This is a genomic window from Kitasatospora sp. NPDC003701 (genome assembly GCF_053587085.1).
The window spans coordinates 55,923-112,085 of record NZ_JBSFNM010000022.1; the positions used below are offsets into that span (position 1 = coordinate 55,923).

General features: G+C 74.2%; 49 protein-coding genes and 1 pseudogene (2 of these 50 running past the window's edge). 32 read left to right on the forward strand and 18 right to left on the reverse strand.

Annotated elements, in window-relative coordinates; genetic code table 11:
• A protein-coding gene (locus ACWDRR_RS21705; protein ID WP_449773814.1) for an NAD-dependent epimerase/dehydratase family protein crosses the window boundary here: on the reverse strand, window positions 1-553 show its 5' portion. The gene continues 398 nt to the left of window position 1, outside the view; the window shows 553 of its 951 coding nt (coding positions 1-553); it begins with the start codon at window positions 551-553; the stop codon falls past the left edge of the window.
• A gap of 88 nt (window positions 554-641) precedes the next feature.
• On the opposite strand from ACWDRR_RS21705, the gene ACWDRR_RS21710 reads away from it, so the two are divergent.
• Both ACWDRR_RS21710 and ACWDRR_RS21715 read left to right on the forward strand, forming a co-directional pair.
• Complete coding sequence (locus ACWDRR_RS21710; RefSeq protein WP_449773890.1) at window positions 642-1,553, forward strand: LysR family transcriptional regulator; 912 nt, start codon at window positions 642-644, stop codon at window positions 1,551-1,553.
• 121 nt (window positions 1,554-1,674) lie between these two features.
• The gene (locus ACWDRR_RS21715; RefSeq protein WP_449773815.1) at window positions 1,675-2,067 is read left to right on the forward strand and encodes a ribonuclease; all 393 of its coding nucleotides are present in this window, start codon (window positions 1,675-1,677) and stop codon (window positions 2,065-2,067) included.
• A gap of 454 nt (window positions 2,068-2,521) precedes the next feature.
• On the opposite strand, the gene ACWDRR_RS21720 is transcribed toward ACWDRR_RS21715, so the two are convergent.
• Window positions 2,522-3,139 carry an ATP-binding protein gene (locus tag ACWDRR_RS21720; RefSeq protein ID WP_449773816.1) on the reverse strand — a complete coding sequence of 206 codons (618 nt, stop codon included), beginning with the start codon at window positions 3,137-3,139 and terminating at the stop codon, window positions 2,522-2,524.
• Window positions 3,140-3,384: 245 nt separating this feature from the next.
• On the opposite strand from ACWDRR_RS21720, the gene ACWDRR_RS21725 reads away from it, so the two are divergent.
• Complete coding sequence (locus ACWDRR_RS21725; protein WP_449773817.1) at window positions 3,385-4,728, forward strand: helix-turn-helix domain-containing protein; 1,344 nt, start codon at window positions 3,385-3,387, stop codon at window positions 4,726-4,728.
• Here ACWDRR_RS21725 and ACWDRR_RS21730 read toward each other — a convergent pair.
• From ACWDRR_RS21730 to ACWDRR_RS21745, 4 genes are all read right to left on the reverse strand, one after another.
• Complete coding sequence (locus ACWDRR_RS21730; protein ID WP_449773818.1) at window positions 4,706-6,496, reverse strand: prolyl oligopeptidase family serine peptidase; 1,791 nt, start codon at window positions 6,494-6,496, stop codon at window positions 4,706-4,708. The two genes, ACWDRR_RS21725 and ACWDRR_RS21730, sit on opposite strands and share 23 nt — an antisense overlap.
• 275 nt (window positions 6,497-6,771) lie before the next feature.
• Window positions 6,772-8,841, reverse strand: coding sequence for a prolyl oligopeptidase family serine peptidase (locus ACWDRR_RS21735; protein ID WP_449773819.1), 2,070 nt, complete (start codon window positions 8,839-8,841; stop codon window positions 6,772-6,774).
• Window positions 8,834-10,174: an MFS transporter gene (locus tag ACWDRR_RS21740; RefSeq protein ID WP_449773820.1), complete on the reverse strand. Its 1,341-nt coding sequence runs from the start codon at window positions 10,172-10,174 to the stop codon at window positions 8,834-8,836. Before ACWDRR_RS21740 ends, ACWDRR_RS21735 begins: the two co-directional genes overlap by 8 nt.
• Window positions 10,175-10,191: 17 nt before the next feature.
• Window positions 10,192-11,376, reverse strand: a complete 1,185-nt coding sequence (locus ACWDRR_RS21745; protein ID WP_449773821.1) for a radical SAM protein — start codon at window positions 11,374-11,376, stop codon at window positions 10,192-10,194.
• A gap of 239 nt (window positions 11,377-11,615) precedes the next feature.
• On the opposite strand from ACWDRR_RS21745, the gene ACWDRR_RS21750 reads away from it, so the two are divergent.
• The 4 genes from ACWDRR_RS21750 to ACWDRR_RS21765 are packed head-to-tail and all read left to right on the forward strand — an operon-like array spanning window position 11,616 to window position 16,489.
• Entirely contained in the window at window positions 11,616-11,792 is a 177-nt protein-coding gene (locus ACWDRR_RS21750) for a hypothetical protein (RefSeq protein WP_449773822.1), read from the forward strand.
• Between the two features lie 16 nt (window positions 11,793-11,808).
• Window positions 11,809-14,928, forward strand: a complete 3,120-nt coding sequence (locus ACWDRR_RS21755) for an adenylate/guanylate cyclase domain-containing protein (protein ID WP_449773823.1) — start codon at window positions 11,809-11,811, stop codon at window positions 14,926-14,928.
• The gene (locus ACWDRR_RS21760; RefSeq protein ID WP_449773824.1) at window positions 14,925-15,821 is read left to right on the forward strand and encodes a S8 family peptidase; all 897 of its coding nucleotides are present in this window, start codon (window positions 14,925-14,927) and stop codon (window positions 15,819-15,821) included. Before ACWDRR_RS21755 ends, ACWDRR_RS21760 begins: the two co-directional genes overlap by 4 nt.
• A gap of 5 nt (window positions 15,822-15,826) precedes the next feature.
• The gene (locus ACWDRR_RS21765) at window positions 15,827-16,489 is read left to right on the forward strand and encodes a GAF domain-containing protein (protein WP_449773825.1); all 663 of its coding nucleotides are present in this window, start codon (window positions 15,827-15,829) and stop codon (window positions 16,487-16,489) included.
• A gap of 59 nt (window positions 16,490-16,548) precedes the next feature.
• Here the strand turns inward: ACWDRR_RS21765 and ACWDRR_RS21770 are convergent, their stop codons facing one another.
• The gene (locus tag ACWDRR_RS21770) at window positions 16,549-18,360 is read right to left on the reverse strand and encodes a BTAD domain-containing putative transcriptional regulator (RefSeq protein ID WP_449773826.1); all 1,812 of its coding nucleotides are present in this window, start codon (window positions 18,358-18,360) and stop codon (window positions 16,549-16,551) included.
• 276 nt (window positions 18,361-18,636) lie between these two features.
• Between ACWDRR_RS21770 and ACWDRR_RS21775 the strand changes: the two genes are divergently transcribed.
• A complete protein-coding gene (locus ACWDRR_RS21775; RefSeq protein WP_360641609.1) occupies window positions 18,637-18,828 on the forward strand; it encodes a hypothetical protein in 192 nt (63 codons plus the stop codon).
• Window positions 18,829-18,968: 140 nt separating this feature from the next.
• The gene (locus tag ACWDRR_RS21780) at window positions 18,969-19,919 is read left to right on the forward strand and encodes a JmjC domain-containing protein (RefSeq protein WP_449773827.1); all 951 of its coding nucleotides are present in this window, start codon (window positions 18,969-18,971) and stop codon (window positions 19,917-19,919) included.
• 85 nt (window positions 19,920-20,004) lie between these two features.
• On the opposite strand, the gene ACWDRR_RS21785 is transcribed toward ACWDRR_RS21780, so the two are convergent.
• Window positions 20,005-20,559: a TetR/AcrR family transcriptional regulator gene (locus ACWDRR_RS21785; protein WP_449773828.1), complete on the reverse strand. Its 555-nt coding sequence runs from the start codon at window positions 20,557-20,559 to the stop codon at window positions 20,005-20,007.
• Window positions 20,556-20,918: a DUF1304 domain-containing protein gene (locus ACWDRR_RS21790; RefSeq protein ID WP_449773829.1), complete on the reverse strand. Its 363-nt coding sequence runs from the start codon at window positions 20,916-20,918 to the stop codon at window positions 20,556-20,558. Before ACWDRR_RS21790 ends, ACWDRR_RS21785 begins: the two co-directional genes overlap by 4 nt.
• Before the next feature lie 337 nt (window positions 20,919-21,255).
• On the opposite strand from ACWDRR_RS21790, the gene ACWDRR_RS21795 reads away from it, so the two are divergent.
• The 8 genes from ACWDRR_RS21795 (at window position 21,256) to ACWDRR_RS21830 (ending at window position 31,616) form a co-directional block, all read left to right on the forward strand.
• Window positions 21,256-22,716, forward strand: a complete 1,461-nt coding sequence (locus tag ACWDRR_RS21795; protein ID WP_449773830.1) for a glycoside hydrolase family 64 protein — start codon at window positions 21,256-21,258, stop codon at window positions 22,714-22,716.
• A 103-nt stretch (window positions 22,717-22,819) separates the two neighbouring features.
• The gene (locus ACWDRR_RS21800; RefSeq protein WP_449773831.1) at window positions 22,820-24,292 is read left to right on the forward strand and encodes a glycoside hydrolase family 16 protein; all 1,473 of its coding nucleotides are present in this window, start codon (window positions 22,820-22,822) and stop codon (window positions 24,290-24,292) included.
• Between the two features lie 206 nt (window positions 24,293-24,498).
• Window positions 24,499-25,569 (forward strand): LacI family DNA-binding transcriptional regulator, encoded by a 1,071-nt coding sequence (locus ACWDRR_RS21805; protein ID WP_449773832.1) that lies wholly within the window; start codon window positions 24,499-24,501, stop codon window positions 25,567-25,569.
• A gap of 383 nt (window positions 25,570-25,952) precedes the next feature.
• A complete protein-coding gene (locus ACWDRR_RS21810) occupies window positions 25,953-27,239 on the forward strand; it encodes an ABC transporter substrate-binding protein (protein WP_449773833.1) in 1,287 nt (428 codons plus the stop codon).
• A 23-nt stretch (window positions 27,240-27,262) separates the two neighbouring features.
• Entirely contained in the window at window positions 27,263-28,204 is a 942-nt protein-coding gene (locus ACWDRR_RS21815; protein WP_449773834.1) for a carbohydrate ABC transporter permease, read from the forward strand.
• A gap of 4 nt (window positions 28,205-28,208) precedes the next feature.
• The gene (locus ACWDRR_RS21820) at window positions 28,209-29,045 is read left to right on the forward strand and encodes a carbohydrate ABC transporter permease (RefSeq protein WP_449773835.1); all 837 of its coding nucleotides are present in this window, start codon (window positions 28,209-28,211) and stop codon (window positions 29,043-29,045) included.
• A 28-nt stretch (window positions 29,046-29,073) separates the two neighbouring features.
• On the forward strand, window positions 29,074-30,501 hold the full coding sequence (locus ACWDRR_RS21825; protein ID WP_449773836.1) for a GH1 family beta-glucosidase: 1,428 nt from the start codon (window positions 29,074-29,076) through the stop codon (window positions 30,499-30,501).
• A gap of 107 nt (window positions 30,502-30,608) precedes the next feature.
• Complete coding sequence (locus tag ACWDRR_RS21830; RefSeq protein WP_449773837.1) at window positions 30,609-31,616, forward strand: MsnO8 family LLM class oxidoreductase; 1,008 nt, start codon at window positions 30,609-30,611, stop codon at window positions 31,614-31,616.
• Between the two features lie 108 nt (window positions 31,617-31,724).
• Here ACWDRR_RS21830 and ACWDRR_RS21835 read toward each other — a convergent pair whose 3' ends face one another.
• On the reverse strand, window positions 31,725-32,561 hold the full coding sequence (locus ACWDRR_RS21835; RefSeq protein ID WP_449773838.1) for a DUF1963 domain-containing protein: 837 nt from the start codon (window positions 32,559-32,561) through the stop codon (window positions 31,725-31,727).
• Between the two features lie 122 nt (window positions 32,562-32,683).
• Here ACWDRR_RS21835 and ACWDRR_RS21840 point away from each other — a divergent pair, with 122 nt between their 5' ends.
• Entirely contained in the window at window positions 32,684-33,145 is a 462-nt protein-coding gene (locus ACWDRR_RS21840) for a hypothetical protein (protein WP_449773839.1), read from the forward strand.
• A pseudogene (locus ACWDRR_RS21845) lies at window positions 33,070-33,675 on the forward strand (NAD(P)-dependent oxidoreductase); the annotation flags it as partial. The gene ACWDRR_RS21840 and the pseudogene ACWDRR_RS21845, both read left to right, overlap by 76 nt.
• 109 nt (window positions 33,676-33,784) lie before the next feature.
• On the opposite strand, the gene ACWDRR_RS21850 reads toward ACWDRR_RS21845, so the two are convergent.
• Window positions 33,785-34,693, reverse strand: a complete 909-nt coding sequence (locus ACWDRR_RS21850; RefSeq protein WP_449773891.1) for a GlxA family transcriptional regulator — start codon at window positions 34,691-34,693, stop codon at window positions 33,785-33,787.
• 145 nt (window positions 34,694-34,838) lie between these two features.
• Between ACWDRR_RS21850 and ACWDRR_RS21855 the strand changes: the two genes are divergently transcribed.
• The 3 genes from ACWDRR_RS21855 to ACWDRR_RS21865 all read left to right on the forward strand — a co-directional run bounded on the left by ACWDRR_RS21855 (window position 34,839) and on the right by ACWDRR_RS21865 (window position 38,060).
• A complete protein-coding gene (locus tag ACWDRR_RS21855; protein WP_449773840.1) occupies window positions 34,839-35,435 on the forward strand; it encodes an MBL fold metallo-hydrolase in 597 nt (198 codons plus the stop codon).
• Between the two features lie 102 nt (window positions 35,436-35,537).
• A complete protein-coding gene (locus ACWDRR_RS21860; protein WP_449773841.1) occupies window positions 35,538-36,458 on the forward strand; it encodes a glutaminase in 921 nt (306 codons plus the stop codon).
• A gap of 186 nt (window positions 36,459-36,644) precedes the next feature.
• Window positions 36,645-38,060 carry a M20/M25/M40 family metallo-hydrolase gene (locus ACWDRR_RS21865; RefSeq protein WP_449773842.1) on the forward strand — a complete coding sequence of 472 codons (1,416 nt, stop codon included), beginning with the start codon at window positions 36,645-36,647 and terminating at the stop codon, window positions 38,058-38,060.
• A gap of 97 nt (window positions 38,061-38,157) precedes the next feature.
• Here ACWDRR_RS21865 and ACWDRR_RS21870 read toward each other — a convergent pair whose 3' ends face one another.
• The 3 genes from ACWDRR_RS21870 to ACWDRR_RS21880 all read right to left on the reverse strand — a co-directional run bounded on the left by ACWDRR_RS21870 (window position 38,158) and on the right by ACWDRR_RS21880 (window position 41,065).
• Entirely contained in the window at window positions 38,158-39,045 is an 888-nt protein-coding gene (locus tag ACWDRR_RS21870; RefSeq protein ID WP_449773843.1) for an NAD-dependent protein deacetylase, read from the reverse strand.
• 161 nt (window positions 39,046-39,206) lie between these two features.
• Window positions 39,207-40,364 carry a peptidoglycan recognition protein family protein gene (locus ACWDRR_RS21875; RefSeq protein ID WP_449773844.1) on the reverse strand — a complete coding sequence of 386 codons (1,158 nt, stop codon included), beginning with the start codon at window positions 40,362-40,364 and terminating at the stop codon, window positions 39,207-39,209.
• A gap of 254 nt (window positions 40,365-40,618) precedes the next feature.
• Window positions 40,619-41,065 carry an SRPBCC family protein gene (locus ACWDRR_RS21880; RefSeq protein ID WP_449773845.1) on the reverse strand — a complete coding sequence of 149 codons (447 nt, stop codon included), beginning with the start codon at window positions 41,063-41,065 and terminating at the stop codon, window positions 40,619-40,621.
• Between the two features lie 130 nt (window positions 41,066-41,195).
• Here ACWDRR_RS21880 and ACWDRR_RS21885 point away from each other — a divergent pair, with 130 nt between their 5' ends.
• The 5 genes from ACWDRR_RS21885 (at window position 41,196) to ACWDRR_RS21905 (ending at window position 45,161) form a co-directional block, all read left to right on the forward strand.
• On the forward strand, window positions 41,196-42,824 hold the full coding sequence (locus tag ACWDRR_RS21885) for an AMP-binding protein (protein WP_449773846.1): 1,629 nt from the start codon (window positions 41,196-41,198) through the stop codon (window positions 42,822-42,824).
• A gap of 154 nt (window positions 42,825-42,978) precedes the next feature.
• Entirely contained in the window at window positions 42,979-43,341 is a 363-nt protein-coding gene (locus ACWDRR_RS21890) for a PRC-barrel domain containing protein (RefSeq protein ID WP_449773847.1), read from the forward strand.
• A gap of 76 nt (window positions 43,342-43,417) precedes the next feature.
• The gene (locus tag ACWDRR_RS21895; RefSeq protein ID WP_449773848.1) at window positions 43,418-43,708 is read left to right on the forward strand and encodes a WhiB family transcriptional regulator; all 291 of its coding nucleotides are present in this window, start codon (window positions 43,418-43,420) and stop codon (window positions 43,706-43,708) included.
• 225 nt (window positions 43,709-43,933) lie between these two features.
• The gene (locus ACWDRR_RS21900) at window positions 43,934-44,098 is read left to right on the forward strand and encodes a hypothetical protein (RefSeq protein ID WP_449773849.1); all 165 of its coding nucleotides are present in this window, start codon (window positions 43,934-43,936) and stop codon (window positions 44,096-44,098) included.
• Window positions 44,099-44,177: 79 nt separating this feature from the next.
• Entirely contained in the window at window positions 44,178-45,161 is a 984-nt protein-coding gene (locus tag ACWDRR_RS21905) for an aldo/keto reductase (protein WP_449773850.1), read from the forward strand.
• Between the two features lie 66 nt (window positions 45,162-45,227).
• Here ACWDRR_RS21905 and ACWDRR_RS21910 read toward each other — a convergent pair whose 3' ends face one another.
• The 3 genes from ACWDRR_RS21910 to ACWDRR_RS21920 form a co-directional block, all read right to left on the reverse strand.
• Window positions 45,228-47,588, reverse strand: a complete 2,361-nt coding sequence (locus tag ACWDRR_RS21910) for a HelD family protein (protein WP_449773851.1) — start codon at window positions 47,586-47,588, stop codon at window positions 45,228-45,230.
• 472 nt (window positions 47,589-48,060) lie between these two features.
• A complete protein-coding gene (locus ACWDRR_RS21915) occupies window positions 48,061-49,350 on the reverse strand; it encodes a sensor histidine kinase (protein ID WP_449773852.1) in 1,290 nt (429 codons plus the stop codon).
• A gap of 36 nt (window positions 49,351-49,386) precedes the next feature.
• Entirely contained in the window at window positions 49,387-49,953 is a 567-nt protein-coding gene (locus ACWDRR_RS21920) for a hypothetical protein (RefSeq protein ID WP_449773853.1), read from the reverse strand.
• A 346-nt stretch (window positions 49,954-50,299) separates the two neighbouring features.
• Here ACWDRR_RS21920 and ACWDRR_RS21925 point away from each other — a divergent pair, with 346 nt between their 5' ends.
• Window positions 50,300-50,779, forward strand: coding sequence for a hypothetical protein (locus ACWDRR_RS21925; RefSeq protein WP_449773854.1), 480 nt, complete (start codon window positions 50,300-50,302; stop codon window positions 50,777-50,779).
• A 54-nt stretch (window positions 50,780-50,833) separates the two neighbouring features.
• On the opposite strand, the gene ACWDRR_RS21930 is transcribed toward ACWDRR_RS21925, so the two are convergent.
• Window positions 50,834-52,075 carry an alpha/beta hydrolase gene (locus ACWDRR_RS21930; RefSeq protein ID WP_449773855.1) on the reverse strand — a complete coding sequence of 414 codons (1,242 nt, stop codon included), beginning with the start codon at window positions 52,073-52,075 and terminating at the stop codon, window positions 50,834-50,836.
• Between the two features lie 102 nt (window positions 52,076-52,177).
• Here ACWDRR_RS21930 and ACWDRR_RS21935 point away from each other — a divergent pair, with 102 nt between their 5' ends.
• From ACWDRR_RS21935 to ACWDRR_RS21950, 4 genes are all read left to right on the forward strand, one after another.
• Entirely contained in the window at window positions 52,178-52,720 is a 543-nt protein-coding gene (locus tag ACWDRR_RS21935) for a MarR family winged helix-turn-helix transcriptional regulator (protein ID WP_449773856.1), read from the forward strand.
• 221 nt (window positions 52,721-52,941) lie between these two features.
• Window positions 52,942-54,306 (forward strand): FAD-dependent oxidoreductase, encoded by a 1,365-nt coding sequence (locus tag ACWDRR_RS21940; protein ID WP_449773857.1) that lies wholly within the window; start codon window positions 52,942-52,944, stop codon window positions 54,304-54,306.
• Between the two features lie 218 nt (window positions 54,307-54,524).
• Entirely contained in the window at window positions 54,525-55,856 is a 1,332-nt protein-coding gene (locus tag ACWDRR_RS21945) for a TerD family protein (RefSeq protein WP_449773858.1), read from the forward strand.
• 33 nt (window positions 55,857-55,889) lie between these two features.
• A protein-coding gene (locus tag ACWDRR_RS21950; protein ID WP_449773859.1) for an AIM24 family protein crosses the window boundary here: on the forward strand, window positions 55,890-56,163 show its 5' end (the start). It continues 419 nt past the right edge of the window; the window shows 274 of its 693 coding nt (coding positions 1-274); the start codon lies at window positions 55,890-55,892; its stop codon lies beyond the right edge, outside the window.

Below are 56,163 nucleotides of genomic sequence, written 5' to 3' on the forward strand. Positions count from 1 at the left end.
CCCGTGCCCCGCCGCCCAGGACGTGCCCGCTGCGCACGCTCGCCCAGGAGAACGGCGGGTCCTCGGCGAGCACCGCCTCGGCCTGCCGCTTGCCCTCGGCATAGCGGGTCGCCTCGTCGGCGTGCCGGGTGAGCGCCGCCGGATCGTGCCACGGCAGCTCCGGCCGGACCGCCCGCGCGGTCGGGTCGACGGCTTCCTCGGGCACCGGGACACCGGGCGTGGTGCGCACCAGGGGCGAGGTGGCCGGGTCGTACACCTCCATCGTCGAGGTCATCACGTACCGGTCGGTGCGGCCCGCGAACACCCGGCGGGCGACGGCCGCCTGGAGCGGGGTGTAGAGCACCTGGTCGATCACCGCGTCGAAGCCCCGGCCGCCGAGTGCGGCGGCCAGCCCGGCCTCGTCGGACCGGTCGGCGCGGACGTGGTCGACACCGGGCGGCGGTGGCGCGGAGCCGCGGTTGACCAGGGTGACGCGGGCACCGGAGTCCCGCAGCAGGGTGACCAGGTGCTGGCCGAAGTACCGGCTTCCGCCGATGACGCAGATGTTTCGCATGCCCTCACTCTGCTGCCGTATCGTCATCAGCGGAACTGCCGACCTGCTGAACGCGTCATCAGCAGAACTGTTGACCGGGGAGAGCGCGATGATCGACGTCCGGAGGCTCGTCGTCCTGCGGGCGGTCGCCGAGCACGGGAGCTTCAACCGGGCCGCCACCGCCCTGCGGCTCACGCCGTCCGCGGTGTCCCAGCAGGTCGCCGCGCTGGAGCGGGGCCTGGGCACGGTGGTGGTGGAGCGCTCCACCCGGGGCGTGCGGCTCACCGAGGCGGGGCGACTGCTGGTGGAGGCGGCCACCGCCGTCTCCGCCGAGCTGCGCCACGCCCAGGAGCAGATCGGCCGGCTGGGCGCGGCCCGGCCCCGGCTCACCCTCGCCACCTTCACCAGCGGCGGGCGGCACCTCCTGCCGGCGGCGCTGACCCGGTTCGCCGCCGACCACCCGGAGGTCGAACTGCGCATCCTGGAACGGGAGCCCGAGGACAGCCTGCCGATGGTGCGCGAGGGGGTCGCCGACCTCGCGCTCGCCTACCACTTCGACGGACCGCTGCCGGTGCTCCCCGGCGACCGCTCGGGCCTCGACTGGACGCCGCTGATGGATGATCCGCTCTCGGTGGTGCTGCCCGACGGTCACCGGCTGGCCGGCCGCGAGGCCCTGGACCTCGCCGAACTCGCCGACGAGCGCTGGGTGCTGGGCTGCCTGAAGACCGAGACCTTCCTGCGCCGGTACGCGGCCGTGGCCGGTTTCGAGCTGCGGGTGGCGGGCTCCACGACCGACTACTTCTTCGCCCGCTCCCTGGTCGCGGCCGGGGTCGGGGTCTCGCTGGTGCCGTACGTCGCGCTCGACCCGGCCCTGCCCGGCACCCTGGCGGTGCCGGTGACGGCGCCCCGGCCCGCCCGGCACTTCGGGATCGCCGTCGCCCGGGGCCGCCGGCTGCCGCCGTACGCCGAGGCGCTGGCCCGGCTGCTCCGGGAGCAGGTGGCGGCGGGCGCCGGGGGCTGACCGACCGTTGGGGCGCCGCCCGAATACGGTTCAAGTCGCCCGTCCGTCCGGCGACTTACCCGCAGGTGAAGAGTTGGATCGGGCCTTCCGGTGCGGCTCCGGCCCTGGTCACACTGTTGTCATGACCCGCACTCTACGCGCGTGGAAGACGCGCGCTGCCGCCGTCACCGCCGTCGCCCTGCTGACCCTCGCCCCCGTCGTGACCGCCACCGGGGCCCAGGCCGCCGTGAGCGGCTCGGTGTGCCTCTCCGCGCTGCCGCCCGAGGCCGACCACACCCTCGACCTCATCGCCAGCAACGGCCCGTTCCCCTACTCCCAGGACGGCGTCGTCTTCCAGAACCGCGAGCGCGTCCTGCCGAGCCGGTCCACCGGCTACTACCACGAGTACACCGTCGTCACGCCCGGCTCTCCGACCCGCGGCGCCCGCCGGATCGTCACCGGCCAGGCGTACCGGGAGGACTACTACACCGGCGACCACTACGCGACGTTCCGCCTGATCAAGTTCACCTGCTGACCCCACCCGGCCCGGTCGCCGACCGTCCCCGACCCGTTCCCGACCACCGCGTGCCGGCCCCGACGACCCCGTCGGGGCCGGCACCGCGCCCGGGCCTCGGTTGCTCGCCGCGCTTGAGAGCCTGCCAGTCGCCGGGCCCGGTTGTTGGCGATGATCTGGTGGAACTTCATCGGCCGATCCGAACGCGGAGCGTCAGTTCGCGAAGCTTGCGGCCGGTGGTAGTGATGTTGTATCGACGCGCGTTCTTGAGAGCCGCTTTGGTCAGGGCCGTGCGCCGGTGGACGTCCCGGCCCAGCTCGTCCAGGGCTTTGGCCAGCGAGCGCGGGTCGCCAGGAGTGAAGGGAACTCCGGCGCTCCCGAGTATCTCCCTCACACCGGGAAGATCAGAGTAGGCAACCGGAAGTCCGTGGGTTTGAGCCTCCCAGTGCGCTCAGCGGGCGAGCTCCTTTCGTGGTCATGTTCTCCTCTTTGCTCCGCCCACGTTCAGGGAGGCAAGCGGGCGTCGGCGTGGTGTCAGGAAGGCACGTGGCACCGGTTCGAGCGGGGAGGCTCCCCGGCGTCCCGGGGAGGTGTTCCGGCCGTCGCCGCCGGAGGGTGTCGCCGTTCGGGAAGTGGCTCCGATCATGGGGCCGTCGAGCGCGGAGACGCTGATCTCGAACCACACGATCTTGGCGCAGGCCAGGTCCGCACCGATCGATGAGGGCTCCCAGCCGTAGGCGGTGGCCAGGGTGTTCACGAGCTGAAGACCGCGACCGTTGATGGCGTCCGCCCCAGCCTGCCTGGGCTGCGGCATGCCCCGTCCGGGGTCCGCGACCCACACGCGGATTCGGCCCGTCTCCTGACGGATCTGCACTCCGTAGGCGAGCGCTGCGCGGCCGTCCCGGACCTCGCCACCGTGGCCGTGTGTGATGGCGTTGGTCAGGAGCTCGGACAGGCAGGTCTGAAGCTTGAACTTCTCGTCGTCGACGAGGTCGACACCGAGTTCGTCGGCCACGACCTTGGCGATCTGTCGACGAGCTGGTCCCACCGCGCGGAACCTCGCGGTGGTCACAAGATTGATGCTTGTGGGCATGACAAAATCCTTGGGGATTGCGCCTGTGGGGAGCTGGTTCTTTGGCGTGTGCGACTGGTGCCTGATGGCGGGGCAGACGGCAGCGCGCGGTCTTCGGGATCGTCGACGTTCGCCGTTGGTTCCACAGAAGCACCACGAAGTCGCGAAGAACAGAGCAAACTTGGCGGATGTATGGGGCGCTGATGTGGCAGAGGCTGTCCTGAGCTGCATCGACGTCGGAATCACGAGGTCCGGGAAGTCAGCCGATGGTTGTCAGAAAGCGATCAGCGCTGGCGGTCCAGCGTGATGCGGCGGGCCACACGCAGGAGAGCCTCGCCGAGGCACTGGGCCTTGATCGGTCTACGGTTGGGCGCTGGGAACGTGGAAAGGGGGAGCCGCGTCCATGGCAGCGTCCCAGGCTCGCCGAGGAACTCGGAGTCGGCCTCGGCGAGTTGAAGGATCTGATCCAGAGCGCCAGCGCTGCCACCGCCTCGGAGCAGGACATGTTGTCGGGGGATCCGACCGGCAAGTCACCTGCACGGCTCGCTGTCCCTCGCTCCACAGCGCACGTCGCAGGTGCTCAACTGGGCGACAGCAACACGCACATCATTGACTGGGCCGCTGCCGGACCAGCAGGGGAATCCAGGATGGCCGGCGGCCGTCTCTGGGCCACGGCTGATGAGATCGATGTTGCTGAAGGAACGCTGGGCATGTTCCGGCAGTTGGACCACACTTACGGGGCGCGCCGGTATGCGCCCCGGGTGGCGGCCTACATCAGCGGTGAGCTGGCTGATCTCCTCGCCCGTCCGACGGCTACCGAGGAGGTGGTCAGGTGCCGGGCTCGCGTTGCCACGGGATTCCTCGAACTCGCGGGCTACCAGGCGGTGGACAACGGGGATCACGAGCAGGCACAGTCCTTCTACCGACGTGCACTTACGTTGACCGCTGCCGCGAACGATCGGCCCTACGGTGCCTACCTTGTGGCGGTCAACCTCGGGCACCTGGCCCTGCACTGCGGCCGGCCCAGGATTGCGCTGACATGGGCATCGTCCGCACACACCGCAGTCGGCACCTTGGCCAGCCCCGCCACCCGGGCTGCCATCACCGCCGTACTCGCCCGCGCCCATGCCCGGCTGGGGGAGGAACCCGAGGCCAGCCGACTGCTCGTCCAGGCGGAGTCGCTGCTCGACGGCGCGGACCCAGAGGACGAGCCGGGCTGGATCGGCTACTTCACCCCGGCCTACCTGGCGGACGAGGCGGCTCACTGCCTGCACGATCTCGGGCACGCCCCGGCCGCTCGCCACCAACTGGCCGACGCCCTCGACGGTGTCGGCCGCGACAAGGTTCGACGCCTTGCGATCGACGCAACCCTGCTGGCCTCGACATGGCTTCGTACGGGCGACCTCGACCAGGCCTGCACGGTCGGCACCGAGGCTGTGGGGTACGCAGCCCGTACGGACTCCGGCCGTTGCGTGCAGCGCGTCGCCGGCCTCCTCGTCGAGCTGGAGCTTCACGCGAGCCACTCAGCGGTCGCCGAACTTCGCGAGTTCGCACGGGAGGTGCTGCCCGACGCGGATCAGCTCGCGCTCAGCATGCGGCGGATCGGATGAGGCGCTCGTAGAAGGCGAGTTCGACCCGCAGTGCCTGCTCCAGGTGGTCCGGCGCCGAGAGGTAGTGATCGCCGCCGTCCAGGAGCAGTGTCTCGTGGTCGTGGTTCAGCGCCGCGAGATCGTCGGCCAACCGCATGGCGTCGCCGGCAGAGGAGATCTCATCGGCTGTTCCATGGATCAGGAGGAGCGATGCTTCGATGGCTCCCGCCTGTACCGCGCCCGCCGGTCCGGCGAGGACGGCGGCATGCTGCCGCTGGAACGCGGGCACGGACTCCTGCCACCGCGCGGGGTCGATGATGGCCGATGTCGCCGTCGCTCCGGTGAAGGGACCCGGTCGGCAGGCAGCCTGCAGGGCGGTGTAGCCGCCGGCGCTCGCGCCGCTGATGAAGACGGCACCCGGAGCGCCGACGCCGTCCGCCACCAGCTGCTCGGCCACCATCACGCAGTCGTCGACGTCGTACTCACCCCAGTGGCCGTGCAGGGATTGGCGGAACGCCCGCCCCTGCCCGGTGCTGCCGCGGTAGGCGACCTCGGCGACGGCATAGCCGCGGCTGACGAAGAACTGGATCGTCCAGTCGAGGCGAAGTGGCACATCGTCGGTGGGGCCGGGATGGGCTCGAACGATCAGAGGAGCGGGACGTCGGCCGCGGGGAAGGTGGAGGAGGTAGCGCACGTCCCACCCGTGGGACGTGACCGATTGCTCGGTGGGGGGCGAGACGCTCCCTTCGGGCGCCCTGTTCTCGGCTGCGGTGACCGGACGCGCGGACCGGCCGGCGTCGAGCGCGAGGTCGATCAGATACACGCTCGGGCGACTGGTCGGGGTCGATCCGATGACGGCGACGGTGTTTCCCAGCGAACCGAGATACGGCTTCACGGACGAGAGGTTCGTCGCGCACCGCCGGCGCCGACCGTCACGTCCGACCGCCACCACATCGGTCCGGATCCCGTCGTTCGCAGTGAGGACGACCTCGCCGGACGCGGTGATCACGTACGACTGGTAACCGCCCTCCCACGGCGCCGCAGCACAGTCGGCATCCAGCGGCGCGACAGCCTCGACCTGGCCGTCCGTGCAGCGGTAGAGGTTCCACCAGCCGGTGCGATCGGACAGGAAGTACAAGCGCCCCCCGGGGCCCCACTGGGGCTGAACGACGGACTCGTGCTCGCTACCGGCGACGATGCGGTCCGTCCCGACCCGACGCGTGCCGACCTCGGCCAGGCGGAGCCGCGACGCGTCCCAGGGCATTTCGTCGCGGCGCCATTCGAGATAGGCAAGGAGATCGCCCTGCTGCCGGGGCGCCGCCAGGAATCCGGTCGAGCGAACCAGGACCCGGACGCCGTCGGGCGATATCTCGACGATCTCGTCTCCGGCCTCGTCGCCGCGGACGGCGAGCAGGGGCCCGGCCGGTGAGCACCACAGGTCGCCGTACGCGTAGCCGTCCTCGGAGGGTACGACCTGTTCGGGCCCGTTCCCGGCTTCGATGCGGTAGACCTTGCTGTCCGCGGCCCTGACGAACCACACGGTGCCGTCCGCAACGGCATAAGCGCCGCCGCCGTAGGCGTGCAGACACCCTCCGACGGACACCTGGGAAGGCGTCTGTGGTTCGGCGACCCCCGTGCTGCCGGCCCGCATGAGCCGTCGCGCTCCGCCGAGGTCGGGGTCGGACTGCAGCCACCACAACGCGTCGTCCGAAGCGCGAAGTTCGTCGTACGAGACCTGCTCGCGGGCCACCCACGCGGACGGGAGCGGCCCGCTGTGCTCGCCGTTCATTCGATGCCTCAGCCCCTCTGCTCCGTCTTCCTCGAAGGCTACCCGGAGAGCCCTCGGGGAGGTTCGGTGACGTCAATTGAGCTCGGCCGGGGCGTTTCCGATCAGTTGGTGGTCCACCCTGAGCGTTGAGCGCTCCCGTCCTGCGTGGCGATCGCGGGACGGCAGCGTCGGGCCGCGCCGGCTGTCGAGGTGCTTGAACGACGCGGTCGGTAGCAGAGGTCGAAGGGCAGAGGTCGGAAGGCAGGGGCAGGAAGCGGCGGACGGAAGCCGCCGGATCAGAAGGCGGCGGGCAGGCCGAGGCGGTCGGCGAAGAAGGCGAGCAGGTCGGCGAAGAGGGCGGTGCGGCGTGAGGCGGCCCGGGCGCCGTGGCCCGCACCGCGTTCGAGCCGGAACAGGACGGGCTGCCCGCTGCCGGTCGCGGCCTGGAGGGCGGCCGCCATCTTGCGGGCGTGCAGCGGGTCCACCCGGCTGTCGCCGTCGAAGACGGCGAACAGCACGGCGGGGTAGCCGGTGCCGGCGCGGACGTGGTGGTACGGGGAGTAGGAGAGCAGCCGGGCGAGTTGTTCCGGATCGGTGGCGCTGCCGTACTCGCCGGTCCAGCTCGGCCCGAGGCCGGAGAGCTCGTAGCGCGCCATGTCGAGCAGGGGCGCCATGCAGACCGCGGCCGCGAAGCTCGCGGGCCGCTGGGTGAGGGCGGCGCCCACCAGCAGGCCGCCGTTGGAGGCTCCCCAGATGCCGAGCTGCCCGGGGGTGGTCCAGCCGGCCGCGACGAGGTGGTCGGCGGCGGCGTGGAAGTCGTCGAAGGTGTTCTGCTTCCGGTCGAGCATCCCGGCGCGGTGCCACTCCTCGCCCTCCTCGCCGCCGCCGCGCAGGTTGGCGACCGCGTAGACCCCGCCGGCCCGGACCCAGGCGATGGCCTCCGGCGCGTAGCCGGGGGTCAGCGACTGGCCGAAGCCGCCGTAGCCGGTGAGGATCGCCGGGCGGGGGCGGTCCGGGGCGTCGCGCCGGGCGAGCACGAACATCCGGACGGTGGTGCCGTCCCGGGAGGTGTAGCCGACCCGGCTGGTCACGAGGTCGTCCGCCGGGTCGTCCGCCGGTCCGGGCACGGCGGCGCCGGGGACGGGCCAGACGTCCACCGCCCCGGTGCGGTGGTCGTAGCACAGGACGGTCGGGGGAGTGGCGAAGTCGGTGTGGACGAACCAAGCCCGGTGGGCGTCGGTTGCGGCGACCCGGACCTTGCCGACCGTGCCCAGCGGGGGGACGGGCACGGAGCCGAGCGGCCGGCCGTCGGCCAGGTCGTACAGGGTGATCTCGCCGACGGCGTGCCGGGTGCGGACCACGAGGGCGACCGGCCGGGCCGGGTCGGGGCCGTCGAGGATCGCGAAGTCCTCCAGGACGGCCTGCGGGTCCTCCGGGATCAGTTCGGTCCAGGTGTCGGGGGTGGGGGCGCCCGGGGTGGTGACCACGACGCGCCCCCGGGGGGCGTGCAGGTCGGTGGTGAGGTAGCAGCGGCCGTCCGGCGGGGTGCCGGGGCGGATGTGCGGCTGCGACCGTGCGTCGAGGCCCTCCTGCAGCGGGCGCAGCCGGGGCCGGTCCGGCCGGTCCTCGGTCAGGTCGGCGATCCACAGGTCCCGGCGGGGCACGGCGCCGGCGGCGGCGCCGACGACCAGCCAGCGGCCGTCCGCGCTGATCCGCACGGTGTAGTGCTGGGTCTTCGCCCGGCCGGTGCCGAAGACCAGCGCGTCCCGCTCCGGGTCGGTGCCGATCAGGTGCAGCCGGACCCGGCGGTGGTACTGGCCCTCGCCCGGGTTGAGCGCGGGGTGCAGCCGGCGGACGTAGTAGAAGCCGCTGCCGTCGGGCAGCCAGGCGACGGTACTGCGGCGGACCCGGTCGATCGGGCCGTCCAGGAGCCGGCCGGTGTCGACGTCCAGGACGCGGAGGGCGGCGTCCTCGGTGCCGCCGGCGGCGAGCTGGTAGGCGAGCAGGCGGCCGTCCCAGGACGGCTCCCACTCCTCCAGGGTGGTGCCGCCGGTCGGGTCGACCAGCGCCGGATCGACCAGCACCCGGACGGCGCCGGACGGTTCGACGACGACGAGCTCGGGGTGTTCGGCCCCGGGGCGCGAGCGGGTGAGGAACAGCCGCGCGCCGGCCGGGCGGGGGGCGGAGCGGGCGCCGAGCCGTCCGGACAGCTCGGTGAGCCGGGCCTCGGCGCTCGCGCGCGCCCGCCAGCCGTCGGCGGCGGCGCGGTAGCGGGCGTCCTGCTTCTCGGTCCACTCCAGGACGGCCGGATCGTCGGCGTCCTCCAGCCAGCGGTACGGGTCGGGCGGCAGGAGGCGGTCAGTCATCCGAGCTTCTCCCGGGGTCGGTGCCGGCGGTGCCGGCTTCGGCGGGGGCGGCGGGGTCGGGGCCGGGTGGGGCGGCGTGCGCGACGACGGCCGGTTCCGCCGGCTGCTCCGCCTCCGCGCCGGCCTCCGTCGCGGCCCCGGCACCGAGCCGCCCGGTGGCCCGCAGCGGGATCCAGCCGCCCGCGGTGACCGCCGCCGTCAGCACCGCGAGCACGGCCCAGGTGCCGGCGCCGCCGAGCCCCTGCAGCAGCGTGCCGGCCGCGACCGGGCCCAGTGCGGCCAGGCCGCTGAGCAGCAGGCCGGTGGCGGCGCTCACCCGGCCGATCAGGTGCCGGGGGGTCTGCCCGAACAGGGCCTGCCCGACCACCACGCCGGCCGCCGGCGACAGCGTCATCAGCAGGGTCAGCAGGGCGGCGACCACTCCCGGCCGGAACGTCAGCGTGAACACCGCGAGCACCGCCGTCCAGCCCACGCCGATGCCGAGCAGGATGGCCGGCACGCTCAGCCGTTTGACGAGCCAGGGGGCCAGCAGGGAGCCGACGATCCCGCCGACGCCCGCGCAGGACAGCACGGGCCCGATCACCCAGCCGGAGGCCCCGTTCGCCTGCAGTTCCAGGATGACGATCACATCGATGGCGGCCGCGACCAGATTGATGACGGCCGCGTACACCAGGATGACGAACAGTTCGCGCTGCCGCACCAGCCAGCGGATGCCCGCCGTCAGCCCGCGGTCCTCGGCGCGCGGCTCCGCCGCCGTGGGGCGCACGGTGATGCGCCGGATCAGCGCGGCCGACACGGCGTAGGAGAGCGCGTCGACGGCGAACGGCAGCATCCGGTCGGCCGCGAACAGCACACCGCCGAGCGCCGGCCCGGCCAGGCTGACCGCGGCCTGGAGGGCCTGGCCCATGCCCAGCGCGTCGGCGAGGTCCTCCTTGGCCACGACGTCACGGGTGAGGACGGTGTTGGCGGGCCCGAACAGCGCGGTGGCGATCCCCTCCACCGCGGCCACCAGCAGCAGGTGGGCGTAGGACGGCGACCCCCAGAGGGCGACCAGCGGGATGGTGGCCACCGCCACCAGGCGCACCAGGTCGGTGGTCAGCATGACCCGGCGCCGGTTCCACCGGTCCACCAGGCTGCCCGCCGGGAGGCGGAAGCCGAGCCTGGTCACCAGGGCGACGGTGGCGACCGCCCCGGCCTGCGCCGCGTTGCCGCCCAGGCTCAGGACCAGCAGCGGGTAGGCGATCGTCGACATCGACGAGCCGAGCGCCGAGGTGAGGTCGGCGAGAAAGGACCGCCGGAAGTCGCGGTTGGTGCGCAGCACGCCTGCCAGCACTGTCCCTCCCTCCCCGGCTACAACCGGCCGGTGGCGTGCAGGTGGTCGAGGATCCGCGCGTCGACGTTGTCCTGGAAGCGCGTCATGACCTCGGTGTCGGCCTGCTCGTACTCGTAGCCGCAGGTCACCCAGCGGTCCGGCACCGTGCCGGTCTCCAGGTAGCCGTGGTCGACGTGCCCGACCTCGAAGCCCGGCTTGCCGGCCGACTGCCAGCTGCTGAACAGCGTGCCGTCGGCGTTGACGACGGCGCCCTCGCGGCCGCCGGGGATCGAGCAGATCTGGCAGGTCGTCCGCATGCTCGGCTTGGCGAACCGGTAGCCGCGTTCGAGCGCCTCGACGGCCCAGTCGACGAAGTGGTCCTCCACCTGCCGGGCCCGCGCGAGGTCGTTGCGGTACCCGATCCCGGAGTCGCCGACCCAGGCGTAGGTGAAGGTGCAGCGGCTCGGGTCCACCTTGCCGTCGAGCTGGCCGAAGAGCGCGCCGATCCGCTCCACGTTGTGGTGCGAGACGTTGACCCGGAAGTTCCAGGACAGCCGGGTGGCCTCGGTGGCGGCCGCCACGTTGGTGACGATGGCGTCGAAGGTGCCCCCGCCGGCGTGGGTGACCCGGGTCGCGTCGTGGTCCTCCCGGCTGCCGTCGAAGGTGATCTGCACGGCGCGCAGGCCGGCGGCGCTGAGCTGGACGGCCCGTCGGCCGGTCAGCAGCACGCCGTTGGTGGTCATGGCGGCGGTGCCGAGGCCCAGCGGCGCGCAGCGCTCCAGCAGCTCCAGGCAGCCGCGCGGGTTGAGCAGCGGCTCGCCGCCGAACAGCAGCAGGTAGAGCCGGTCCAGGCCGGCCTGCGCCATCCGCTCGCCGGTGAACTCGACGATCCGGTCGATGGTTCGGGTGTTCAGCCGGCGCAGGTTGATCCGGGGCGGGCGGTGGCCGCCCTTCGGGTCCTGGCCGGTGTTCTGGAAGCAGTAGCCGCAGCCGAGGTTGCAGGCCGTGCTGGTCAGCACCGTCAGCGCGAAGGACTTCGCGGTCCGCTCCCGGTAGGCGCCCGCGTCGCGCAGGAACTCGTCGATGTCCGGGCGCAGTCGGCCGTCGGCCGCGACGTGCTCCGGTTTGAGCAGCGTCCACGTCCGGTTGCCGATGAACCACCAGCCGCGGTCGCTCCTGATCAGGCGGGGCGCGTCCACCTCGTCCAGCCGGGTGCCGATCATTGCTCTCCCCTGGGTCGGCGGGCGCGGCCGCCGTCGGCGGGCCCTGACAGCGTGAGGCTAGGCAGCCGCGGTTTGCCGCCGGTATGCGACAGGTTGACGGGCAGCTTCCGGCCCGGCCCGGGCGGCCCGGGCCTGCGGCGGGGGCATACCGGACGTAAACCGAACCCCAACTGGCCGCTCCTAAGCTCACGGAGACGACCGGACTGTCCGACCTACGCCAGGGAAGAGGGCTGATCGACGTGCCCGAGCCGACCCCCGCCGAACGGCCCGCCGAACCGGCGGCCGACCTGCCCGCCGCGTACCCGGGCGCCGTGCCGGACCTGCCGGCCGACGACGAACCGGAGGTCGTCCTGCACTCCGCCGACGGGGACGACGGCGAAACCCCGTGGTGCATCGGCGACATGACGGCGTACTGACCGGAGGGCCCGACCGATGAGCTGCCCGTCCTGCGCCACCGAACTCCCCCCGGACGCGCGATTCTGCGCCCGGTGCGGCACCCCGGTCACGGCCCCGACGCCGGCGGCCGAGGAGCGCAGGGTCGTCACCGTGCTGTTCTGCGACCTCGTCGGGTCGACCGAGCTGTCCGGCAAGCTCGACGTCGAGGTGCTCCGGTCGATCCTGCTGCGCTACTACGAGCTGATGGAGCGCCGGATCGGCGCCCACGGCGGGATCGTGGAGAAGTTCATCGGCGACGCCGTGATGGCCGTCTTCGGCCTCACCGCGACGCAGGAGGACGACGCCCGCAGGGCGCTGGAGACGGCGGTGGACATGCTGGCCGCGCTCGGCGAGCTCAACACCCAGCTGGAGCGCGACCACCGGGTCCGGCTCGGTGCCCGGATCGGCGTGCACACCGGCGAGGTGGTCACCACGGCCGATCCGGCCAGGCGGCAGGCGCTGGTCTCCGGCGAGGTGGTCAACGTCGCCGCCCGGCTGGAGCAGGCGGCGGGCCCGGGGGAGGTCCTGCTGAGCGCGCAGACCTGGCGGGCCTGCGGATCCGGGCTGACCGTCGCCGAGGTCGGCCCGGTCAGCCTGAAGGGGGTGGCCGGGCCGATCGAGGCCGGCCGCCTGCTGGGCCTCTCCGAACCCGAGCGCGCGCCCCGCTCCGACGTGCCGTTCGTCGGCCGGGAGCGCTACCTGAGCGAACTCGACCTGGCCTGGCGGCGGGTGGCCGAGGAGGGCGACGTCCACGTGCTCACCCTGCTGGGGGAGGCGGGCATCGGGAAGACCCGCCTGGTGGACGAATGGCTGCGCCGCTCGGCCCCGGCCGTCGAGGCGGTCGGCGCCGGCCGCTGCCGGGCCGCCGGCACCGGCGGCTCGCTGCACGCGCTGGCCGAGTGCATGGCCCCGCTGGCCGAGGAGGCCGAGCGGCACGCGCTCGACGGGTCGGCCACCGCCGCGGCGCTGGCCTTGCTGCGCACCGGGCTGCTGCTCGACGGCACGCCGGCCCCCTCCGAGGACGACACCTGCGCGGCGGTCGCCCACGTGCTCACCGTGCGTACCGGCGAGCACCCGATGCTGCTCGTCGTCGACGACCTCCACTGGGCGGACCAGCCGTTCCTGGCCCTGCTCGACCGGCTGGTGGAGGACCTGCGGCGGCTGCCCATCCTGGTGCTCTGCCTGGCCCGGCCCGAGCTGATGGACTCCTGCCCCACCTGGGGCACCGGCCGGGCCAACTCGACCACGGTGACCGTCACCGGCCTCTCCGCCGGGGACTCCGCCGTCCTCGCGGCCCACCTGGTCGACCTCGCCCTGCACACCTCGGCCGCCACCGAGCAGATCGTGGCCCAGGCCGACGGCAACCCGCTCTACCTCGAACAGCTCGCCGCGACGGTCGAGGAGGCGGGCGGCGCCGAGGGCCTGCCGCCCAACCTGCACGCGCTGCTCGCCGCCCGGATCGACCGGCTGGACGAGACGGACCGGACCGTTCTGCGCCACGCCTCGGTGGTGGGGCGCGAGTTCGACGCCGAGGACCTGGAGGCCCTGGCGGGCGAGCCCGGGCTGCCGGCCGCGAGCGGCACGGTGCTCCGCACCCTGACCCGGCGCGGCCTGGTGAAGCCGATGCGCCGCCCGTTCGGCGCCAGCGCCGCCTACTGCTTCGTCAACGGCGTGACCCAGCGGGTCGCCTACGAGGGGCTGACCAAGGTCCGGCGCGGCGAACTCCACGAGCGCTACGCCGAGTACCTGGTGCGGGCCGGGCGCCCGGACGCGCTGATCGGCACCCACCTGGAGCAGGCCTACCGCTACCGCAGCGCGGTCGGCCGCCGCACCGACCGCGATCCGCTGCTGCGCCGGCGGGCGCTGCGGCACCTGGCCCGGGCCGGCGTCGGCGCGCTCGGCCGGGTGGACCTGCCCTGGGCGCTGACCCTCCTGCAGCGTGCCGCCGACCTCGCCGACCCGGGCGACCGGGGCCGGCCCGAGGTGCTGCAACGGCTGGGTGAGGTGCTGCTGGCGATCGGACGCTCCACCGAGGCGCGCGAGGTGCTGGTCCGCGCCGTGGCGGAGGCGGGCGAGCACGGGGCGGCGGGGACGGCCGCCCACGCCCGGCTGCACCTCGCCGCGTGCGAGCACGACGACGCCGCCCTGGAACGGGCGGCCGTCGACGGCCTGACGGTCTTCCGGGCCTGCGGCGACGAACTGGGCCTGGCCCGGAGCCACCTGCTGCTCGCCGGGTCCTGCCAGCGCCGGGGGCGGCACGGCGAGGCGGTGACGGCGCTCGGCCACGCCCTCACCCACTCGCTCGCCGCGGCGGCCGACCGGGAGCTCGCCAACACCCTGGGCGCGACGGGGCTCTCGCTCTGGCACGGTCCGGAGCCGGCGCCGTCCGCCGCCGCCCGCTGCGAGACCCTGCTGGCCACGCACGGGGCCGACCGGCTGGCCGTGCAGGTCACGCTCGGGTTCCCGCTCACCGTGCTGCACGCCCTCCAGGGCCGGTCCGACCGGGCGGCCGAGTGCCTGGCCGCCGTCCGGCGCGCGATGGCGGCGCTCGCCTACGGCGAGGGCGCGGTGTTCGGGCCGCTGCTCGACGGCACGCTCGCCGAGCTGGCGGACCGGCCGGAGCAGGCCCAGGCCGCCCTGCGCGAGGCACTGGAGGCGGCCCGGGCACTGCGCGCCGGTGGCCTGGTCCGCACCACCGCGCTCGAACTGGCCCGCGTCCAGCTGGCGGCCGGGCAGTGGCGCCAGGCCGCCGACCTGGTGGCGGACCTGACGGTCGCCGACGGGCACCCGGTGCTGCAGGCCAACCGCTACGGCGTCCAGGCCAGGATCCGGGCCCACGGCGGCGAGCACGGGCAGGCCCTCGCACTGGCCCGCCGGGCCGTGCAGCTGGCCCACCGCACCGACTCCCCGGCCGACCAGGCCAGGGCCTGCCTCGACCTCGCGCACACCGGCGCCCTGCTGGGGCTGCCGCGCCGGGCGGGGGCGGCGCTGCGGGCCGCGCGGCGCCGCTTCGACGCGAAGGGGCACCTCGTCGGAGCGGCCCGGACCAGGCTGCTGACGCAGGAGCTGGGCCTGGCCGAGGAGCCGGGCCCGGCGGGGGAGCGGGGCGAGCGATGACCACCACACCGCCTTCCGCCCGGCCGGCCGGCCGCGTCGCTGCCGGGGCGGCCGCCCGGGCCGGCGCCGGGACCGCCACCCGGGCCGGCGCTCCGCTGACCTGGAACCTGCTCGACCGCCGCCCCGCCGACATCCCCGTCGCCAGCTCCGAGACGGTGCCCGTCACGCCCGAGTGGGCCCACGGCGGAGCGGACGGCACCGGCGTCCGGGTCTGCATCGTCGACAGCGGCGTCGAGGCGGGCCATCCGCTGGTCGGCGACGTGGTCGGCTCGCACGCCGTCGTCGGGCGGGACGGCGGGCTGACCGTGGAGGAGGTGACACCGGCGGACACCTGCGGCCACGGCACGGCCTGCGCCAGCATCGTCCGGCGGGTGGCCCCCGGCTGCGAGCTGCACAGCGTCCGGATCCTCGGCGAGAACGGCGGCGGAACGGGCGCCGCCCTGCTCGCGGGGCTGAGCTGGGCCATCGAGCAGCGGTTCGACGTGATCAACCTGAGCCTGTCGACCTCGCGCCCGCAGTTCAGCCAGGTGCTGCGGGAGATGGCCGACGACGCCTACTTCAACCGCTCGGTGATCGTCGCCTCGGCGCACAACTCCCGGATCGAGAGCTTCCCCTGGCGGTTCTCCTCGGTGATCTCGGTCGGCAGCCACGCCGAGGACGACTCGGACCTCGTGCTCTACAACCCGGACCCGCCGGTGGAGTTCTTCGCCCGGGGGCAGGCGGTGCAGGTCGCCGGGCCGAACGGCAGCACGACCCGCAACACCGGCAACAGCTTCGCGGCGCCGCACGTCACCGGACTGAGCGCGCTCATCCTCGGCAAGCACCCTCGTCTGACGACCTTCGAGCTGAAGACGATCCTCTACCTGACGGCAGCCAACGTGCGGGGAGTGTGAGATCCATGGACCATCCGGCGGACTCCACGGCGATGATCGCGGCGATCTCGGGCGCCCTGGCCGATCCCGGCCCGGACGACCGCGAGTTGCTGTCCTCCATCGTGCGGGTGGCGCGTTCGATCTTCGGCGCCGCCGCGAGCTCGATCTTCCTCTTCGACCGGGAGGAGGACCAGCTGGTCTTCGAGGCCGTCTCCGGGGAGGGCGAGGACTTCCTGGTCGGGACGAGGTTCCCGGCGCACCGGGGGATCGCCGGCTGGGTCGCCGACACCGGTGAACCGATGACGGTGGACGACCTGCGGGGCAGCGCGATCTTCGCGCAGGACCTCGCGGAGCGGACCCGTTACGTGCCGGACGCCATCATGGCGGCCCCGGTCGTGCACCGGGACGAGATCCTGGGCGTCATCCAGGTGCTCGACCCGCACCCGCAGTCGCGCTCCAGCCTGGCCGACCTGGACCTGCTGGTGGCCTTCGCCGGCCAGGCCGGGCTCGCCCTGCACGGCCTGGTCCGCAGCCGGGCGGCCCGCAGCGCACTGGCCCTCGGCGGCGCGGAGTTCGAGCGGCTGGCCGGCATCGTCCAGGTCCTCGGCGAGCTGGCGCCGGAGCAGCGGGCCAGCGGGTTGCGGCTGGTCGAGTCCCTGCACGAGGTGCTCGCCGCGATGGCGCGCTGAGCGGGCGGTGGAGGCGGCGGGCGGGCGGGCCGCCGCCCAGCCGCCCGCCCGACGGAGCGTCAGCAGCCGCCCGGCAGCGGGCTGCGGTGCAGCGCGGCGGCGTACCGGTGGGCCAGCCTCGGCATGCGGTAGCGGACGGCGTGGGCCCGCACCTCGTCGTCCTCGGCCACCGCGACCAGGTGCGCCTCGATGAGCTCCTCCACGATCCGCTCGGCCGGCTCCGCCAGGCCGCCCAGCGCGGCCAGCAGGACCGTCTGGTCGAAGGCCGGTCCCGGCAGCGCTCCCAGCGCCCCCAGCGCCGCCTGCTGCCGCGGGGGCAGTGCCCGGTGGAACCTGCGGTAGCCGTCCTGGACGGAGGATCCCCCCACCGACAGTTCGTGCGGGCAGGCCGGCTGCCGGCCCAGCTGGTCCGCGTACTCGCGCAGGGAGAGGTGGCGCAGCGCGGTGAGTTTCGCGGCCAGCGCACGGACGACCAGCGGTGAGAGTCCGTACACTTCCTGAAGCCGGTGCAGCGTGCGGTCCGCGTCCACGAGCCGCTGCTCGCCGAGTACGCGCACCAGGAGCTCCCGGGCCTCGCCGGGGGTGAACTCGTCGAGTTCGATGCGGTGGACGCACTCCAGGCCGCTGAGCCGGTGCGCCGAGGTGACCAGGGTGCGGCTCGGCCCGCGGCCCGGCAGCAGCCGGCGCACCTGGGACTCGCCGGTCGCGCCGTCGAGGACGAGGAGGACCTGCCGGTCGGCGATCCAGGACCGCCACAGCGCCAGTGCCGCGGTCTCCTCGCGGGGCGGGGTGATGTCGAGACCGGTGCTGCGCAGCAGCTCGGTCAGCACCTCGTGCCAGTCGCGGGGGGCGCCGTCGGGGTGTCCCAGCGGGACGAAGACCTGCCCGTCCGCGAAGCGGTCGGCCACGCGGTGGCCGACGTGGACGGCCAGCGCCGTGGTGCCGACGCCCGGCGGGCCGGAGACCGCCGCGACGTCGGTACATCGGGCGCCGCCGGTGAGGACCGCCTCCGCCGCCTCGACCTCCTCCCGGCGGCCGACGAAGTCCGCGAGGTCCCGGGGGAGTTGGGAGGGCCTGGCGTGCTCGCGCGGCCGGGCACGGCCCGGCCGGGCCGCACCCTCGCCGGCCAGGATCGCCCGATAGGTCTGCTGCAGGACGGGGCTGGGGTCGAGGCCGAGCTCCCGGGCGATGAACTGCCGGTGGCTCTCGAAGGCGGCGAGCGCCTGCCGCCGGCCGCCGACCTGGTCGAGCGCGGTCATGTGCAGCACGATCAGCCGCTCGCGGAACGGGTGCCGCACGGCCAACTCGCTGAGCCGGTCCAGCAGTCCGAGCGCCCGGCCGGACTCGACCTCCAGCTCGGCCCAGTCCTCGTACACGGCGAGGAACCGGTCGGCGAGCCGCTCCGACTCGCGGGCGGCGAACGGGCTGCCGAGCAGGTCGACCAGCGGCTGGTCCTGCCAGAGCCGGACCGCCTCCCCGAACAGCGCCGACGCGCCGGCCGGGTTGCCCTCCCGCTGCGCCTGCCGCCCGGCCGTCGCGAGTTCGTCGAACCGCAGCAGGTCCGACTCCTCGGACGTCACCGTCAGCGTGTAGCCGTAGGGCACATGACCGATCCGTTCCCGCAGCACCTTGCGCAGGGCGGAGACGTACACCTGGAGGTTCTTGCGCGCCGTCCGGGGCTGGTCGCCGTCCCAGAGCGCATCGATGAGCTGGTCGACCGACAGCACGGTGTTCGCCCGGCTCAGCAGCGCGGCCAGGAGTAATCGCTGTTTGTACGGGCCGAGTTCGAGCAGGGTCTCGCCGGACCGTACCCGCAGTGGTCCGAGCATCGTGAAACGCAGCGGTCTTGTCGCGCCGGTGTTCCCGGTCATATGGCCCCTCCCCCAGAGTGCGCCACGCCATGGGCACAGCTCGGGCCGGCCCGATCGGGGCCGGTCGCCTTCGTCTGTACTCCGACGGGTAGCTTCGCCGAGAAGAGGATGTCTGGCAAGGACGCGGTGAGCAATTGGTGAACAGCGGCACCGGGGAGCCGCGAGGGGCGGGACAAGCTGCCAGGAAGCCCCGCACATACCGGAGTTCAACCGGCGGCTCCTAGCGTCGCACTGTGACGTCGGCCGACGTCCGAGCGCGAGCGAGAGGAGATCCGAATGTCCGACGAGGTGCAGGCACACAGCGTGGGCGGCGACGACGAGGACCTGGCGGGCTGCGGGATCCAGTTCAACGCCAGTGCCGTGGACGACGAGGTGCAGGCCCACAGCGTGGGTGACGAGGACGAGGACCTGGCGGGCTGCGGGATCCAGTTCAACGCCAGCGCCGCCGACGGCCCCGCCGGCGTCTAGCCCGACGCTTCGTCAACGGCCGACCCGCCGCCGGACCGGACGGTCCCGGCGGGACGAGGCCGGGCCGGCCCGTGCGGGCGCAACCGCACGGGCCGGCCGTCGCCCTCCCGCCCGGCACCCGATCATCCTGTGAGGCTCTCGTGGACAGTCTGCTCCGGCTCGTGGACGACCTGCCGACCCTCGAAACCGCCTGGGAGCGCGAGCCCTTCGTCAGCACCGGCCTGGGCGACTTCGGTGACGTGTTCTCGCTGGAGAGCGCCGAGCGGCTGATTCACAGCAGCCTGCCGATGACCGCGGTACGGCTCTTCCGTGACGGCGAACTGCTGCCCGCGGAGCGCGTGCTGCGCAACCGGGGGAGCAACCCCAGGAGCCGCGAGAAGCTCGCCGACGGCGGCAAGGTCGCCGAACTGGTGGCCGGCGGCGCGACGCTGACCCTGGAGGAGCTCCAGAACCACAGCCCGGAGGTGGCGCGCTTCGCCGCCGACGTGGCCCGCGAGACCGGTTACGAGGCCGACTGCACCGCCTTTCTGACGCCCCCTCGGGCGCGCGGCGCGGCTCCGCACTTCGACCTGGTGGGGATCTTCCTGCGCCAGCTCCACGGCTCCAAGCGCTGGCGGGTGAGCGCCCCCGTGCGGCGGCTGCCGAGCCGCGCCCGCGCGGTGGCCCCGTCGGAGGTCGGCGAGCCGGTGCTCGACGTCGTCCTCAAGGAGGGCGAGTGCCTCTACCTGCCGCGCGGCTTCGTCCACGTCGGCGAGACCACCGACGAACCCTCCCTGCACCTGTCGATCGGCCTGCGCGGGATCACCTGGGAGCGGGTCCTGCGCAGCCTGCTGGCCGGGGCGGCCGAGCGGTTCGAGCCGCTGCGCGAAGTCCTGCCGCCGGCCTTCTCGGACCTCGACCGGGCCGCCCTCTACCGCGAGCGCGTCGAGCTGCTCGCGAAGCACCTGGCGGACGTCGAGTGGTCCCGGGTCTCGCTGGACATGCTCCGGTCCGAGCAGCCCTCGGCGGCGCCGGCACCGGGCAGCCTGGCGGCCTCGCTGCTGCGCCCCGCCGCCGGGGACGGGGCGCAGCCGGGCCCGGCGCACCCCTGAGGGCGGGGCCGCCCCCGGGTAGGCCGTTGAGGGCGGAGCGCCCCCGGGCACCGCCCCGGCGCGCGGCGGGCCGGCGCGGGCCGGCTCAGGCGAACGGGGTGCGGTGCAGCGAGATCAGCAGGCGCCAGCTGTGGGCGGCCAGTTCGCCGGCGGTGGCCGGCACGAGGGCGTGCAGCCAGTCCGCGAGCAGCGCCGTGAAGGTCGCGGCGACGGCGGTGGCGACCAGCTCGGCGTGCGGCGCGCCGGCCAGCTCCCGTTCGGTGCGGCTGCGCTCCCGGAGTTCGCGGTGCAGCAGCTCGCCCAGGGGGCCGGTGCCGCCGGGCAGCAGCAGCGAGCGGTAGACCGCGGCGTGCTGCTCCACGTCCGCGAGGAACGCGACGAGGGCGGGCGGCGGGGCGGCCGGGTCGGGGGTGCCGCGCCAGGCGTGCAGGGCGTCGACGGCGTCCCGGACGACCTCGGCGCAGGCGTCCACCGCGAGCGCCTGCAGGTCCTCGTAGTGGAGGTAGAAGGTCGCCCGCCCGACGCCCGCCCGCCGGACCACGGCCGCCACGCTGGCCTCGGCGAGCGGGCGCTCGGCGCACTCGGCCAGCAGGGCGGCGCGCAGCCGGGCCCGGGTGCGGTCGGCCCGTGCGTCGGTCATCGGGCGACCAGCACCGCGGCCAGCGCGAGCGCGCCGGGCAGGGCCTGGGCGAACAGGATCCGGCGGTTGGCGGTCGCCCCGCCGTACAGGCCCGCGATCACCACGCAGGAGAGGAAGAAGACCTGGACGCGGAAGCCGGTCGGGTCGTCCGCGATCAGCCCCCAGACCAGGCCGGCGGCCAGGAAGCCGTTGTAGAGGCCCTGGTTGGCGGCCAGCGGTGCGGTGGCCCTGGCCATCGCCGGGTCGAACCCGGAGAGCCCGCGCCCGGGCGCACGCTCCCACAGGAACATCTCCAGCACCAGGATGTATCCGTGCAGTGCGGCCACCAGGCCCACCAGCGTGCTCGCGACGATGCCCATGACGGGGCTCCTTTCTGGACTGTTGTCCAACAATAATAGACACATGTCCAGAATGGCTGCCAGCCGTCTCGTTTCAAGAGATGAAGTCACAGACTCCACAAGGAAGTTCCACCGCTTCACCTCTTGACCGCCGCCCGGCCGGGCGGGACAGTGTGTCGACGCTCTGAGAGCGCTCTCAGAGCGTCGCCCGCCGTGCTCCCACCGCCGAGGGAAGGCATCCCCCATGACGGCAACCCCACCCCCACCCCCACCCGTCCCCGCCCCCGTGTCCCGGTCCGCCCGGTCCGGGCCGGCCGGCCGGTCCTCCCGCGCCACCGCGCCCCGCCACCGCGTCCCGGTGGCGGTCCTCACCGTGCTCGCCCTGCTGCTGGCCGGCCTGTGGACGGCGGCCGGCGCGCAGGCGGCGGCCGACTACACCCAGTCGGCGACCACCGCCGGCCCCGGCTCGGTCCTGTTCACCTTCACCCCGGCCACGCCGGCCACCCTGGTCGACGTCCACTACCGGCCCGGCACCGGCGGCCAGCAGGACTTCCGGATGACGGCCGTCGCGGGCCGCTGGGAGAAGACCGCCGCGGGCCTGGTGACCGGCTCGACCCTGGAGTACTGGTTCACCTACGAGAAGGCCGGGCCGCTCCACGACACCCCGCACTTCACCACCACCGTGGGTTCGGGCGGTTCGAACGGCGGCGGCGGGGCGGGCAGCTTCCCGCTCACCTTCGTCAACAACACCCGCGGCACCTACGGCGACGCCCAGATCTACGTGACCGTCCTCGGCATGGCCACCCCCGGTCAGTGGTCCTACCTGCGGCCCGACGGCTCGATGGCGCACATCGACCACCTCGGCGCCAAGGCCCCCGGGCACCTGACCAAGAACGGCGTCGACTACCCGAACATGTCCTTCACGCTCGACCGCGCCGCCACGGTCCCCTCACCGGCCGCCATCCGCGGCGGCCGCATCTACATCTCGCTCGGCTCGCCGCTGTTCATCCCCGTCTCGCCCGACGACCAGGGCTGGGGCGGGCCCGACCCGCAGAACCCCGCCGACCCGAACAGCGACGTCTACTACGACTGGTACGAGTACACCTACGTCCACAACGAGGTCGCGTTCGGCGGCAACACCACCCAGGTCGACGGGTTCGGCTTCCCGATGACCGCCCGGCTGCGGCAGGCCTCCAGCGGCTACGACACCACCGCGGGCATCACCCGCACCCGGGCCGAGGTGATGGCCGGCTACGCCGCGGCCGTCGGGCCCGCCTTCCGCCCGCTGCAGAGCACCCACCGCATCACCGCCCCGCGCTCCTCCGGCCTCTTCCTGGCGGGCGGCGCGCAGCAGGGCTACCTCCAGCCGGTCATCGACCGCTTCTGGTCCACCTTCACGGCGAACCGGTTCACCCTCACCCGGCTCGGTGAGACCTTCACCGGGCAGGTCTCCGGCAACACCCTGACCTTCACCAAGAACGGGGCCGGGCCGTTCCACCTGACCAAGCCAAGCTCGCCGGACGTGATGGCCTGCGCGGGCGCGCTGGCCAGCGGCAACGACACCGAGAAGCAGCTCGGCGCGGAGCTGTGCGCGGCCTTCCAGCGCGGCGTGGCGCTCACCCCGGCCGACTGGTACCGGCCCGCGGCCTACTACCGCAGCGCCGACGCCGCCAACGATTACGCCGCCTACTTCCACGGCATCAGCCTCGGCGGCCGCTCGTACGCCTTCCCCTACGACGACATCAACGACCAGTCGTCCGTCCAGATCCTCGGCAACGCCGCTCCGCCCACCGGGCTGACGCTCGGTATCGGCTGGTAGCCCCGGGCACCCGCACCGCGCGGACCGCTCGCCCTGCCCGTCCCGCCGCCGTGCCCCACCACGCCTCACCCCCACATCCGCCCACCCACGGAGGTGCACCACCGTGTTCCGGACCACCGCACCCAGAACCACCGCCACCCGCCGACGGCGCCCGCGCCGCGCGCTGGCCACTGTCCTGACCGCCGCCGGCGCGGCCACCGCGCTCTGCGCGGCGCTGCTCGGCACCGCCACGGCCGCCGTCCCGCCCGCGCCCTCCGGCTGGACCACCGTCTGGAGCGACGACTTCGCCGGCGCCGCCGACACCCTGCCCTCCGGCGCCGACTGGATCGTCGACACCGGCACCAGCTACCCGGGCGGCGCCGCCAACTGGGGCACCGGCGAGGTCCAGACCTACACCGCCAACACCGCCAACCTCCGCCAGGACGGCACCGGCAACCTGCGGATCACCCCGATCCGGGACGCCAACGGCAACTGGACCTCCGGCCGGATCGAGACCCGCCGCAGCGACTTCGAGCCGCCCGCCGGCGGGAAGCTGCGCATCGAGTCCCGGATCCAGATGCCGAACGTGACCGGCGCGGCCGCCGCCGGCTACTGGCCGGCCTTCTGGACGCTGGGCGCGCCGTACCGCGGCAACTACTGGAACTGGCCGACCATCGGCGAGTTCGACCTGATGGAGAACGTCAACGGCGTCAACCAGGTGTGGGGCACGCTGCACTGCGGCGGCAACCCCGGCGGCCCGTGCAACGAGACCACCGGTCTCGGCGCGGTGCACGCCTGCCCGGGCTCGGCCTGCCAGGGCAACTTCCACACCTACGCGCTGGAGTGGGACCGCAGCGTCAGCCCGCAGCAACTGCGCTGGTACGTCGACGGCGTGCAGTACCACTCCGTCAACGCGGCCCAGATGGACGCCGCCACCTGGGACGCGGCCACCGCACACGGGCACTTCGTCCTGCTGAACGTCGCCATGGGCGGTGCCTTCCCCGACCCGGTGGCGGGGTACCGGACACCCACGGCCGCCACCGCCTCCGGCGTCCCGATGCTGGTCGACTACGTCGCGGTCTACCGCTCCGGAGGCGGCACCACGCCGCCGACCCAGCCCCCGACCACGCCGCCGACCACGCCGCCGACCACGCCGCCCACCACCCCGCCGCCGGGCGGCGGGGTGAGCGCCTACGGCACCATCCAGGCCGAGGCCTACGGCGGGCAGTCCGGGACGGCCCTGGAGTCCACCACCGACACCGGCGGCGGGCAGAACCTCGCCGCGCTCGCCAACGGTGACTGGGCGCTCTACCCGGGCGTCGACTTCGGGAGCACCCCGGCCCGGCAGTTCAAGGCCCGGGTCGCCTCCGGCGCGGCGGGCGGTGTCAGCGGTCTGGTCGAAGTCCGCCTGGACAGCCGGACGGCCGCCCCGATCGGCTCGTTCGCGGTCGCCAACACCGGTGGCTGGCAGAACTGGACGACCGTCCCGGCCAACATCGGCGGGACCACCGGCAAGCACGACGTCTACCTGACGTTCACCAGCGGCCAGCCGGCCGACTTCGTCAACGTCAACTGGTTCACCTTCAGCACCACCTGACGCGGGGCGCCGCGCGGTGGCGGACGGTTGCCGTCCGCCACCGCTCCGGCGTGCCCGGCGGGGTCGGTCGGGGTGCGGTGGGGGACCGCCGGACCGGCCGCCTCGGCCAGCGGCTGCCTCGACCGGCTGGGAGCGCTCTCACCGTCGGCCCGGCGACCGGCTAGGCTCTGGAGGACGAAAGCGTCCGCGCGCGAGAGGAGCCCACGGTGCCGGAGCAGACGCCGCGTCCGACGCTGGAGTCGGTCGCCGAATTGGCCGGGGTCTCCCGGGCCACGGCGTCGCGGGTGGTGAACGGCGGTGAGGGGGTCCGGGAGGCCCTGCAGGACAAGGTCCGGCGGGCCGTCGAGGAGCTCGGCTACGTCCCGAACCCGGCCGCCCGGACGCTGGTCACCCGGCACAACCGGGCCGTGGCCGTGGTGGTGGCCGAGCCGGGCAGCCGGCTGTTCTCCGACCCGTTCTTCGCCCAGCAGCTGCGCGGCATCGGCCGCGAGCTGGCCGCCGCCGACCACCAGATGGTCCTGATGATGGTCGACGACCACCACGACTACGAGCGGGTCGGCCGCTACCTGGCCGGGGGCCATGTGGACGGCGCGCTGCTGTTCTCGCTGCACCAGCCGGACCCGCTGCCCGGGATGGCGCGCAAGGTCGGGCTGCCCTTCGTGGTGGGCGGCCGACCGGGCTGGGCGGGCGCCGAGACCGACCGCGACCTGGTGTACGTGGACAGCGACAACCGGGGTGGCGCCCGGCTGGCGGTCGGCCACCTGCGGGCGCTCGGGCGCACCGCCATCGCCACCGTCACCGGCCCGCTCGACCAGACCTCCTCGCTGGACCGCCTGGACGGCTACCGGGACGTGCTGCCCGACGGCGACCCGGCGCTGATCGCCGAGGGGGACTTCACCCCGGACGGCGGCGGCCGCGCGATGGCCGAACTGCTGGCCCGCCGGCCCGACCTGGACGCGGTGTTCGCCGCCTCAGACGCGATGGCCTCGGGCGCGCTGCGGGTCCTGCGCGAGGCGGGCCGCCGGGTGCCGGAGGACGTCGCGGTGGTGGGCTTCGACGACGTCGAGTCGATCGCCGCCTGGACGGAGCCGCCGCTGACCACGGTGCGCCAGGACATCGAGGAGATGGGCCGGTTGATGGCCGGACTGCTGCTGCGCCGGCTGGTCGCTGCCGGTGCGCGCCCCGGGCCGGCGGCCGGCTTCCCGCCGGGCCTGCGACCCGGCGGCCCCACCTCCGTGATCACCCCGACCCGGCTGATCCTGCGAGCCTCCGCCTGACTGCCTGACTGCCTGACTGCCTGACTGCCTGACCGCCTGACCGCCTGACCGCCCGGCGCCTCCGGGCCCCCGCGCCCGGTGCCGCCCGCGTGCTCGGTGTCGCGTCCCGTCGCCCCGGCGTCCGCCTTCATGCCCTGAACGCGCGGCCCGCGGTGTCCCGGAGATTACGTTCGGGTTTCGACCTCTTGACCGCCGCGTCGCCCGCACGGCACTCTCCTCTCAGCGCTTGAGAGCGCTCTCAAGAGCGCTCTCACAGCAGACCGGCCCTTGCCCCGCCCCGTCGCCTTCCGGGCTCGCTCGGCGACCCCTCGTCCTTGCGTCCTCGCGCCCCGCTCGCCCGCGCCGCCCGAAACGAACCCCACCCGCCCCGCCAGGGAGTCCACATGCGCCGCTCCGCCGCCGTGCTCGGCAGCACCGCCCTCGCCGCCACCCTCCTGCTCACCGCCTGCGGCAGCTCCGCCGGCTCCTCCGACGCCGCCGACGGCAAGGTGACCGTCACCGTCGACCTCTTCGGCACCTTCGGCTTCAAGGAGAGCGGCCTCTACGAGGAGTACATGAAGCTGCACCCGAACATCACCGTCAAGCAGACCGACACCCAGGACGAGGGCCAGTACTGGCAGGCCCTGCAGACCAAGCTCGCGGGCGGCGGCGGCCTGGCCGACATCCAGGGCCTGGAGGTCGGCCGGGTGGCGAGCGTGCTGCAGAAGCAGGCCGACAAGTTCACCGATCTGAAGACCCTCGGCCTCGGCTCGGTCAACGACGAACTGGTGCCGTGGAAGGGCGCCGCCGTGAAGACCGCCGACGGCCGGGTGCTCGGGGCCGGCACCGACATCGGTCCGGAGGCGATCTGCTTCCGCACCGATCTGTTCAAGGCGGCCGGCCTGCCCACCGACCGCACCGAACTGGCCGCCCGCTGGTCGACCTGGCAGGGCTATCTGGACCTCGGCAAGGAGTACGTCGGCAAGGCCCAGGCCGGCAACGTCTGGACCGACAGCGCGGCCGGGCTCTTCACCGCCGAGGTCGGCCAGCAGAAGGTGCGCTACGCCGACGAGAGCGGCAAGCCCGTCTTCGACAGCAGCCAGGCCGTGAGGACCGCCTGGGGCGACGCGGGCCGGCTGGTCGCGGACGGCCTGTCGGCGAAGCTCCCGCAGTGGACGCCGGAGTGGAACAAGGCCTTCAGCACCGGGAAGTTCGCCACCCTCAGCTGCCCCGCGTGGATGCTCGGCTACATCAAGGGCCAGGCGGGCGAGGCCGGTTCGGGCACCTGGGACGTCGCCCCCGGTCCCGGTCGGACCGGCAACTGGGGCGGCTCCTACCTGGCCGTCCCGAAGACCGCCAAGCACCCCAAGGAGGCCGCCGCGCTGATCGCCTGGCTGACCGCCAAGGAACAGCAGACCACCCTCTTCACCAAGCAGGGCTCCTTCCCGTCGTCCACCGGCGCGCAGGCCGCGATCAAGGACGTGACCGACCCGTACTTCAACAACGCGCCGATCGGCCGGATCTTCAGCGAGTCGGCGGCCGCGATGCCGGCCCAGGTGCTCGGTGTGGACGACGGCGTGATCGGCAAGGCCTTCACCGACGCCCTCGGCGAGGTCGAGCGGACCGGTACCGCACCCGACACCGCCTGGAAGCACGCGATGGACAACATCCGCAAGGCGAACGGCAGCTGACGGATACTCAGGACGTCATCACGATGGCCATCACCTCCGCCGCCCGCCTGCGCGCGGCCGACCCGGCGAAGCCCGGGACCGGCCGGGCCGGGCGGCTCGCCCCCTACGGCTTCCTCGCCCCGTTCTTCGTCCTCTTCGCCGCCTTCGGGCTGTTCCCGCTGCTCTACACCGCCTACGTCTCGCTCCACCGGGTCGAGTTGCAGACCACCGACCGGATGGACTGGCTGGGCCTGCAGAACTACAGCCGCCTCCTGGCCGACCCGTTCTTCTGGAACGCGCTGCGCAACACCTTCACCATCGGGGTCCTCTCCACCGTTCCCCAGCTGCTGATGGCCCTCGGCCTGGCCCACCTGCTCAACTACCGGCTGCGCGGCCGGTCCTTCTACCGGATCGCGATGCTGCTGCCGTACGCGACCTCGGTGGCCGCCGCCACGCTGGTCTTCGCCCAGCTCTTCGGGCGCGACTACGGCCTGATCAACTGGGTGCTGGGCCAGGTGGGCCTGAGCCCGGTGGACTGGCAGGCCGACACCTGGGCCTCGCAGTTCGGCGTCTCCGCCATCGTCACCTGGCGGTGGACGGGCTACAACGCGCTGATCTACCTCGCCGGCATGCAGGCCATCCCCGGCGAACTGTACGAGTCGGCGGCGGTGGACGGCGCCTCCCGGTGGCAGCAGTTCCGGCACATCACCGTCCCGGGCCTGCGCCCCACGATCGTCTTCACCGTCGTGGTCTCCACCATCGGCGCCACCCAGCTGTTCGGCGAACCGCTGCTGTACGAGGGCAACGCCGGCGGCGGGATCTCCCACCAGTACCAGACCCTCGGCCTCTACCTGTACGAGCAGGGCTGGAGCTTCTTCCACCTCGGGCGCGCGGCCGCGGTCGCCTGGGTGATGTTCCTGCTGATCGTCGTCCTCGCCCTGCTGAACGCGGCGATCGCCGCCCGGCGCAACCGTACGGACCGGTGACCGCATGCGACCGACTCCCCGCTCCCCGCTGCACGGCGGCCCGCTCGTCCACGTGGTGCTGATCGCCGCCACCCTGGTGTTCGCGTTCCCGTTCTACTGGACGCTGGTGGCCGCCAGCCGCTCCAACGCCGAACTCAGCTCGGCCGCACCGGCGCTGACCCCCGGCCCCAACCTGCTGCACAACATCGGCGAGGCCCTGCGGCAGGCCGCGATCGGTGACGCGCTGCTGAACTCGCTGATCGTCTCGGCCACCGTCACGGCCGGGGTGGTGCTCTCCTCGACGCTGGCCGGCTTCGCCTTCGCGAAGCTGCGCTTCCGCGGCCGCGGCCTGCTGCTGGCGGTCACCGTCGCCACCATGATGATCCCGCCGCAGCTCGGCGTGATCCCGCTGTTCATGGTGATCGTCCGGCTCGACCTGCAGAACACCCTGCCGTCGGTGATCCTGCCCTCGCTGGTCTCGGCCTTCGGGGTGTTCTTCATGCGGCAGTACCTGATCCAGGCGCTGCCGGACGAACTGATCGAGGCCGGCCGCGTCGACGGCGCCTCGCTGCTGCGGATCTTCCGCTCGATCGTGCTGCCGGCCGCCCGTCCGGGCATGGCGGTGCTGGGCATGCTGACCTTCATGGCCACCTGGAACGACTTCTTCTGGCCGGTCGTCGCGCTCAGCTCGCAGAACCCCACCGTGCAGGTCGCGTTGAAGTCCCTGGGACAGGGGTACGTTCCCGACCAGTCGATCGTCATGGCCGGCACCCTGATCGGCACGCTCCCCGTCCTGCTGGTCTTCGGCCTCCTCGGCCGCCAGATCGTCGGCGGCATCATGCAGGGCGCCGTCAAGGGCTGACCCCCCGACCCACACTCCGGAAGGCGACATGACCGACCACGCCCAACCCCTCGTGTTCCCCGCCGACTTCCTCTGGGGCGCGGCCACCGCCGCCTACCAGATCGAGGGCGCGGCCGGGGAGGACGGCCGCACCCCGTCCATCTGGGACACCTTCAGCCGGACGCCGGGGAAGGTCCGCAACGGCGACACCGGCGACATCGCGACCGACCACTACCACCGGTTCCGCGAGGACATCGCGCTGATGGCCGAACTCGGCCTGCCCGCCTACCGGTTCTCGATCGCCTGGCCGCGCGTCCGGCCCGGCGGCAGCGGCCCGGCCAACAAGGCCGGGCTCGACTTCTACGACCGGCTGGTCGACGGGCTGCTGGAGCACGGCATCACCCCGGTCGCCACGCTCTATCACTGGGACCTGCCACAGGAGTTGGAGGACGCCGGCGGCTGGACGGACCGGTCGACCGCCCGGCGGTTCGCCGAGTACGCGGCCCTGGTCGCCGGCCGCCTGGGGGACCGCGTCGGCGCCTGGACCACCCTCAACGAGCCGTGGTGCAGCGCGTTCCTCGGCTACGGCAGCGGCGTCCACGCCCCCGGCCGCACCGACCCGGCCGCCGCGCTCGCCGCCCACCACCACCTGCTGTTCGCCCACGGCCTCGCCGTCGGCGCGCTGCGCGCCGAACTCCCGGCCGGGGCCCGGGTCTCGCTCACCCTCAACCTGGCGGCCGTGCGCCCCCGCAGCGACGACCCGGCCGACCGCGAGGCCGCCCGGCGCATCGACGGCCTGGCCAACCGGATCTTCCTCGACCCGGTGTTCCACGCGCGCTACCCGGCCGACGTGCTCGCCGACACGGCCGGCGTCACCGACTGGTCCTTCGTCCGGGACGGCGACCTCGCCGAGATCGCCCGGCCCGTCGACGCGCTCGGCATCAACTACTACACCCCGACGGTGGTCGCCGCCGACGACCCGGCCGACCCCGCCCCGCGCCAGGACGGCCACGGCGGCGAACGCTCCCCGTGGCCCGCCGACCAGGGCATCCGCTTCCTCCCGGCCGACGGCGAGCGCACCGCGATGGGCTGGCCCGTCGACGCGGACGGCCTCTACGAACTGCTCACCCGGCTCCGCGACGACCTGCCCGGCCTGCCCCTGCTGATCACCGAGAACGGCGCCGCCTACGACGACTACAGCGACCCGTCCGGTGCCGTGCGCGACCCCGAGCGGATCGCCTACCTGCGGGCCCACCTCACCGCCGTCCACCGCGCGATCGCCGCCGGCGCCCCGGTGCGCGGCTACTTCGTCTGGTCGCTGCTGGACAACTTCGAGTGGGCCTACGGCTACGGCAAGCGCTTCGGGATCGTCCACGTGGACTTCGCGTCCCAGCGCCGGACCCCCAAGGACAGTGCCCGTTGGTACGCGGAGGTCGTCCGCACCGGCGAGCTCCGCCCGGCCGGCCCGCCGGCCTGACCCCGACCGCCGTTCTGACCCCGGACCCCGGCCTCAGGGGCGCCGGACCCGGCTTCAGGGGCGCCGGACCGGGAATGCGAGCCGTGACGGCGGTCGTTGCCGCTGAGGTGACTACTGCTGCGCCTGCGATCCGTCTCTCGGTACTGGACCGTTCCCGGACGAGACAGGGGAAGGAGCCGGCCCAGGCGCTGCGGGACACGGTGGCGTTCGCCCGGCACGCCGAGCAGCTCGGCTACCACCGGTTCTGGGTGTCGGAGCACCACGGTGTCCCCGGCGTGGCCGGGTCGGCACCGACCGTGCTCGCCGCGGCGGTGGCGGCCGCCACGACCAGGATCCGGGTCGGGACGGGCGGTGTGATGCTGCCCAACCACCAGCCGCTGGTGGTGGCCGAGCAGTTCGGGGTGCTCGCCGCGCTCTTCCCCGGCCGGATCGACATGGGGCTGGGCCGCTCGGTGGCCTTCACCGACGGCGTCCGGCGGGCGCTCGGCCGGGACAAGGACGCCGCGGACCGCTTCGCCGAGCAACTGGCCGAGCTGCTCGGCTACTTCGACGGGTCGGGGCGCACCCGGCAGGACGTCCACGCGCGCCCCGCCGAGGGCCTGGACGTCCCGGCCTTCGTCCTGGCCACCGGCGCGGGCGCCGACATCGCCGCCGACGCCGGGCTTCCGCTGGTCATCGGCGCCGTGCGCGGGGAGGAGCGGATGCTGGCCGCCATCGACCGCTACCGCGCCCGGTTCCGCCCCTCCGCGCAGGCGGCGCGCCCGCACGTCGTGGTCTCCGGCACGGTGGCGGTCGCCGCGACGGCCGAGGAGGCCGAGCGCCTGCTGGTGGCCGAGGCCTGGTCGAGCGCCCACGCGCGCACCCACGGCGAGTTCCCGCCGCTCGCCCCCGCCGAGGAGGTGCTGAACCGGCAGATGAGCCCGCGCGAGCGCGCGGCCTACCAGCAGTCGCTGCGCGGGCACATCGCCGGGACGCCGCCGCAGGCCGCCGCCCGGCTCGCCGAGCTGATGGCCCGGACCGGGGCCGACGAGTTCCTCGTCACGACCAGCAGCTACGACCGCGCGGCACTGCTCGACTCCTACCGCCTCCTCGCCGAGGCGGTCCGCCCGCTCTGACCGGGGAGCCGGGCGCCGGCGCGCGTGCGGGAGCCGCGTCCGTGTCGCGCAGCCCGGCCCGGGTGAACAGCGGACGCCGCCGCGCCTGCGGGAGCCGCCCCGGCGCGGTCAGTACTGGACGGTGACGGCCTCGACCCCGCTGAAGTCGGCGGCCGCCAGGTCCTCGTCACGGATGACGTAGTAGAGCGGGCAGCCGGTGAAGTCCGGGCGGCCCGCGGCGAGCAGGACGCGCTCCGGGCCGCGGCCGTGCGGCGGCACCACGTACTGGTCCGACTCCCGGTCGGGGCCGAGCAGCACCATGGAGGCACGGTGCTGCGGCGCGACGTCCAGGGCGGTGGAGGGCAGTGCGGCCAGCCGGTCCGCCGCCTCCTCGGGGAGGTCGAGGAGCGGCTCGTCGTGGAACCGCCCGACCCGCGCCAGCATGGCCTTGCCGGCGGCGTACAGCGGGGTCGGCGGACCGGTGAACTCCCACGGCGGGGCGCCCCAGCCGTCCTCGGGATCGGCGAACGCCGGATCGGCGGCCACGTCGTACGGCGCGGTGTCGGCGGCGGTGCGGTCCGGGAAGTGGAGGACGGTCACCGGGTCACGGCCGCCGAAGCCGTCGTGGCCGAGGAAGAAGAAGTACAGCAGGCCGCGGGGCGGCAGCAGGCCGTTGACGTCCGCCGGGGCGACCTCGGCCAGGTCGACCTGCGCCACGAAGCACTCCGGCAGCGGCTCCGGACCGGGCTCGGTACCCGGCCAGACGAAGCCGGGCGGGACGGCCGGCACCCCGCCGCACCGGGAGAACGGCTCCGGCCCCCGGTGGTCGGCGGGGCGCGGCCCCAGGGCGATGCCGTGCTCGGCGACCCCCACCAACTCGCCCGCCCAGGGCCCGAGGCCGGCCTCGCCGATCAGCCGGCGGAGCGTCCGCTCGTCCTCGGCGGTCACAGGGTTGGGGCGCATCATGCCGCCACTCTAGGACCCCGCACCGACACCGCGGTCGCGGGCCGCCGCCCCGTCCGGCCGGACCGTCGGCGGCGGCCGGCAGGGTCCGCGCGACGGGCGGGACGAGGAGGGACGAGGAGGGCATGGATCGCGCGCGGGTCCTGCTGCTGGACGAGGCTCCCGGCGCGCTGCTCGCCGGGGAGCTGGAGCGGCTGCTCGGCCACGGGCCGGCCGTCACCCTGAACCTGCGGCGGGTGGCCGACCACCCCGGCACGCGGGCCGCCCGGGCCGGCCGGGTCGACTTCACCGCCTTCACCGCCTTCGACGCCTTCGACGAGTCCGCGCTGATCGCCGCGACCGTGCGCGACGGCCGCGGCCACCACGCCGTCAAGTCCCGGGCCGGGGTGCCGCTGCGCGCCGCCTTCCTCGCGGCCGCGACCCACCCCTCGCCCGCCCACCGGCTGCGCGTGTCGGCCGGGCCGGGGCGGGCACCGACCACGTCGAGCCGGCCGCCGCCACCCGGCACCGGGTCACCGTCGCGCACACCCCGGGGGCCAACGCCAACGCCGTCGCGGAGTCCGCCCGGGCCCAGTTGCCGGCCCTGACCCGCGACCTCCCGGCGCAGAACGCGGCCGCGCACCGCGGCGGCCGGCAGCAGCCGGCCGCACCGGCGGCGGAACTGTCCGAGCCGACCCTGGGCATCGTCGGGCTGGGCCGGATCGGCCGGGTGCCGGCCGAGCGGGCGGGCGCCCTCGGCATGGCGGTCCGGGGCCTCACCCGGCAGCCGGCCGACACCCCGGTGCCGACGGCCCCCTCCCTCCCCGCACTCCAGGCGGGCAGCGACGTCGTCTCGCCGCACCCGCCGCTCGCCCCGCGGACCCGGGGGCCGATCGGCCGGGCGGAGCCGGCGCCGATGCGGCCCGGGTCGATCCTGCTGAACACCGCCCGGGCGGCATCGTCGACGAGGCGGCCCTGGCCGGCGCGCTGCGCGACCCGGCGCACCCGCTCGCGGCGGCCGCCGGCGACACCTTCGAGCACGAGCACGCGGCCTTCGCCTCCCCGCTCTTCGGCCTGCCGAACGCCCTGCCGAATCGCCCTGCTCACCCCGCAAGTGGCCGGGATGACCAGGGGAGCCGTGGCCACCGCGGCCCGCCGGTGCGCCGACCACCTCGCCGCGCTGCTCGCCGGCCGCCCGGACGGCGTACCGGTGGTCGCCGGTCGACGCCCGGAGCGGCCCCGAACGGCTACGGCGTGCGCGAGAAGGAGCGGCGGTAGGAGCGCGGCGGCACACCGCGACGCCGGACGAACTGCGCGCGCAGGACGGCCGCACTGCCGAAGCCGACCCGGCGGGCGATCTCCTCGACCGGCAGCTCCGTGGTCTCCAGGAGCTCCTCGGCGCTGCTCAGCCGCAGACCGAGCAGCCAGGCGTGCGGAGTGGTGCCGGTCGCGGCGGTGAAGCGGCGGGCGAAGGACCGCCTGCTCATCAGGGAGCGCCGGGCCAGCTCCGCGACCGGCAGCGGCCGGTCCAGGTGCGCGCGGGCCCAGGCGAGGACGTCGGCGAGGCGCTCGTCCTGGCAGTCCTCGGGGACGGGGGTGGCCAGGTACTGCGCCTGGCCGCCGTCGCGGTGGGAGGGCAGCACCAGGTCGCGGGCGATGGCGTTGGCCGTCGCGGCGCCGTGCTCGCGGCGCAGGAGGTGGAGGCAGAGGTCGAAGCCGGCGGCGGCGCCGGCGCCCGTGGCGATCCGGCCCTCGTCGATGTAGAGCGCGTCGGCTTCCACGGCGATCTCCGGGTGGCGCTCGGCCAGCAGCGCGGCGAAGCGCCAGTGGGTGGTGGCCCGCCGCCCGTCGAGCAGCCCGGCCGCGGCGAGCGCGAAGGCCCCGACGCAGTGCCCGGCGACCAGCGCTCCGCGCTCGTGGGCGGCGGTCAGCGCGTCGAGCACGGCGGGCCCCGGCGGTGTCCGGAAGTCGGCCCAGGGCAGGGCGATGACGAGGTCCGCCGCGGCCAGCCGGTCCAGGCCGTGCTCGACCACGAGGGGCAGCCCGGTGTCGGTGCGGACCTGCCCCGGCCGGTCGGTGCAGAGGGCGAAGTCGAACCGGGGCAGCCCCTGGCCGCGTGCGTCGAAGACCTCGGAGACGATGCCGGCTCCGAGCATGCCGACGCCGGGCGGGGCGTAGGCGGCGATCGTCGTGAAGGGCGGCACCGCAGGAGTGTGGCACGAATCCGGTGTGGCACGAATCCTGCGATCGCTGGCAGTGCGGCCACTCGTGGCGGTGCGGGCCGCTCGGAAGACTGAGGGCATGACGACAGACGCACCGCTCGGCCGCAGCGCCCGCTACACGATCCTGACCACCGGTTACACCCTCTCCACCGGCCCCGGGGTCGCCGCCACCGTCTCCTACCTCGGCGACGGGGACCGCCATGTGATCGTCGACCCGGGGATGGTGGCCGGCCGCGACCGGATCCTCGGCCCGCTCGCCGAGCTGGGCCTCGGCCCCGACGACATCACCGACGTGGTGCTCAGCCACCACCACCCCGACAACACCATGAACGTCGGCCTGTTCGGCGAGGCCAGGGTCCACGACCACAAGGCGATCTACCGGCACGACCAGTGGACCGACCGCGACGCGGAGGGCTACGAGCTCACCCGGTCGCTGCGGCTGATCCGCACACCGGGGCACAGCCGCGAGGACATCACTCTGCTGGCCGGCACCGACGCCGGTGTCGTCGCGTTCGTGGGCGACCTGTGGTGGCGGCCGAACGGTCCGGTCGACGACCCGGTGGCCCCGGACCACGAGGTCCTGCGGCTCTCCCGGCTCCGGGTGCTGGCGGCCGCGGACCTGATCGTGCCCGGCCACGGCCCCGCCTTCCCGGCCGACGACACCGCGCCCCGCTAGGCCGGGATCCCCGCGCCCCGCTGGGCCGGGACCCCCGAGCCCGGCGTGCGCCGGATCGGCCCCGGCTCCGCCCCGGCCGGCGGGGTGGCCGACAATGGCAGCGTGAACGACACGGACTACCAGGTGCTCCTGCAGGACGCGATGGAGGCGGCCCGGCGGGCGCCCGAACGGGGGCGGGCCGCCGACTACATCCCCGCCCTCGCCCAGGCCGACCCGACGGCCTTCGGGATGGCGATCGCCACCGTGGACGGCGCGGTGTTCGGCGCCGGGCACTGGGAGCACCCGTTCTCGATCCAGTCGGTGTCGAAACTGTTCACCCTGGCCCTGGCCCTGGCGGACGGCGGCGACGAGCTCTGGCGGGGCGTCGGCCGCGAACCCTCCGGCAACCCGTTCAACTCGCTGGTCCAGCTGGAGTCCGAGAACGGCATCCCGCGCAACCCGTTCATCAACGCCGGGGCGCTGGTCGTCACCGACCGGCTGCTGAAGCTGACCGGCGACGCCGTCGGCGCCGTCCGGGACTTCCTGCGCACGGAGTCCGGCAACCCGGCCGTCGCGGTGGACGACTCGGTGGCCTCCTCCGAGGCGCAGCACGGCCACCGCAACGCCGCGATGGCGCACTTCATGGCCAGCTACGGCAACCTGCGCAACCCGGTCGACAGCGTCCTCGCGCACTACTACGCGCACTGCGCGATAGAGGCGAGCTGCCGCGACCTCGCGCTGGCCGGGCTCTTCCTCGCCCGGCACGGCACCCGCGCCGACGGCTCGCGGCTGCTGTCGCGCAGCGAGGCCAAGCGGATCAACGCGGTGCTGCTCACCTGCGGCACGTACGACGCGGCGGGGGAGTTCGCCTACCGGGTGGGGCTGCCGGGCAAGAGCGGGGTCGGCGGGGGAGTGCTGGCGGTGCTGCCGGGCCGGGGCACGGTCTGCGTCTGGAGCCCGGGCCTGGACGCGGCCGGGAACTCGGTGCTGGGGGTCGCGGCCCTGGACGCGCTGACGACGGCCACGGGCTGGTCCGTCTTCTGACGTCCGGCCGGCCGGTGGTGACGCCCCGCCTTGCCGGCCGGCCGGGGTGCCGGATCCGGGCGGGTCGGGGGCCGGACCGGATATCGGCTCCCGGCGGCGGGCGGTCCTGTGGTACTGATCGACCGATACCGCCGACGGGGGAGCGGGAGGTCGCTCCGCCCGTCCTGCAGGGAGGATCACGCCAGCATGACGCCGCGCACCACCTCGCCCGCCCCGCCGCCCGCGAACGGGGTGCCCGCGAACGGGGTGCCCGCGAACGCCGCGCCCGCCGACGCCGCGGCGGGCCCCGGCCGTCCGCCCGTCCAGCCGTGGGACGAGGTGGTCTCCCTGGCGAGCGACCTGATCAGGTTCGACACGACCAACAGCGCGGACGCGGGCGGGGTGGGCACCGAACGCCCGGCCGCCGAGTACGTGGCGGCCAAACTGGCCGAGGTCGGCTACGAGTTCACCTATGTGGAGGCCGGCGCGCCGGGGCGCGGCAACGTCGTCGCCCGGCTGCCCGGGGCCGACCCCGGGCGCGGCGCCCTGCTGATCCACGGTCACCTCGACGTCGTCCCGGCGGACCCGGCCGAGTGGAGCGTGCACCCCTTCTCCGGAGAGGTCGCCGACGGCTACCTGTGGGGCCGGGGCGCGGTGGACATGAAGGGCATGGTGGCCATGATGCTCGCCGTGGCCCGCAGCTACCGGCGCGACGGCGTCCTGCCGCCGCGCGACCTGGTCTTCGCGTTCGTCTCCGACGAGGAGGCGGGCGGCTTCCAGGGCGCCCGCTGGCTCGTCGACCACCGGCCGGAGCTCTTCGAGGGCGTGACCGAGGCGGTCGGCGAGGTCGGCGGCTTCTCGGTGAGCTTCGGCGACGCCACCCGGGCCTATCTGATCGGGACGGCCGAGAAGGGCGCGGTCTGGCTGCGCCTGAAGGCGCAGGGCACCGCCGGTCACGCCTCGCTGCTGCACGACGACAACCCGATCGCCCGGCTCGCCGCGGCCGTCACCCGGCTGGAGACGCACCGCTTCCCCCTGGTCCTCACCCCCGCGGTGCGCGAACTGCTGGAAGGGGCGGCGGAGATCACCGGGGTGCCGTTCGACGAGAACGATCCCGAGGCGGCGCTCGCCCGGTTCGGGCACGCCTCCCGGCTGATCGGGGCCAGCCTGCGCGACACCGCCAACACCACCCGCTTCGACGCCGGGTACAAGGCCAACGTGGTGCCGTCCACCGCCCACGCGGAGGTCGACGCCCGAGTGCTCCCGGGCCGTGAGGAGGCGTTCCGGGCCGAGGTGGCCGCACTCCTGGGGCCCGGCATCGAGCAGGAGTGGAACAGCCTGCCGGCCGTCGAGACCGCCTTCGAGGGCCGGCTGGTCGACGCCATGACGCTGTCGCTGGCCGCCGAGGACCCGGGCGCCCGAGTGCTGCCCTACATGCTGTCCGCCGCCACCGACGCCAAGTCCTTCCAGCGCCTGGGCATCCGCACCTTCGGCTTCGCCCCGCTGCGGCTGCCCGCGGGCCTGGACTTCGCCGCCCTGTTCCACGGCGTCGACGAGCGGGTCCCCGTCGAGGCACTGGAGTTCGGCACCCGCGTCCTGGACCGCTTCCTGCGCCACTGCTGACACCGGTGCGGTGATCTGCCGAGTGAACGTGCCCGGCCGGGGCGGCCTGCGCACGGTGGACGCCCGGATCACCGGGACGGAGCCGACCGCCTCGCCCTCAGGCCGGGGGCGCGGTGGTGAGCCGGTCCGCCAGCGCCGTCAGCGTCCGACCGAGCGGGAGGCCGACCCGGACGGTGGCGTAGGCGTCCCCGCGGGTCGCGCCCTGGTTCACGATCGCGACGGGCTTGCCGGCCCGTGCCGCGTGCCGGACGAAGCGCAGACCGGACATCACCGCCAGCGAGGAGCCGAGGACGAGCAGCGCACGCGCCTCGTCGACCAGGTCGAAGCAGTGCCGGACGCGCGGCTTGGGCACGTTCTCACCGAAGAAGACCACGTCCGGCTTGAGGATCCCGCCGCACGCCCGGCAGGCCGCGACCCGGAAGGCGGCCACCAGCGCGTCGGGCAGTTCGACGTCCCCGTCGGCGTTCCTCGGGGAGCTCTCGTCCCGGAAGGCGCCGTTGAGGGCGTGCAGGCGTCGGTCCAGGTCCGCCCGGGAGCTGGTGCGCCCGCAGCCGAGGCAGACCACCCGGTCGAGGCCGCCGTGCAGCTCCACGGCGTCCAGGGTGCCGGCCGCGCGGTGCAGCCCGTCCACGTTCTGGGTGATCACCGCCGACACCAGGCCGCCCCGGCGCAGCGCCTCGACCGCCCGGTGCCCGGCGTTGGGCCGGGCCCCGGCGATCGACCGCCATCCGGCGTGGCTGCGCGCCCAGTACCGGCGCCGGGCCTCCGCGCTGCCCACGAACTCCTGGTACGTCATCGGTGTCCGGCGGCGCAGGCTCCCGGTGGGGCCCCGGTAGTCGGGGATGCCCGATTCGGTCGACAGCCCCGCGCCGGTCAGGACCACCACGCCCCGGCCGGCCAGCAGCCGCCCGATCTCGCCCAGGGCGGTGTCCGGCGGCTCGCTCGCCCTGGGCGCGAGCGGCTCGGGCATCGGATCCACAGCCATGCCCACAGCCTAGCGACACGCCGGGCGGAGGCGCCGGGCGGTGGCCGGTCCGGCCGCGAAACGCGACGGAGGCCGTGCGGCGGGGCGCACCCCGCCGCACGGCCTCCGTCGGCCGGGCCGCACCGGTCGCTCGCGACGACCGGGGCCCGGTGCCGGCCGGGTCAGTGCCCGCCGGTGCCGAGGGCGGCCACGTCGGCGCGCAGGGCCGGCAGGCTCGCGTACATCGTGCCGCCGGGGCAGTCGGTGGCCAGCCAGTCGCGGTGGCCGCTGATCATCTCGACCGGCTTGGTCACGCCGTTGACGGGGTTGACGAAGGTGACGTGCGCCTGGGGGTCCAGGTTGTGCCCGCGGGCCACCGCGGCGAGCAGCGCGGTCAGCGACGCGCGGGCGGCCGCGGTCGGCTCCTGGCTGCTGAGGGTGCCGAGCAGGGCGATGCCCAGGTTGCCCGAGTTGAAGCCCGCCGTGTGGAAGGCCGTCACGACGTTCCCCGAGGCGTCGTGCGCCGGGACGCCGTCGTCGCCCGACCAGCGGCCCTCGTAGATCCGCCCGGCCTCGTCGATCAGGAAGTGGTAGCCGATGTCGCCCCAGTCGTTGGTGATCGCGTGGTACTCGTAGATCGCCCGCACGGTGGCGGCCGGGTCCGGGTCGGCGTTGGGGGTGTCGGTGTGGTGCACCGTCAGGGTCTGGAGCGCGTAGTACTTCGCGGGGGAGTTCTCCACGCCGTTCTTGAAGCGCTTGGACTCGTCGGCGCCCCAGGCGGCCCGGGTGAGGTACTCGACACCGCAGAAGGTGGTGGGCGCGGTCGGGGCGATCGTCACGGTGCGGGCCGGCCCGTGCACGGTGTCGATGGCGGCGGAGCGGACGTTCGCGGCCCCGTCGGGCAGGCGCAGGTCGTAGCCGGGCGCGCCGTCGGCGGCGATCAGCGCGGTGGCGACGCCGCCCACGCGGTCCTCGTGGTCCGGGCCGCCCGCGCAGCCGCCGGGCAGCGGCTGCCAGGCGCCGGGGGCCGCGTCGTCGCGGTGGAGCCTGATGGCGGCACCGCGGGTGGGGCCGTCCCAGCTGACGCCGACGTAGCGGATCGGGAAGTCCGCCCGCACGGTGGTGGCGGCCCGCCCGGCCGCGGACTGCGCCCGGGTGACGGGGACGCGGGTCGTCCGGGCGGCGACCGGCCGGGCCCCGCCCGCGCCGGTGCCGGCCGCGGCGGTGCCGGTAGCGGCCGACGCGGCCGACGCGGCGGGGGTGACGGCGAGCGCGGCAGCGGTGGCGCCGATCGCCGTGACGAGGGTCCGCCGGGTGACGGCGGGCTTCGGGTTGGGCATGGGAGGTCCTGTCTCGGGCGTGATCGGGAACGGGGGGCCGAGAACTCGCTCCGGATGTGGCGCCCCCGCTGACAGAAGATCAGTCATGGGTGAATGTACACAATTGACCCCGTCCATCCGTTCGATTCCTAGGAATCTTTGCCCGAAAGTGCAGGTCGGGAGGGGTCCGGCCGAACGGCGACGTGCCCGCCGGCCGCCCGCGCGGACCCGCTCCGGGCGGGCCGCGCGCGGTGCGGCGGACACGTCGCCCGGAGTCAGGAGGCTTCGACCGCGGTCTTGATGCGCCGGCCGAACGCGGGTGCGTCCTTGCGGGCGGCGCTGAGCGCGAGGCCGACCAGGAGCTTGCCCAGGCCGTGGCCCTCCAGGGTGTTGAAGATCCGCAGCCGGGTGGTGGTCGGCGACACCGCCGACAGGTCGTAGCCCCCGTCGGCGGAGGTCACCAGGTTCTTCGAGATCTCCGTCCAGCGCAGCGTGGTGGGTGCCCGCAGCTCGGTGATCCGGATCCGACGTGCGGTCTTCATGCCGGCGTCCTTGACCGTGCTGGTGAACACGGTGCCGACGGCGGTCGGGCCGTCCGGCGTCTTGGTGATCTCCAGGACCCGGGGGCTGAACGCCGGGTCGTTCCTGCCGTCGGCGAGATAGGCGAACACCTCCTCGACGGGGCGATCGATCTCGACCGTGGCCTCGAACCGGCCTGCCATGTGCTCTCCTTCGACGAAAGGATCCGTGACGTCCCGTCATCGTCCCAGGCAGGTGCGGACGATGACGTCAGGCGCGGCCTTGCATAGACTCGGTCGCCATCTGTCCGGGCGAGTCCAGGAGAGTCATCGCATGCCCACCCCTTCCCTCAGTCTCGACGCCGGCACCTCGGCCACCCCCATGCTGGACGACACCATCGGGGCGAGCCTCGACCGCGCCGTCCGTGCCTTCCCCGGGCGCGAGGCCCTGGTCGACCTGCCGTCCGGCCGCCGCTGGACGTACCGGGAGCTGGCCGAGGAGGTGGACCGGGTGGCGCTCGGGCTGCTGGCGCTCGGCGTCGGCCGGGGCGACCGGGTCGGGATCTGGGCGCCCAACTGCGCGGAGTGGGTGTTCACCCAGTACGCCACCGCCCGGATCGGCGCCGTCCTGGTGACCGTCAACCCCGGCTACCGCGCGCACGAACTGGAGTACGTCCTGCGGCAGTCGGGCACCCGCACGGTCGTCGCCGCGCCGTCGTTCAAGACCTCCGACTACGCGGCCATGCTGGCCGAGACCGCTCCGCGCTGCCCCGCGCTGAAGGACGTCCTGCTGATCGGCTCACCGGCCTGGGGCGAACTGCTCGCCCGTGCCGCGCAGGCGGACCGGGGCCCGCTGGAGGCCGCCGCCGGCGCGCTGGGCGCGGACGACCCGATCAACATCCAGTACACCTCGGGAACCACCGGCTTCCCGAAAGGCGCGACCCTCTCGCACCGCAACATCCTCAACAACGGCTACTTCGTCGGCGAGTTGTGCGGCTACTCCGAACTGGACCGGATCTGCGTGCCGGTGCCGTTCTACCACTGTTTCGGCATGGTCATGGGCAACCTCGCCGCGCTCTCCCACGGGGCCTGCGTGGTGATCCCGGCCCCCGGCTTCGAGCCCGCCACCACCCTGCGCGCGGTGGCCGCCGAACGCTGCACCTCGCTGTACGGCGTCCCGACGATGTTCATCGCCGAGCTCAACGACCCGTCCTTCGCCGACCACGACCTCTCCAGCCTGCGCACCGGGATCATGGCCGGGTCGCCCTGCCCCACCGAGGTGATGAAGCAGGTCGTCGAGCGGATGGGCATGCGCGACGTGTCGATCTGCTACGGCATGACCGAGACCTCCCCGGTGTCCGTCCAGACCCGGGTCGAGGACCCGCTGGAGCGCCGGGTCTCCACCGTCGGCCGGGTCGGCCCGCACCTGGAGGTGAAGGTCGTCGACCCGCAGACCGGCCGCAGCGTCCCCCGCGGCACCCCCGGCGAACTGTGCACCCGGGGCTACTCGGTGATGATCGGCTACTGGGAGCAGCCCGACCGCACCGCCGAAGTCCTGGACGGCGACGGCTGGATGCACAGCGGCGACCTGGCGGTGATGGACGAGGAGGGCTACCTCACCATCACCGGCCGGATCAAGGACATGGTCATCCGCGGCGGCGAGAACATCTACCCGCGCGAGATCGAGGAGTTCCTCCACACCCACCCGGACGTGCTGGACGCCCAGGTCATCGGCGTCCCCGACGCGAAGTACGGCGAGGAGCTGATGGCCTGGATCCGGCTGCGCCCCGGTGCCCCCGCGCTGACGGCGGAGGCGCTGCGGGACTTCTGCACCGGCCGGATCGCGCACTACAAGGTCCCGCGCTACGTGCACCTCGTCGACGAGTTCCCGATGACCGTCACCGGCAAGATCCGCAAGGTGGAGATGCGCGAGCAGGCGGTCGCCCTGCTGGACCTCGCCTGACGGGTCCCGGCATCCGGCCGGTCCGGCGGTCCGCGCGGCCGGCCGGGGCGGATTCCTGCCGGGGGAGGTGTGGGGCGGCGCGTTCGGGGCAGCCGGAGGTCGAGGATGCGCCGCCCGGGACGGCCCGGGCGGCACCGAGCGGAAGGAATCCGGCATGAGCGACATCGACATCTGGGCGTTCCGGTCGACCTCCGGCCACGTCACCGACAGCGAGCTGGTCGGCTTCCACGTGGAGGCCACCGACGGACCGATCGGCAAGGTCGACCGGCACTCCCGGGAGGTCGGCCCGCAGTACCTCGTCGTCGACACCGGGCCGTGGATCTTCGGCCGGCAGGTCCTGCTGCCGGCCGGCACGGTGGTGCGCGTCGAGCAGGAGGACAAGAGGGTCTACGTCGACCGGACCAAGGACGAGATCAAGAACGGCCCGGCGTTCGAGCCGGTCGGGTACGACGAGGACATCGCGTACCTGGAGACCTTCGGCAGCTACTACGGCCCGTTCTACGGCGGGCGGTTCTGAGGCGTCGGCACGCCGCGGGGGCACCGGCCCACGCGCCTCGCCCCCACCCACCTTCGACGGAAACGGAGTCCGTGTCATGACCAACATCGCACGCCTGCCCGGGGCCCTCGACCACCGGTGGAACTGGCAGCTGGACGGCGCCTGCCGCTCCGCCGACAGCGGTCTCTTCTTCCACCCGGTCGGCGAGCGCGGCGAGGCCCACGACTCGCGCGAGAGCGCGGCCAAGGCCGTCTGCGCGGGCTGCCCCGTCCGACGCGAATGCCTGCGCTACGCCCTGGAGGCCCACGAGCGGTACGGGGTCTGGGGCGGCCTCGGCGAGAACGAACGCCTGCGGCTGGGGCGTCGGGCCCCGAAGGTCCGCGGATAGGCGCCGCCCGCGGTGTGCGGGTGCCGGTGCAGGGACGCGTCGCGCCGCCGGGCCCCAGGGGCGCGGCGGCGCGTGTCGCGTCACTCCACGACGATGGCGGATCCCCGGGCAGGTCGACCGGCGCGGTGCCGTCCAGCACGCCCGGGTCCACCCCGGTGGCGACGCTCAGCCGGACGTCGGCGGCGGCCGAGGCGCCGGGGGCCAGCCCGGCGGGGACGTGCTCCGGTGCGCTGGACGACCTTCCGCTCGGCCCGCGACGAGCAGATCGGCCCGACCTCCAGCACCGGCCCGGCCGGGGCCGCCGATCTGCGGACGGGCTGCCTGACCCACGACCGGCTGCTGACCGATCCCACCGTCGCCACCCGCGTGCGGGAGGCCCTGGCGTCCTGACGGTGCTCCGCCCGCCGGCCCGGCCGCGCCGGGCGATCGCCGCCGCTGAAAGCATCGCCGCCTGTGAGAGGCTCGCCCCATGGAACAGCGCGTACTCGGCCGCACCGGCCGACCCGTCTCCGTCGTGGGGCTCGGCACCTGGCAGCTCGGCGCGGACTGGGGTGACGTCCGCGAGGAGGACGCACTCGACGTCCTGGACGCCTCCGTCGAGGCCGGTGTCACCCTCTTCGACACCGCCGACGTCTACGGGGACGGCCGCAGCGAGCAGCTGATCGGCCGCTACCTGAAGGGGCGCCCGGACGCGGAGGTCTTCGTCGCCACCAAGTTCGGCCGCCGGGCCGAGCAGCTCCCGGAGCACTACAACCTCGCCAACTTCCGTGCCTGGGCGGACCGTTCACGGGCCAACCTGGGCGTGGACCGGCTCGACCTGGTGCAGCTGCACTGCCCGCCGACGCCCGTCTACTCCACCGACGAGGTGTTCGACGCGCTCGACACCCTGGTCGCCGAGGAGCGGATCGCCGCGTATGGCGTCAGCGTCGAGACCTGTGCGCAGGCGCTGACCGCGATCGCCCGGCCCGGCGTCGCGAGCGTCCAGATCATCCTGAACGCCTTCCGGCTGAAGCCCCTGGAGCAGGTCCTGCCCGCCGCCGCGGCTGCCGGGGTGGGCATCCTGGCCCGCGTCCCGCTCGCCTCGGGGCTGCTCTCCGGCCGCTACACCGCGCAGACCGCCTTCGCCGCGGACGACCACCGCACCTACAACCGGCACGGCGAGGCCTTCGACCAGGGGGAGACGTTCTCCGGTGTCGACTTCGCGACCGGGGTCGAGGCGGCGGCGGAGTTCGGCGCGTTGGCGCCCCGGGGCGCTACCCCGGCGCAGACCGCGCTGCGCTGGATCATCCAGCAGCCGGGTGTGACGACGGTGATCCCCGGCGCCCGCAACCCCGAGCAGGCCCGCGCCAACGCGGCCGCCGCCGCCCTCCCGCCGCTGCCCGGGGCGACCCTCGCCGCCGTGCAGGACCTGTACGACCGCCGGATCCGCCCGCAGGTCCACGACCGCTGGTGACGCGCCGCCCGGTCGGGTTCCCGACCGGGCGGCACTCCGGGCCCGCCGAACGCTCCGCCCGGCCGCTCAGCGCGGGTCCAGGCCCTCCAGCATCTCCGGCAGCTCCCGGCTGTGGATGACCCCGAGGCTCTTCGTCGCGCGGGTGAGGGCGACGTAGAGGTCGTTCCCGCCCCGGGTGTGCGCCGCGAGGATCTCCGAGGGCTCCACGACGAGGACGGCGTCGAACTCCAGCCCCTTGGACTGCGCCGCCGTCATCAGCACCACGGGCGAGTCCAGCGACGCGGGGCCGTCGGCGCGCGCGACACCGGCCAACCCGGCCAGCCGGTCGATCAGTTCGGCCGGGAAGCCCGGGGCGTGGAGGATCGCCATCCGGCGGCCGTCCAGCTCCGCGATCTCCTTCTCGACGGCGGCCAGCAGGGCCGCCCCCCGGTCGTCCGCGGGGATCCGCAGGCTCCACGGGCGGCTCCCGCCGCTGCGCACCGCGGTGGGGGCGGTGAGCGCCGGGTCGACCGCCCGCAGGACGCCCTCGGTGATCCGCATGATCTCGGCCGGGGTCCGGTAGTTGATGGTGAGTTCCACCGTGCGCCAGCGCCCCGCGGTGTACTCGTCGAGCGCCTCGCCCCAGGAGCTCAGCCCGGCCGGCGCACCGGTCTGCGCGAGGTCGCCCACGATCGTCATGGAACGGCCGGGGCAACGGCGGGTCAGCAGCCGCCAGGCCATGGGGGAGAGCTCCTGCGCCTCGTCGACGATGATGTGCCCGAAGCCCCAGGTCCGGTCCTCGGCCGCGCGCTCGGCCAGGGGGCGGAACTCCCCCTCGCCGCGGTACTGGCGCGTCAGCATCTCGGCGTCGATCTCGGCCAGGCCGGCGCCGAAGTCCTCCAGGACGACCTTGGCGAACTCCAGCTCCTCGGCCTCGGCGGCGGCATCGGCCCGGCGGGAGACGGCGCTACCGGGCAGCGGGCCGAGCAGTTCGGCGGCCTCGTCGAGCAGCGGCACGTCGTCGGTGGTCCAGGCGACGGCCTCCTGGTCCGGGCCCGGCCGCTCGCGCAGCAGGGCGGCGCGTTCGGCCTCGGAGAACTCCGGCATGGCCCGCGCCAGCAGCTCGGGGGAGCCGAACAGCGCGGTGAGCAGCTGCTCCGGGCCGAGCAGCGGCCACAGCTTCTCGGCCAGGGCCTGGAAGTCGCGCTCGGTGACGAGCGAGTCGGCGAGGTCCACCACGTCGTCCAGCTCCATCTCCCCGCCCCGGTCCCTGGCGATCCGCAGGGCCAGCTCCGAGGAGAGCCGCTCGACCAGGGCGGCCCGGGCCGCGTTGTGGGGTTCGCCGGTCCGGTGCGCGGCGGCGTGGGCCCGCTCGCAGAGGGCCCGGCCGATCACCAGCTCCTCCTGGTGGGGCGAGCTCCGGCCCACGGTGATGGTCCAGGACTCCTCCGGCAGCTGCCGCAGGCCCTCCAGTGCGGCGGCGAGCACCCCCGCCATCCGTGCGTCGCCCTTCACGGCGGCCGCCTCGGGGGTCTCCGTGTCCGTCCCGGTGACGCCCGGGTAGAGCGCGCCGATGCTGCTCAGCACGACCTCGCTCTCGCCGAGCGCGGGGAGGACCTGGTCGATGTAGCGCAGGAAGGTCGTGTTCGGCCCGATGACCAGCACCCCGCGCTTGGCCAGCCGGTCCCGGTGGGTGTAGAGGAGGTAGGCGGCGCGGTGCAGGGCGACGACGGTCTTGCCCGTCCCCGGGCCGCCCTGGACGACGAGCACGCCGCCCAGCTCGGAGCGGATCACCCGGTCCTGCTCGGCCTGGATGGTGGAGACGATGTCGCCCATCCGCCCGGTCCGGGCCGCCGTCAGCGAGGCGAGCAGGGCGCTCTCCCCGCTGAGGTCGGAGCCTGTCCGGCCCTCCAGCGCGCCCATGCCGAAGGCGTCGTCGTCGAAGTCGACGACGCTCCGGCCCTTGCTCCGCAGGTGCCGTCGGCCCGTCACCCCGCCGGGCGCGGCGGGCGTCGCCCGGTAGAACGGCTCCGCGGCCGAGGCCCGCCAGTCGGTGAGCAGCGGCTCGTGGTCGTCGTCGGCGAGGGCGATCCGGCCGATGTACTGCCGCTCGCCGTCGGCGGTGTCGAGTCGGCCGAAGCAGAGCCCGTACTCGGCGGCGTACAGCTCCGCCAGCCGCCGGGTGTGGTGCAGCTCCATCGTGTCGCGCTCCAGGCGGGACTGGAGCGTGCCGCCCTTGTCCTGGCGGTGGATCTCGCGCAGCCGGGCCGTCGCGAGCTCACGCCGGCTTTCGAGCCGGTCGTACAGCCGGCCGACGTAGGCGTTCTCCGCCCGCAGCTCCCGGGCCCGCCAGCCGTCGGAGGACCGGGCGTCGCCGCCGGCGTCCGTCCCGCCCCCGGCTCCGGCATCGGGACCTGTGGTGGGTTCGGACGAGGACGTGGGGACCATGGCCAGCTCCATTGACTCAGGACCCCCGACCGACCGGGCGGTCGGGGGTGGCGGCGGAATGACCGCCATGTACAACGCAAGAGAACCTCGGGCCGGGGCCTGCGCACACGCGACGGGCCGGGATGTCTCAGGACAATGATCTTGGAAGCCGGTGCCTCTGCGCACCGGTGAGGACGAGGACGGCCTGCCGCGCCTCTCATCTCCGCAGGTCCCGGCCTCGGCCGACAATTCTGCGGCACGACCGGGGCCTTGCCGCAAGCCCCCCCGTGCGCTATAAGTTGGGAGTGGAAAGGAGCGGGTTCGCCCCCTTTCCCGTTCCCGGTCGGCGGTGTCCGGCCGGCCCCCCACGAAGCGCGCGGCGCCGCGTTCCGCGGTGCCGTCCGCGCCCCCGCACCGCTACCGCGCCCGGCCGTCGAGGTCGTGTCAACAGGTCACCGGCCTACCGGAGTTCCCGGAGCCTCTCACACTCCGCTCACCCTCCGCCGCGTCGGCGGAGCGCGCCGTCGGTGCCGACCGGTGCCGGGGGTGAGGGCGATGCCGGGGCCGGGGCGCCGGCCGCCGCCGTCGGTGAGAGCGGCAGGGTGGCGGTCACCCGGAAGCCGGACCGGTGCGGCCCGGCCGTCAGCTCGCCGCCGAAGACCGCGATCCGTTCCGCGAGCCCGATCAGGCCGTGGCCGTTCGAGAGGTCCCGCCGCACCGCCAGGGTACGGCCGGCGCCGTCGTCGACCACCTCGATGTGCAGGGCGTCGGACCAGGTGATCCGCACGGCCGCGTGACTGCCCGGCCCCGCGTGCTTGGTGATGTTGGTGACGGCCTCCTGCACCAGCCGGTAGGCCGTCCGGTCGACGCTGTCGTCGACCGGGAGCGGGGTGCCGAGGACGTTGAGGTCGATCCGGATACCCGTCCGGCGGCCGTCCTCCAGCATCGGCTGCAGATCGGCCAGGCCGTGCCGGCCGATGTCCTCCAAGGGTGCGTCCGGGCTGCGCAACACCCGGAGCATGCGGCGCAGTTCGGCCATCGCGGACCGGCCGACCTCCTCGATGTGGCCGAACGCCTCGACGGTCGCGGTCTGCTCGGCGGGCGTCGTGCTCCTGGCGGTCTCGGCCCGCATGACCATGACGGCCACGGCGTTGGCGACGATGTCGTGCAGCTCGCGGGCGATGCGGGTGCGTTCGCGCACCACCGCGCGGCGGGCCTCGGTGAGGGCGCGGCGGTCGCGCTCGGCGGCGATCCGGCCGGCCCGCACCCAGCGGGCCAGGCCCCAGGCCGAGGCCGTGACCAGCACGTAGAACGCCAGCGCGGACAGCAGCATCGAGGTGCGGTCGGTGGCCGGCACCAGGTCGACCAGGTAGTAGGTCTTCAGCCCGGTGGCGGCGAGGCCGAGCCCCAGCGCGGTGAAGGCGGCCGGGCGCCGGCAGGTGTCCGCGACGGTGTACAGCGCGAGCAGCAGGCCGAAGAACGGCGTGAAGGAGAGCGCGTCGGCCAGTGTCAGCAGGCACGCGCCGGCCGTGACGGCCCAGACGACGAGGAACACCGCCATCGGCCGGCGCCGGCGCAGGGCCAGTGCGACGGCCTGGACGCAGGCGAGCGCCAGGACCTGGGCGTGCTCCGCCCAGGGCGTGCCGGGGAACGCCGGGTTCCCGAAGTAGAAGACGTCCGGCACGGTGGCCGCGAGTGCCAGGGCGAGGTCCTGCACCCCCACGGACTGGAGGCGGCGGCGGTCCGCCGTCCGGTCCGCGGGCTGCTGTGCGGTGGTGTCCATCGGCTGGTCCGGTTCCCGCCGCGCGCGGCAGGCCCGCTACTTGGAGCAGCAGGACTGCGGCGGCACGGTGTTGCAGCATTCGGCGCGGGTGAATTCGGTGAGGTCGCCGGCGAAGGCGAGCCACCAGGTGGCCGGCTGCACCAGGGCGGGCGGCCGGGCGATCGGGTAGCCGAGATCGGCGTAGGCGGCCCACAGGTCGCCGCCGTGGGTGTGCAGGGCCCGGGTGAGATCGCGGCGCGAGTGCTCCCTGAGTGCGTCCGTGTGCCGCGAGGGCTTGTTCAGGGTCAGCAGCGCCGCCGCCGCGGTCACACCGTCCGTGTCGACCGCGGACAGGGCCAGCCCGGCGACCTTGATCGTCTCCGGGGTCGGGTCCGGAATCGTCTCCGGGGTCGTGTCCGGTGCCGGTGCCGCGGACGGGTCCGGGCTCAGGGTGATGCGGACGACCAGGCGCTGCCAGGGGCTGGCCAGGGCCTCGGGCGGCTGCGGCACCATGACGGTCTGGGTGCTGAGCAGGAAGCCGTGGGCCATTTCGGGGCCGGGTCCGCCGCCGGCTCCGGCCTGGTGCACGGCGACGTCGAAGGTCGGGGTGGAGCGGTCGTTCATTGCGTGTCCTCGGGGTCGGCCACGGTGGGCGGCGCGTGCCGGGTGCGTCGGGTCGGCCGGGCGGATCCGGCGGATCGTCCGTCGGGGGGCGGTCCGAGTGCCGCTGCGCAGTCGCCCGACGGGGGGCTGCGCGACCGTGGAACTCTTCCTCCACCGTCCGCCTTTCCGGGTCCCGAACACATGAGCCCCTGGTCCCGGCCGGAGCCCGTCCGGCCGGGACCAGGGGCGGCAGGGGTCGGCAGGGGTCGGCACGGGTCGGGCCGGGGCCCGAGCTCGGCCGGGGGTGCGGCCGGTGCAGCCGAAAAGTCACTGGTGCCGCCGCGCCCGTTCGGCCAGGCTGCCGCGCATGGACTGGATGCCCCTGCTCTCCACGCTGACCGGCGCCGTGATCGGTATCGCCGCCACCCTGGTCGCCGACCGCAACCGCTGGCGACGCGAGCAGACCCGGCACGCGCTGGAGGTGCGGCGCGAGGTGTACACCCAGTTCGTCAGCGCGCTCAAGGCCGCGGGCGAGGAGATCCGGGCGGTCGCCCTGGGCGACCACCTGTCCGAGTCGGCGCGCGACGCGGCCGTGCGGGAGGCCTTCCGCGCCACCGGCCTGTACACCGCGAGCGAGCGGCTCTGGCTGGTCGGGCCGCCGCAGGTCGTGACGGCCGGGAACGAGGCGTTCCTCAGCCTGCGCCGCATCCGTGACGCCTACGCCGCCGGGGCGGCCGTCGGCTCCGCCGAGGACGCGCCCCTGATCGCGCAGCGCCGTACGGCGATGGGCCGGATGCGCGGCCTGATGCGGGAGGACCTGGGCATCGGCCCGCTGGGGATCGAGTGAGCCCCGGCCGGCCCGGTGGCGACCCCGGGCCGGCCGGGGCCCCGGCGGCGCGGGTCAGCGCGCCGTCACCGGGTCGGTGCCGAGCCACCAGGCGGGGTCGGCGGTGCCGTCCGTGGTCCGGCCGTCGCTGTGCACGTAGTACCGGGCATCCCGGCCGGGCTCGGCCAGTTCACCGGCCAGCGCGCGCTCCAGCCACTCCGCGCCGAAGCGGAAGACCTCGGCGGCGACACCGCCCAGCGGGTGGAACTCGCCCTCGTAGACCCGCATCTCCTTGGGCGCGGTGATCAGCTCGTAGCCGGCCAGGGCCTGCTCCAGCCGGGTCAGCTCGTCGAACTCGCCGATGCCCACCAGGACCGGGCAGGTGATCCGGGTGACCAGGTCCCCGAGCGGCAGCCGGCCGACCAGCTCGCGGTCGAAGGCCTGCTCGTCGGTGTAGCCGGCCATGTACATGAAGTTGTGCTTGAAGCCCGGCTGGGCCCGCTCGAAGATGGTGTCGAAGTCCCCGGTGACGGCCTCGAAGGCGGCCAGCGCGGCGAGCCTCGGATCGGTGGCGGCGGCCCGCATGCCCCAGTAGCCGCTCATGCTGATGCCGAACATGCCGATCCGCTGCGGGTCGACCTCGGGGAGGCCGGCCAGGTGGTCGATGCAGCGGCTCAGCGCCCGCTCGTAGTTGGTGAGGTCGAGGGTCAGCCCGTTCGCCCGGGACTCGCCCTGGCCGGGCCCCTCGATGGACAGCGCCACGATGCCCCGCGAGGTGTAGTAGCGCTCGGCGGCGAAGATGTAGTCCTCCTTGATCATGTCCATCCCCGGGCCGAGGATGACCGCGGAGGCCTGCTCGACGTGCCCGGGCGGCAGGTGGAGCAGGGCGTAGACGTGCCGGCCCTCGAACGCCAGCTCCACCCGGCGCACCCGGTGGCCGCGCAGTTCGCCGAGCCGCGCGACGCAGTGGTCGGCGCGCTCGCGGAACGCCGTCTTGCGCGGGTCGGTGGCGTCGAGGAACGAGTACTGGGCGCGGCCCCACATCACGGCCGCCCGCTGGTAGAGGTCGGCGGCGGTGCGGCCGAAGCCCTCGCGCTCGTGGTGGGCGGCCCGCTGCTCGGTCTGCCCGGCGACGGTGGCCCAGGCCTTGGGCAGCATGGCGCCGCTGCGGACCAGCGCGAAGACCTTGTCGAAGTCGGTGTGGTCGTGGCCCAGCTGCTCCATCGTGCCCTTGGCCTGCGGGTGCAGGGCGTCGAAGCCGCCCTGGGCGAGGGCGATGTCCAGGGCCCAGCTCTGTCCGGTCGATCGGACGGTCATGGTGCGCTCCCTTTCGGAGAACAGTTGATAAGTACTTAACTATTAAGTACTTATGCTGGACCTGGCTGTCAACCCCGGCCCCCGCCGCGAGAGGATCACCCCATGACCGAACCGAATGCGGACCGGCCGGCCCGGTCGGAGCAGGCCGGGCCCGGCGCGGAGCAGGATCGCCCCGGCGCGGAGCAGAGTCACCCCGGCGCGGAGCAGGCCGGACGCGCCGCCGCGCTCGACGCGCTCGCCCGCGCCGCGTACAGCCTCAGTGCCGCCGACGCCCGCCTGCGGGGGCGCGCCACCCGCTCCCCGGGCGCGCTGTCGCTCACCCACGCCCGGGCCCTGCGCGTCCTGGCCGAGGAGGGTCCGATCCCGGTCAGCCGGCTCGCGGCCGGTACCGAGACCACCGCCGCGGCGGCGACGCAACTGGTCAACGGGCTGGTCGAGGCCGGCTACGTGACTCGCGAGCGGCCGGCCCACGACCGCCGCTCCGTCCTCGTCGCCCTGACCGGGGCCGGTCGCGAACGGCACCTCCAGCGCCAGCAGGCGCTCCACGCCGACCTGGACCGCCTGGTCGCCGGGCTCGACGACGCCACCGTCGAGGCCGCGGCCACGGTGCTGCGCGGACTCGCCGGGATCTACGACGGGCTCTGACGGCGCCGCGTGCCGCGCGGGCGCCCGCCGTCGCGGCGCCGGGACCGGCCGCCGCCGCGCCGGCATCCGCCGCCGTCCGGGCCGGGGCCCGCCGGCGCCAGAGCCGCAGCCATAGGTTGGAGCTATGAGGTCATAGGCCCGGACCCCCTACACCGGTGCACACTGCCCAGGTTTGCTTCAACCATCCGCCTGCCGCTCGCCCGCCCGGAGGAACACCCGCCATGTCCCGCCCGATCCGTATCGCGATCGTCGGAGCCGGCCCCGCCGGTATCTACGCCGCAGACGCCCTGCTCAAGTCCGATGCCGCACTGGACCCGGGCGTTTCCATCGACCTGTTCGAGCGGATGCCCGCCCCGTTCGGGCTGATCCGCTACGGCGTCGCCCCCGACCACCCGCGGATCAAGGGCATCGTCACCGCGCTGCACCAGGTCCTGGAGAAGCCGCAGATACGCCTGTTCGGCAACGTCGACTACCCGGGCGACCTCACCCTGGACGACCTGCACCGCTTCTACGACGCCGCGGTCTTCTCCACCGGCGCGACGGCCGACCGGGCCCTCGACATCCCCGGCATCGGCCTGGACGGCTCCTACGGCGCCGCCGACTTCGTCTCCTGGTACGACGGCCACCCCGACGTCCCCCGCACCTGGCCGCTGGAGGCCGAGAAGGTCGCCGTCCTCGGCGCGGGCAACGTGGCGCTGGACGTGGCCCGGATCCTCGCCAAGAGCGCCGACGAGCTGCTCCCCACCGAGATCCCCCCGAACGTCCACGCCGGGCTGAAGGCCAACCGGGCGCTGGAGGTGCACGTCTTCGGCCGCCGCGGCCCGGCCCAGGCCAAGTTCAGCCCGATGGAACTGCGCGAGCTCGACCACTCCCCGACCATCGAGGTCGTCGTCGACCCCGAGGACATCGAGTACGACGAGGGTTCGATCGCCGAACGCCGTGCCAGCAAGCACGCCGACATGGTCGCCTCCACCATCGAGAACTGGGCCATCCGCGACATCGGCGACCGGCCGCACCGGATCCACCTGCACTTCTTCGAGTCCCCCGTCGAGGTGATCGGCGAGGACGGCCGGGTCAGCGGCCTGCGCACCGAGCGCACCGAACTCGACGGCACCGGCAACGTCCGGGGCACCGGCCGCTTCACCGACTGGGACGTGCAGTCCGTCTACCGCGCGATCGGCTACTACTCGGACGAGCTGCCGAAGGTGCCCTTCGACCCGATCAGCGGCACCGTCCCCAACGAGGCCGGCCGCGTCCTGACCGCCGACGGCTCCCACCTGGACGCCACCTACGTCACCGGCTGGATCAAGCGCGGTCCCGTCGGCCTCATCGGCCACACCAAGGGCGACGCCAACGAGACCGTCGCCTGCCTGCTGGCCGACCACGCCGCCGGCCGCCTCCCCAGCGCCGTCGAGCCCGAGCCCGACGCGGTGGTGGCCCACCTGCGCGGCCAGGGCGTCCGGTTCACCACCTGGGAGGGCTGGAAGGCGCTCGACGCCCACGAGCGCGACCTCGGCACCCCCGAGGGGCGCGAGCGCGTCAAGGTCGTCGACCGCGAGGAGATGCTCCGCCGCAGCGGCGCCTGACGGGTACTCGCGGGTGGGCGGACCACAACGGGGCGGACGGTCGAGCGCCGTCCGCCCCGGCTGTTCTCCGGGGCGGACCGTGGAAACGGCGAGGCGGTCCGACCGGGCGACGGTGGCCCGGGGCTTGCAACCGGGCGGGGGTCTGCTGCGTCCGGACGAGGTGGGGTAGGGTCGCCGGACCACGCCCGTTGACGTAGGGGGAGGGTCGGCCCGGCGCCATGACCAGGGAACTTGCCAAGGCTTCGCGTGTGCGCATAGCCGATCTGACACCGGGGACGGACCTCTACCTCGGCGTGCGGTTGACCGCGCCGGGGCTGGTGTTCGACATCAGCTGCTTCGGTCTGGACGCGGATCAGCGGCTCAGCGACGACCGCTACTTCGTCTTCTTCAACCAGCCCGCCAGCCCCGAGGGCTCGGTGCGGCTGCTGGGCGGGCAGTCCGGTGACACGGAGGCGTTCCGGATCGTGCTGCCGGACGTCCCGCCGGCCATCGACCGGCTGAGCCTGACCGCGACGATCGACGGCGACGGCCGGATGTCGCAGGTCACCTCCGGGTACGTCCGGCTCGTCGTGGACGGTACGGAGGTCGGCCGCTACTCCTTCACCGGCTCGGAGTTCAGCACCGAGCGTGCCGTGATGCTGGCGGACCTCTACCGGCGCAACGGCGAGTGGCGCATCACGCCGGTCGGCCAGGGCTTCGACGGGGGCCTGCGGGCGCTGCTGGAGAACTTCGGCGGCGAGGCGCTGGAGGAGGACGTCGCGGAGGGCACCGAGGAGCACGGGGGCGAGGTCCGGGGCGCCCCGGAGCCGCCCGGTCCGGTGCCCGCTGCCCCGGCGCCCGCCGCCCCGGTACCCGCGCCGCTGCTCCCCGTCCAGCCGCCCGCGCCGCCCGGCGTCCGCATCTCCCTGGTCAAGTACGCCGAAGTCCCCGAACAGACCGGGTGGGTGCAGCAGAACGACCACCTCGTCCGCTACACCCTGAGCAAGGGTCAGGACGTCCTCGCCCTGCACGGCAGCATGGTGGCCTACCAGGGCCGGGCGGACTTCGCCCACGAGAACTCCGGCATGCTGCGCAAGCTGACCGGCAACCTCACCGGTCAGACGCTCAAGCTGATGCGCGTCTCCGGCGAGGGCCAGGTGTTCCTGGCCGACGAGGCCGCCCACCTCCATGTGGTCCGGCTGGAGGGCGACGCGATCTGCGTCAGCTCCGACCGGGTGCTGGCCTTCGACGCGAACCTGGAGCACGAAGTCCGCCGGATCGAGGGCGAGGGCCTGCCGAACGGAGGCTTCTTCACGCTCCAGTTCAGCGGCCACGGCACGGTGGTGGTGAAGACCAACGGCATCCCGGTGGTGCTGCCCGTCACCCCGGCGCCCGAGACGTACGCCGACGTCCACGCGCTGGTCGCGTGGTCGCGCGGAGCCCAGGTGATCACCACGGCCCCGGTGCGGATCCGGCGCTCGGCCTACGCCGGGCACGCCGCGGAGTCGTACAGCCTTCAGTTCAGGGGCGGGCCGGGCAACTTCGTCGTCGTCCAGCCGTTCGAGGTCTGAGCGGGCGCAGCGCCCGGGTACAAGGAGGTTGGAATGGAGCGGCAGGTGCTCTCGGGCACGTACCTTCAGGGGTACACGGCCTCCCCGGTCACGGCGCGGATGAGCAACCACGGCGGGGCGATGTGCCGGGTCGCCGTGACGGGTGCGCAGGACGTGCTCGCCAAACCCGGGGCGATGGTGGCCTACGACGGGTTCCTCCAGTACGAGGCGGTCTCGCAGTCGCTGCGCCGGTCGCTCGGCGAGTGGGCGTCGGGCGAGCGCAGCCCGCTGCTGCGCTGGTTCGGCGACGGCACGCTCTACCTGGCCG

Bases quoted from the DNA above. Each gene is read 5' to 3' on its own strand.
- ACWDRR_RS21710 (WP_449773890.1), top strand. From the start codon at position 642: ATGATCGACGTCCGGAGGCTCGTCGTCCTGCGGGCGGTCGCCGAGCAC.
- ACWDRR_RS21715 (WP_449773815.1), top strand. From the start codon at position 1,675: ATGACCCGCACTCTACGCGCGTGGAAGACGCGCGCTGCCGCCGTCACC.
- ACWDRR_RS21720 (WP_449773816.1), bottom strand. From the start codon at position 3,139: ATGCCCACAAGCATCAATCTTGTGACCACCGCGAGGTTCCGCGCGGTG.
- ACWDRR_RS21725 (WP_449773817.1), top strand. From the start codon at position 3,385: ATGGTTGTCAGAAAGCGATCAGCGCTGGCGGTCCAGCGTGATGCGGCG.
- ACWDRR_RS21730 (WP_449773818.1), bottom strand. From the start codon at position 6,496: ATGAACGGCGAGCACAGCGGGCCGCTCCCGTCCGCGTGGGTGGCCCGC.
- ACWDRR_RS21735 (WP_449773819.1), bottom strand. From the start codon at position 8,841: ATGACTGACCGCCTCCTGCCGCCCGACCCGTACCGCTGGCTGGAGGAC.
- ACWDRR_RS21745 (WP_449773821.1), bottom strand. From the start codon at position 11,376: ATGATCGGCACCCGGCTGGACGAGGTGGACGCGCCCCGCCTGATCAGG.
- ACWDRR_RS21755 (WP_449773823.1), top strand. From the start codon at position 11,809: ATGAGCTGCCCGTCCTGCGCCACCGAACTCCCCCCGGACGCGCGATTC.
- ACWDRR_RS21760 (WP_449773824.1), top strand. From the start codon at position 14,925: ATGACCACCACACCGCCTTCCGCCCGGCCGGCCGGCCGCGTCGCTGCC.
- ACWDRR_RS21765 (WP_449773825.1), top strand. From the start codon at position 15,827: ATGGACCATCCGGCGGACTCCACGGCGATGATCGCGGCGATCTCGGGC.
- ACWDRR_RS21770 (WP_449773826.1), bottom strand. From the start codon at position 18,360: ATGACCGGGAACACCGGCGCGACAAGACCGCTGCGTTTCACGATGCTC.
- ACWDRR_RS21775 (WP_360641609.1), top strand. From the start codon at position 18,637: ATGTCCGACGAGGTGCAGGCACACAGCGTGGGCGGCGACGACGAGGAC.
- ACWDRR_RS21785 (WP_449773828.1), bottom strand. From the start codon at position 20,559: ATGACCGACGCACGGGCCGACCGCACCCGGGCCCGGCTGCGCGCCGCC.
- ACWDRR_RS21790 (WP_449773829.1), bottom strand. From the start codon at position 20,918: ATGGGCATCGTCGCGAGCACGCTGGTGGGCCTGGTGGCCGCACTGCAC.
- ACWDRR_RS21810 (WP_449773833.1), top strand. From the start codon at position 25,953: ATGCGCCGCTCCGCCGCCGTGCTCGGCAGCACCGCCCTCGCCGCCACC.
- ACWDRR_RS21815 (WP_449773834.1), top strand. From the start codon at position 27,263: ATGGCCATCACCTCCGCCGCCCGCCTGCGCGCGGCCGACCCGGCGAAG.
- ACWDRR_RS21820 (WP_449773835.1), top strand. From the start codon at position 28,209: ATGCGACCGACTCCCCGCTCCCCGCTGCACGGCGGCCCGCTCGTCCAC.
- ACWDRR_RS21825 (WP_449773836.1), top strand. From the start codon at position 29,074: ATGACCGACCACGCCCAACCCCTCGTGTTCCCCGCCGACTTCCTCTGG.
- ACWDRR_RS21835 (WP_449773838.1), bottom strand. From the start codon at position 32,561: ATGATGCGCCCCAACCCTGTGACCGCCGAGGACGAGCGGACGCTCCGC.
- ACWDRR_RS21840 (WP_449773839.1), top strand. From the start codon at position 32,684: ATGGATCGCGCGCGGGTCCTGCTGCTGGACGAGGCTCCCGGCGCGCTG.
- ACWDRR_RS21850 (WP_449773891.1), bottom strand. From the start codon at position 34,693: ATGCTCGGAGCCGGCATCGTCTCCGAGGTCTTCGACGCACGCGGCCAG.
- ACWDRR_RS21855 (WP_449773840.1), top strand. From the start codon at position 34,839: ATGACGACAGACGCACCGCTCGGCCGCAGCGCCCGCTACACGATCCTG.
- ACWDRR_RS21865 (WP_449773842.1), top strand. From the start codon at position 36,645: ATGACGCCGCGCACCACCTCGCCCGCCCCGCCGCCCGCGAACGGGGTG.
- ACWDRR_RS21870 (WP_449773843.1), bottom strand. From the start codon at position 39,045: ATGGCTGTGGATCCGATGCCCGAGCCGCTCGCGCCCAGGGCGAGCGAG.
- ACWDRR_RS21875 (WP_449773844.1), bottom strand. From the start codon at position 40,364: ATGCCCAACCCGAAGCCCGCCGTCACCCGGCGGACCCTCGTCACGGCG.
- ACWDRR_RS21880 (WP_449773845.1), bottom strand. From the start codon at position 41,065: ATGGCAGGCCGGTTCGAGGCCACGGTCGAGATCGATCGCCCCGTCGAG.
- ACWDRR_RS21885 (WP_449773846.1), top strand. From the start codon at position 41,196: ATGCCCACCCCTTCCCTCAGTCTCGACGCCGGCACCTCGGCCACCCCC.
- ACWDRR_RS21890 (WP_449773847.1), top strand. From the start codon at position 42,979: ATGAGCGACATCGACATCTGGGCGTTCCGGTCGACCTCCGGCCACGTC.
- ACWDRR_RS21895 (WP_449773848.1), top strand. From the start codon at position 43,418: ATGACCAACATCGCACGCCTGCCCGGGGCCCTCGACCACCGGTGGAAC.
- ACWDRR_RS21905 (WP_449773850.1), top strand. From the start codon at position 44,178: ATGGAACAGCGCGTACTCGGCCGCACCGGCCGACCCGTCTCCGTCGTG.
- ACWDRR_RS21910 (WP_449773851.1), bottom strand. From the start codon at position 47,588: ATGGTCCCCACGTCCTCGTCCGAACCCACCACAGGTCCCGATGCCGGA.
- ACWDRR_RS21915 (WP_449773852.1), bottom strand. From the start codon at position 49,350: ATGGACACCACCGCACAGCAGCCCGCGGACCGGACGGCGGACCGCCGC.
- ACWDRR_RS21920 (WP_449773853.1), bottom strand. From the start codon at position 49,953: ATGAACGACCGCTCCACCCCGACCTTCGACGTCGCCGTGCACCAGGCC.
- ACWDRR_RS21925 (WP_449773854.1), top strand. From the start codon at position 50,300: ATGGACTGGATGCCCCTGCTCTCCACGCTGACCGGCGCCGTGATCGGT.
- ACWDRR_RS21930 (WP_449773855.1), bottom strand. From the start codon at position 52,075: ATGACCGTCCGATCGACCGGACAGAGCTGGGCCCTGGACATCGCCCTC.
- ACWDRR_RS21935 (WP_449773856.1), top strand. From the start codon at position 52,178: ATGACCGAACCGAATGCGGACCGGCCGGCCCGGTCGGAGCAGGCCGGG.
- ACWDRR_RS21940 (WP_449773857.1), top strand. From the start codon at position 52,942: ATGTCCCGCCCGATCCGTATCGCGATCGTCGGAGCCGGCCCCGCCGGT.
- ACWDRR_RS21945 (WP_449773858.1), top strand. From the start codon at position 54,525: ATGACCAGGGAACTTGCCAAGGCTTCGCGTGTGCGCATAGCCGATCTG.